Raw genomic sequence first — 54,610 nt, forward strand, 5'->3', positions numbered from 1 at the left:
GGCGCGACTTCGCCTGGCTGCTGCCGGGCGCGGTGGCCGGACTGGCCCTCGGCGTCCTCACGCTGTTCCTGCCGGCGTACGGACTGGAGGGCATCATCCTGCTGCCGCTCTGGCTGCACCTCGGCGGTGTCTGGTACGGCTACGGCGTCAACTGGCCGATCGAGAGCGTCGCCCAGGGCTTCCTGTCGCTGCCCCAGGGCGTGCTCATCCTCATGCTGGGCCTGGTCGTCGCGCCCTACCTGCGCCGCTTCGACGCGCTGTTCAACCAGCTCTTCCTCGGGCCGACCAAGGCCGCCGAGCTGCGCTCGCGGGTCAGCCGGCTGACCGTCACCCGGGCCGACGCGGTCGACGCCCAGGCCGCCGAGCTGCGCCGCATCGAGCGCGACCTGCACGACGGCGCCCAGGCCCGGCTGGCCTCGCTCGGCATGACCATCGGCCTGGCCGAGGAGCTGGTCGAGCGCGACCCGGCCACCGCCCGCAAGCTACTGGCCGAGGCCCGCGAGACGAGCTCCGACGCGCTGACCGAGCTGCGTCACCTGGTCCGCGGCATCCACCCGCCGGTGCTGGCCGAGCGTGGCCTCGACGGGGCCGTGCGCGCGCTCGCGCTGACCCTGCGCATTCCGACGTCGGTCGATTCCTCGCTCACCGGCCGTCTCGAGACGCCGGTCGAGTCCGCTGCCTACTTCGCGGTCGCCGAGTGCCTGGCCAACGTGGTGCGCCACAGCGGCGCGACCTTCGCCTACGTCAGCATGCGCCGCGAGGGCGACCTGCTGCTCCTCGAGGTCGGCGACGACGGGCACGGCGGCGCCGACCCGGCGCGGGGGACGGGTCTGGCCGGAATGGAACGACGCCTCGCCGCCTTCGATGGCACGATGTCCGTGTCCAGCCCGCCGGGCGGACCGACCATCGTGACCATGGAGCTGCCGTGCGCGTCGTCATCGCCGAGGACCATGCTCTCCTCCGGGACGGACTGACCCGGATCCTTCAGGCGTTCGACTACGAGGTGATCGCCGTCGTCGACAACGGCCCGTCGGTGCTGCCCACACTGCTGGAGCAGAAACCCGACGTGGCCGTCCTCGACGTCCGGCTCCCGCCGACCTTCACCGACGAGGGGCTCCAGGCGGCCATCGCCGCGCGGGCCGAGGTGCCGGGTCTGCCGATCCTGGTGCTGTCCCAGCACGTCGAGCCGTTGTACGCGCGGGAGCTGCTCTCCGACCGCAAGGGCGGCGTCGGCTACCTGCTGAAGGACCGGGTGTCCGACGTGGCCCAGTTCATCGACGCGGTGCAGCAGGTCGCGGGCGGTGGCACGGTGATGGACCCCGAGGTCGTGGCCCAGCTGCTCGAGCGCAACCGGCCGATCGACGTGCTCACGGCCCGCGAGCGCGAGGTGCTCGGCGAGATGGCGGCCGGCCGGTCCAACGCGGCGATCGCGGGCCGGCTCTTCGTCACCGAGAAGGCCGTGAGCAAGCACATCAACAACATCTTCACCAAGCTCGGCCTGCCGCCCTCGGAGGACGACAACCGCCGGGTGCTGGCCGTGCTGGCCTATCTGGACAGCTGAGGCAGCACCTCGGAGGCGATCAGGTCGACGTGGTCGAGGTCGTCCATCTCGGTGATCCGCAGGTGGACGCGGGTCGCGCCGATCTCCCGCAACTCGCCGATCCGCTGGACGAGGCGGCCGGGGGAGCCGACCACCGGGTCCTCCGGCGGCAGCACGCTCTTGGCGTGCAGCGGGGCCTCGCGGCGCTTGGCCTCGGCGTCGGTCCGCCCCAGGGCCACGACGACACCGGCCGAGAAGGTGATCGGGCGCGTGCGGTCCTTGGCGGCCACCCGCACCCGCTCGAAGGCGGCGGCGGTGTCGGCCACGCTCTTGAACGGCATGTTGTATTCGTCGGCGTAGCGGGCGGCCAGCTCGGGCGTGCGCTTCGGCCCCTTGCCACCCACGATGATCGGCGGATGCGGCCGCTGGACCGGCCGGGGCAGGGCGGGCGCGTCGCGGAGCTGATAGTGCTTTCCGTCGTACGAGTAAGCCTCGCCCTCGGGCGTCCCCCAGATCCCGGTCAGGATCTTCAACTGCTCCTCGAGGCGGTCGAAACGCTCACCCAGCGGCGGGAACGGGATGCCGTACGCGCTGTGCTCGATCTCGACCCAGCCCGCGCCCATGCCGAGCTCGACCCGGCCGCCGCTCATCTGGTCGACCTGCGCCACCATGATCGACAGTGGACCGGGCAGCCGGAACGTGGCCGAGTTGACCAGCGTGCCCAGGCGCAGCGTGGTCGTCTCGCGGGCCAGGCCGGCCAGAGTGATCCACGCGTCCGTCGGGCCGGGCAGCCCCGGCTCGGGCGTCAGCGACCGGTAGTGGTCGGCCCGCAGCAATCCCTCGAAACCGGCGTCCTCGGCGTGCCGGGCCAACCTCAATTGGGTGTCGTACGTCGCACCCCGGTGCGGCTCGATGAACAGACAGACGCGCATCATCGTCCCTAATTTCCCTGATCGGACGCATACCCGGCTCATCATGATCGATCGTGAAGGATCCGTCCACTTCGGGGTTGAGACGAACTTGTCATCGATGTATGGAGCAGTTTGCCCTACGATCCCCGGTCGGGGCATCCCCGTCCCCGCTCGGCGTTTTGCCGGGAACATACCCCCACCGGAGGATCACGGTGCAGAGAAGGACCTTCGTGCGATCGGTCGTCGCCGGCGCCCTCGCCCTCACGATGAGCGCCGCGGCCGGCTGCTCCGACGACTCCGGCGACTCCGACGGCAAGTCCGGCGGCGCCAACGGCTCGACCGAGAAGATCACCTACCTGACCTCCTTCAACACCTTCGGCCGGGACGCGTACGCCTATGTCGCCCTCGAAAAGGGCTACTTCAAGGACGCGGGCTTCGACGTCGAGATCAAGCCGGGCTCCGGCACCGGTAACAACATCAAGGCCATCGTGGCCGGTCAGGCCCAGTTCACCCCGGTCGACCTCACCGGCGCCCTGCTGAACGCGGGCGGCAAGGACAAGGTCACCGGCTTCACCGCGGTCGCCGCGATCCAGCAGCGCACGATGGCCGCGATCATCGCGCTCGAGGACAGCAAGATCGCCTCGCCGAAGGACCTGGAAGGCAAGCTCATCGCCGACCAGCCCGGCTCCGTGGTCCAGGGTCTGTTCCCGACGTACGCGAAGCTCGCGAACATCGACGAGACCAAGGTCAAGTGGCAGCCGACCAGCGCGCAGACGCTGATGGGCACGCTCGCCTCGGGCAAGGTGCAGGGCATCGGCCAGTTCGTCGTCGGCAAGCCCACGGTGGAGGGCATCGCCAAGAAGAAGGCGGTCGTCCTGCCGTACAGCGATTACCTCCAGGACCTCTACGGCAACGTCCTGATCACCTCCAGCGACTACGCCAAGAACAACCCGGAGAAGGTCAAGAAGTTCAACGAGGCGTTGCTCAAGGGCCTCCAGGACTCCATCGACAACCCGGCCGACGCCGGCAAGATCCTCACGAAGTACGTCCCGACGGCGAAGCCCGAGGGCGCGGCCGCCGAGCTCACCCTGATGGGCCCGTACGTCCGTTCGGCCGCCGCCGGCATCCCGGTCGGCGCGCTCGACGCCGAGCGCGTGGCCCGCAGCATCGCGATCCTGCAGGGCTCCGGCCAGATCGACCCGGGCCTCAAGCCCGAGTCCGTCATCGACTTCGATCTGACGCCGAAGGCCTGATCCTCTCTTTCGGTGGGGCGCGCCGTCTCTCGACGGCGCGCCCGCCCTCGGTAAGGAGCCCTCGTGGTGCAGGAGACGTTGACGCGGCCTGACTCGCCGGCCGCCGCCCCGCCCCGCCGTCGCTGGTCGCCGTCGGTGGTCCTGTGGCCGCTGCTCGGCCTCGTGGTCACCGTCGCGGTGTGGTGGCTGTCCGTCGAGATGTTCGACGTGCAGACGATCATCCTGCCGTCCCCGCCCCAGGTGGTGGACGCGTTCACCCAGTACCCGTCGCTGCTCCTGAAGGCCACCTGGGGCACCACGAAGATCACGCTGATCGGCTTCGGGCTGTCGGTCGTCGTCGGCGTGGCCATCGGCGCCGCGCTGGCCGCGTGGAAGCCGTTCGAGCGCGCCTTCGCCCCGCTGCTGGTGGCGCTGAACGCGGTGCCCAAGGTGGCCCTGGCCCCGCTGATGATCGCCTGGTTCGGTTTCGGCAACACCCCGGTGCTGGCGATGGCGTTCCTGGTCTGCTTCTTCCCGATCGTCCTGTCCACGGCGACCGGCCTGACCAGCACACCGGCCGACCTGGCCGAGCTGGCCCGGTCGCTGGACGCGACCCGCCTGCAGACCTTCCACCGCATCCGGGTTCCCGGCGCCCTGCCGCAGATCTTCACCGGCCTCAAGCTGGCCATGCCGCTGGCCGTGATCGGCGTGGCGGTCGGCGAGATGCAGTCCGGCTCGGTCGACGCCGGCCTCGGCACCATCATCGTGCAGACCAGCGGCCAGGGCGACACGGCCACGGCCTTCGCCGCACTGACCCTGATGGCGATCGTGAGCATCGTGCTCTACTACGCCCTGGTCTGGCTGGAGAAGGTGTCGCTGCCGTGGGTGCGCGGCACAACTGGTTAGAAGTTTTTCCGCCGGCCATGTCGAGAACGCGTGTGCGGCTCCGTCCCCGGTGGTGAGAGCGACCAGAATGGGGTCGCCGAGGCACCGAGGAGAACCATCATGGCCAAGTACCTGCTGCTCAAGCACTACCGTGGCGCCCCGTCGGCGGTCAACGACGTGCCGATGGACAAGTGGGCCCCCGAAGAGATCACGGCCCACATCAAGTACATGAACGACTTCGCGGCCCGTCTCGAGAAGACCGGCGAGTTCGTCGACGGCCAGGCGCTCGCCCCCGAGGGCGAGTGGGTCCGCTACGACGGCGAGGGACGCCCGCCGGTCACCGACGGCCCGTTCGCCGAGACCAAAGACCTCATCGCCGGCTGGATGATCATCGACGTCGACAGCCGCGACCGCGCCGTCGAGTTGGCCGGGGAGTTGTCGGCGGCCCCCGGCGCCGGCGGCAAGCCCATCCACGAGTGGCTCGAGGTCCGCCCGTTCCTGACCGAGATGCCGACCATCACCGAATGAACTCGTCCCTGCTGAGGAGCCTCACTCCCAGCGTGATCGGGGTCCTCGTCCGCCGCGGAGCCGACTTCGCGGCGGCCGAGGACGCCGTACAGGACGCTTTGATGGAGGCCGTACGGGCGTGGCCCACCGCCGAGCCTCGCGACCCCAAAGCCTGGCTGATCACGGTCGCCTGGAACAGGTTCCTCGACGCCACCAGGGCCGACACGGCCCGCCGCCGCCGCGAGGACCTGGTCGACGCCGAACCGGCCCCCGGCCCGGCCGCGGCCGCCGACGACACCCTGCGCCTGTACTTCCTGTGCGCCCACCCGTCACTGACCCCGTCCTCGGCGGTGGCGCTGACCCTGCGCGCCGTCGGCGGCCTGACGACCCGCCAGATCGCCGAGGCGTACCTGGTCCCCGAGGCCACGATGGCCCAGCGCATAAGCCGCGCCAAGAAGACGGTCTCGACGGTCCGCTTCGACCAGCCGGGCGACGTGGCCACGGTCCTGCGCGTGCTGTACCTGGTCTTCAACGAGGGCTACTCCGGCGACGTCGACCTGGCCGCGGAAGCCATCCGCCTGACCCGCCAGCTGTCCGCGGCGTTCGACCACCCCGAGGTGGCCGGCCTGCTCGCCCTGATGCTGCTGCACCACGCCCGCCGCCCGGCCCGCACGGCCCCCGACGGCAGCCTGATCCCGCTGGCCGACCAGGACCGCACCCGCTGGGACACCAGCTTGATCGCCGAGGGCGTCCAGATCCTCCAGCTGGCCCTGTCCCGGGACCGCCTGGGCGAGTTCCAGGCCCAGGCCGCGATAGCCGCCCTGCACGCCGACGCCCCCACCGCCGAGGAGACGGACTGGCTGCAGATAGTTGAGTGGTACGACGAGCTGGCCGCACTCACCGACAGCGCGGTGGTCCGGCTGAACCGAGCCGTGGCGGTAGGCGAGGCCGACGGCCCCCAGGCCGGCTTGGCGGCCTTGACCCCCCTCGACCCGTCCTTGCCGCGCTACACGGCAGTCGCCGCCCACCTCCACGAACGAGCCGGCGACCTGCCCACCGCCGCCCGCTTGTACGCCCAGGCCGCCCGAGAGGCCACCAACGCCGCCGAACGAGATCACCTGACCCGCCAGGCCGCCCGCCTCAACACCCAAGGCCATGCCTGACCCTCCTGGGTGACATGCGGTCGAGCGCGTCGGAAGTCGTGTACGTTGGGTTCACCAGCGAGAGCCCCCGCCATTCGGCCGGGGCATTCTTGCTTTCTGGCCGCACCCCTCAGGTATGCGGTCTGAGAAGATCAGCCACGGTCAGACCGGTCTCGCCTCCGACGAGATTGAGCCCGACTTCGGCCCGGGCGGCGAGGTCGAGCGGGGCAAGGCCTTCGACCAACGACGCATGAGTAATCCGGTCGAGCCCGGCGCCCACCAGCGGCACGGCGATCCGCAGGGCTGCCTTCACCGCCACTCCTTGCGTGGAGCCGCCGTGAAGAACGATGTTGCGGGTCCGGTACAGACGCCGCAACGCGATCCGGAATACGGCGGCTACGGTCGCGAGCTGCCTCGGCCACAGCGGACGCCCGCTCCCGGTTGGTGCCGCAGGTCTCCAGCCTCTTTGCCAGGGCGTCGGGAGTCTCGGGTTGACGCCTGTAGGCCAGAGCTGTCAGCTCGGCGCGAGGCCACGAGCATGCCAGGATGGCCGCCAACCGGTCGGCGGCGACGGCCTTCCCCGACCTCTCCTCCTCAGCAGGGTCGTCAGGATGCGACAACAGCGATTCGATCGCGGCCCACGCGCCTGCGACCGCAGGGGCGAGAACACCGTGGTTCATGGGGGCGGCCAACTCGAGCGCGTCGTTGATCAGCATGCGCTGCCCGTCGACCCGGTAGAGATGGCCCTCGTTCACCATGGACAGCACGTAGGCGCCTCTGGTCGGCGTGGCGAGAGGGATCGGGTCGGGGTGCTGATCGACCCAGAGTTGCGAGGCGGGCTTAATTCCGATCTTGTTGCCGCGTACGAAGGACGACCGCGCCACCGGGCGATCGACGAGTTCGCGAACCTGGTCGGCCGCGCCGAACGGATCACGCGAGGTCACCCTGTAGAGAAAACCTCCGGCGGCGCGCATGCCGCTGGTGGAATGACCACGTTGTTCGAGCCGTGCTTCTGTGCTTGTCCGAGTTCGGGCGCGCTCTCCAAGGCCGCGAGGACAGCGAATTCTCGTGGCGCCGCGGAGCCGAGCGCGATCGCTTGCTCGAGAATCTCCTCGGTGCTCGCCCGGCGGCGGGAAAGAGACCCGATCCACGTCGCCAGGTGGGTCGCGTCGTAGCCGAGATCGAGCAGGTGTGCTGTGACGAGGCGGGCGAGCCGCTCCGGCTGCGGTCGATGCTCCCCTGGCTTGGCGACCGCGGTCGCCCACCGGCTCAGGTATCCGCTGCGAGCATGGGCGATGACCTCCCGCAGCCGGCGGTGAGCCGGGCTGGGGTCAGGCAGCGGTTTGTTCAGCAGAGCGGTCAGCTCGGCGCGCAGATCCCTGTCCCCGAGGCCGAAATCAGGGCCGATGACCTTCACCAACTGATGGCGCTGCCAATCGACCGCGGCGGCGGACAGCACGCGGTGTCGCGCCCAGAAGCCTGCTTCCAGTAACTCCTCCAGGGCGAGCAACGATCCGACATCCCACTACGACCACCTCAGGGCGCGGCCGTTCCACCAGGTGACCAGCTGTTGTGCCAGGGCTTCGTCCGGTACCAGGGCGCGCATGTCCTCGACGTCGCCTTCGCCGGCGAGGCCGACCAGGACCGGGCCGATCAAGTGGTCGTCGCCCAGCAGGCGGCGCGCCTCGCGGATCGCGTCGTGGTGGTCGAGGGCCATAGCCCGTACCTGGTCGTCGGGGTCGTCCTTCAGCTTGACCGTCACGGCGTCCACCGCGTTCACGTCCAAGGCCGCCAGCTCGCGCGTGATCGCGTAGAGGGCGTAGAACCTGATGTCCTCGTCGTCGTCCTCGCAGAGCTGGAACAGGGCCTCGGCGGCGGCCGGGTCCACGGCGGAGAGGTCGACCAGGCTGGGCAGCGCCCAGGTGACGGCGTACCGCACGCCGACATCCGGATGGTCGGCCAGTGGGAGGACGTCGGGCAACGCCTCGACGGCTTGATGGAATCCGAGGGCCGACACGATCCAGCTCAGGACGTCGAGGTCGTTCTCCGTCGCGAGCCGGGCGCGCAGCAGGGGGATCGTGCGAGCGGGCGAGGCCTCATCCAGTTCCCGCAGGATGGCCACGCCGAGGGCGCGCCAAGTCGGGTCCTCGTGGTCGACCAGTTCGGCCGCTCGGTCGAACACGGGGCGGCGGTGGAGTTCGACGAGGTGTGGCCGTGGTGTGTCGCCGCCGTGTTCGACCTCTCGCCGGGCCAGGCTGAGCAGCAGGCCGAGCGGCATCTCGGCCAACGGGAAAGGATCATCCACGGTGCCAGTCTGCTCCTGGATGATCTATGACATGAGCATGTTGTGGCAGGAGGTCTTCGTTCCGGACAGCGTGGTGGCCAGCGACGGGTTCACCGCCGAGCTGGGTGGAACGGTCGAGATGTCTCTGGCCCTCGCCGTCGAGCGCGGGCCCGGGTGGACGCACGAGGTGGCCGGCCGGGCTCTCGACGTGGAGAGCACCATCTGGTCGGACGACGGCTGGCTGATCGATGTCGACGGGCTCGGCATCTACGTCATCGGGAAGCCCGTGCCGCCGCCGGGCACCTGGACGACGGTGCATGGCCGGCTCAGGTTCGCTGAGGGCTACGAGACCGACGGCTTCGTGCCCGCCGAGGAGGTGTTGCGCCGCGCCCGGCGGACGTTCACCGTTCGCCGGATCGTGCGGCTGGACTTGGTGCGCGGCCGGCCCGGGACCGTGCGTCTCGGAAGCGGCGAGGAGGTGACCGAGGTTCGGTGGGCCGGAGCCGACACCCGCAGTTACCTGCTCGATCTGGCGCTCGTGCCCTAGCATGTGTCCGTCCACTTCAGACTGGTTCGGGACGGCGGGCGACATGAGTGACGCGCAGTTCGACACGAGTGAGCCGCAGACGGCTCGGATCTGGAACTACTGGCTCGGCGGCAAGGACAACTTCGCCGTCGACCGGGCGGTGGGCGATCAGATCCGGCAGGCCTTCCCGGACATCGTCGACAACGCGCGGGCTTCGCGGGCTTTTCTCGTACGGGCGGTCACCTTCGCCGCCGAGGCCGGGATCCGGCAGTTCCTCGATGTGGGCACCGGCCTGCCGACCGCCGACAACACGCACGAGGTGGCGCAGCGGGTCGCCCCGGAGTCGCGGATCGTCTACGTCGACTTCGACCCGATGATCCTGTCGCACGCCCGGGCCCTGCTGACCAGCAGCCCGGAGGGCGCCACGCAATATGTCGACGCCGACGGCCGGGACTCGGCCAAGGTGCTGGCCGAGGCGGCCGGCACGCTCGACTTCAGCCGGCCGGTCGCCCTGATCATGTCGGGGCTGCTGGGGCACGTCACCGACGACGACGAGGCCGAGACGATGGTCCGGGCCTATCTCGAGGCGCTCGCCCCGGGCAGCTATTTCATCGCGCTCGACGGTTCGCACAGTGTCGAGCACGGCGAGGCCGAGAAGATCTGGAACGAGCAGGCCAATCCGCCGTACGTCCTGAGGGGCCCCGCCCAGTTCGCCCGCTTCTTCGACGGCTTGGAGCTGATCGAGCCGGGCGTGGTCTCGGCGCCCCTGTGGCGGCCGGCCGCAGACGACGCCAAACACCTCGACGTCGTCTGCGGGGTGGCGCGCAAGCCGTGACCCCCGTCAGGCCCGCCGCGCGGTGAAGAAGCCGGCGGGCTGTCCGCGGACCGCGCGCTTCTTGCTCGCTTTGCGCGCGGCCCGGGTCAGGCGGGCCGAGGTGAACAGCCGCCGGCGGTCGGTTTCGGCGATCAGGTCGCGGTGGTGCTCGTGGGCCAGGACCAGCATCAGTTCCGAGTTCATCAACATGCTTCGAGTCTCGTCCGCCCGAGCAGCCATCACATCGGTCACCGTTGCGTATCTTCGCTGCTCAGCGCTGCCTAGGTATACCTACGACTCGTACGTGGCGCACAGCGCGACGGGGATGCGGCTGGTGATCCTCATTGTCGCCGGGTCGAAGCCGACCGTGACCGGCCCCTCCTCGGTGGCCAGCCGGACCGTGCCGTCGCCGACCGCCTCGATGCCCGTGTAGGTGCCGTCGTTCTCCGAGTAGAGGCAGCCCGCGTACGCCTCCCGGCCGTTGCTGTTCCGGACGACGACATCCCAGCCGTCCTCGCCGAGGACGGCCCGCCAATGCAGCACCCGCACCTCGAACCGGCCGTCGGCGGACGAGGCCTCGCCGACCAGCTCACCCTTGCGGGGCGCGGAGAAGTCGGCCGTGTCCTCGACCGCCAGCCGCAGGCCGACGAGGGCCACCACCGCGGCGACACCACCCACGGCCACCCGGGCGGCGAGCGGCCAGGGCCGGCGGAAACGCATCGCGCCAGGCTACAAGAGCGCGAACCACCGCGACGCGAACGCCCACGCCCCGCCCACGCCCCGCCCCGCCCGCTCAGCGAAAGCGGCCGGGGCGCGACATAGGGGCCGGGCGCGGAATCGGCCGGGCTGGGCGGGACTACGAGCCCGTGCGGACCACGGTGAAGCCGCCGGGCAGGACCACCGCCCGCGGCCCTGTCGTCCGGGAGCGCAGCACCCCCGTGGAGTCGTAGACCTCCGCGACCCCGGCCACCGTCACGGTTTTCGGAGCGACCGCCGCGCTGCGCAACAACGTGGTCGTCTGCCCGCCGCCGCCGATCACGTAGCGGGACACCAGCGGTTCCAGCATGACCGCGTCCACCAAGGCCGCGTCGCCGCCGGACGCGGTGGCCGTCAACTCCGTACGGCCTGGGGGAAGCTCTCCCACCGCGACCGGAAGCAAAGCGCCCGGCGCCGGTGACGCCCCCTGCGCTCCGATCCGCCCGTGCCGCAGGACGCCACCCGTCGACCAGCGGGTGACCGCCTCGCTGCCGGGGCGCAGGTCGGCGATCGGCAGCACCAGCTGGGGCTGGGACATGGCCGGCAACCGCCAGCGCAGTGACGCGCCCGCGGGCAGCCGGACGTAGCTGCCGTTGCTGTACTGCGACTCGCCCGTCCACGGTGACGACGGCGTGACCACGGTGGCGCCGCCGCTCAGCGTCGCGAGCTCGGCCTCCACAGTGGTCGACCCCACCCGCTCCACGATGTGGCCCTGGGCGGCCAGCCCGGCCACGTCGGGGTGGGCGTCCAGCGCCAGCATGCTCAACAGCCCGTGGATGGTCGATTCGGCGCCGGCGTTGCGGTTGACCGTGCCGTCGCCCGCTATGCCGTCCACGGTCCGGCCGGTCGCCGGGTCGTAGGCGGGCACCCCGGCCGCGTTGGCGCCGAAGTACCAGGCGGCCACGATGCCGGCCAGGCGGCGGAAGCCCGGCCGCCCGGTCGTCTCGGCCACCGCCAGCAGGGATTGCAGGCGCGAGTCGACACCGTACGCGATCTGGTTGCGGTCGATCCGGGTCGGCAGCCGGCCGTTGTCGGGGCCGCCCGACGTGAGCAGCCACGGCGTGAACACCGCGGAGTCGGTCACCGCCGGCTTCACCAGATCGGCGTCGCCGAGGACCTTCGCCGCGCGGGCCAGCGCGGCCGGCATCTGCGACGCCCACGCATGCCAGTCGGACAGGGACAGGGCCCACGGGAGCACAGCGCCGAACGGCCACGACCGCGCCCCGCCGGCACCCATGGCCGCCACCCCCTCGGCGAACTGCCGCAGCATCCGCCGAGCCCGTTCACCTGGTGCGTGGCACAGGCCGAGCATCGCCTCGGCGGTCGCGTCGGCGCCGTCCACGATCAGCCAGGCCGGCACGCGCTTGCCGTCGATGAGCTGCCATCGCCCGTACAGCCGGAGAACTTGACGTTGAAGTGCCCCGATCGCCAGATCGAGCCGTTCCCGCAGGAAGGGGTCCTTGAAGGCGGCGTAGCCCTCGCCGAGCGCCCACACCGCCCGGGCCAGCCAATACGAGGGCCCGCTGTCGGACGGGTCGGGCAGTTCGCGCGGTTCGGCGCTGGGGTTCAGCGTCCCGTCCGGCTGCATCCACAGCACGAAGTTCCCGGACGAGAGCGTCTGCATGTACGTCAACCCGCGCAGCAGCTCGTGCGCCGCCGCCTTGCTGGCCGCGCTGCCGGTCTGCTTCCAGTGCCGCACGTAGACGACCGCCGCCCGCGCGATGTCGTCGGAGTTGAACGCGCCCTGGCTGTAGGTGTCGGTGGCCGCGTCGTAGGTGCCGCCGCCGATCCGGCGGTAGCTTCCGTCGGCGTTCGGCTCGGCGTACGTCCAGAGCACCCCGATCTCCGAGGTCTGGCCGGGCGGGGTGACGCGGTCGCGCAGGAAATCGAGATGGGCGAGGTTAGTGAGACGGCTCGGCGCCGCCTGGGCCGGGGACGGCGTCAGCAGCGGGGCCGTCAGAGCCAGCCCGCTGGCCGACAACACGGATCTGCGTTTCATCGTGTGCTCCTCTGGTCAGCCGAGCGACGCCGATCTTGCTGTCCGCCATGCCGTAGAAGACGTAGTGGACGCCGTCGACCTGCTCGATGGCGGTGGGGAAGACGACGTTGGGAACGGTTCCGGACTGCTCGTCCGCCGTTTCCGGGACAAAGATCGGTTCGGAGGTACGGGTGAGCACCCGGCCCGGGTCGGCCGGGTCGAGGATCATCGCCCCGGCCGCGTACGTCACCCTCTGGTTGGTGGGGTCGAAGCCGGGCGGGATGTAACCGGTGACGCCGTGGTGGATCAGCAGCCAGCCCTCCGGCACCCGCAGCGGCGGCGGGCCGGCGCCGATCTTGAGGGCCTCGTACGGGTATTCGGACAGCGCCACGCAGCGGTGGTTCCGCGGCCGGACCAGCGCGGTGATGTCGTCGTGCACGAGGTCGGCCGGGACGTAGGAGATCCAGATGCCGGCCCGCTCGTCCGCGATGCCGGCCGGCAGGTGCACCCCCTCGCCCGGGCGGAACCAGCCGAGATCCCACATCGGACGATGCAGCATCGCGTAGCTGAGCCGCCCGTCCGGGCCGGGCACGGGCTCGGGGAAGAACACCGCGTCCTTGTTGGGGAAGAGGTTGAGGTCGGTGTCGAGGTCTTTCTGGTACGTGAACTGGACCGGCCCGAGACGCTCCCACTTGCGCAGGTCGGCCGAGACGGCGAGCGCGAGCTTGGGACCCAGGGGCCCGTACGCCACGTACGTCATCACATGTTTGCCGAGGCTCGGCACCCAGGTGGTGCGCGGGTCCTCGACGCCGGCGTTGTTCTTGCCGCGCTCCCAGCCCTCGTCCGGGGCCAGGACCACGCCCTGCCGGCGCACGCCGACCGGCACGCCGTCGCTGATCTGCACCTCGGCCAGGCCGACCCGGGACACGTTGCCCGGCGCGACCATGCGCGGCAGCAGGTAGAGCTTTCCGTCCGGGCCCCACCCGCTCGCCGGGTTGAGGACCCCTTCCGCCTCGAGGGTGTCGCCGGTGTCGGGCGCCATGATCACGCCGAGGCGGGTCATCGAGTACGTCATGTCAGCCTTTCACTCCGGAGCCGAGATCGGTGGAGACGAAGTGCCGCTGGAAGGCGATGAACAGGCCCACCGCGGGCGCGGCCAGCACGCAGGCTCCGGCCAGGATCGCGCCGAACGGATTGGCCGCCCGCGCCGAGACATTGCTGATGTAATTGGCCAGCGAGACCGCCAGCGGCTGCATGTCCGCCTGTTTGGTCACCAGGAACGGCCACAGGAATTCGTTCCACGGGCCGATGAAGGTGAGCAGGACGGCGGTCAGCAACGCCGGGCGCACCAACGGCAGCGCGACCGACCAGAGAATGCGCAACTCGCCCGCGCCGTCGAGCCGGGCCGCGGCGAACAGATCGTCCGGGAGCTGGAGGAAGAACTGCCGGAAGATGAAGACCGCCGTCGTGTTGATGGCGAACGGCAGAATCATTCCGAGGTACGAGTCGGCCAGCCCGTAGCCCCGCACGATGAGCACGTAGAGCGGGATCAGCAGCAGCTGGAACGGGATGACCTGCACCAGCAGGACCAGCACAAAGAGCGTGCCCCGCCCGCGGAAGTGCAGCCGGGCCAGCGCATAGCCGGCCAGGACGCCGAAGACGACGGTGCCGAGCAGAACGCCGCCGGTGAAGATGCCGGAATTGATGAGCGAGCCGACCAGATCGACCCGGGAATTGATGTCCTTGTAGTTGTCGAGGGTCAGGCCCGAGGTCGGGAAGGCGCCTTTCACGGACGTGTCCGGCGACGACTGTAGCGACCCGATCAGCATGTAATAGAAGGGAAACAGGAAGGCCAGCGCGCCCAGGAACAGCACGACGTGCCGCAATCGCGCCATGTCAGTCCCTCTCGATCAAACGCCGATTGATGTACGCGACGATCAGCACCCCGATGACCAGCAGCACCCCGATCGCCGCGGCGAAATCGGGCTCGCCCTGTTGCAATCCGCGCTGATACATCACCAGGACCGGCGAGGCGGACGCGCCGTTCGGCCCGCCCCCGCCGGTGAGCAGATAGGGCTCGGTGAACAGGTTGGCCCCGGTGATCAGCGACAGGATCACCACGAGCGCGGTGGCCGGCCGGACCGCGGGCACGGTCACCGACCAGAAGCGGTTCCAGGCCGTCGCGCCGTCGACCGAGGCCGACTCGTAGAGCTCCTTCGGCACGTTCTGCAACGCGGCCAGGTAGAGCAGGATGAAGAAGCCGAGCTGCTTCCAGGTCACGAAAACGGCGATCACCGGCATCGCGAGGTATTCGTTGATCAGCCAGGACGGGTCCGGCGCCAGCGGGCCGAGCACCGTGTTGACCAGGCCGTCCGAGTTGAACAGGAAGAGCCACACGCCGACCACGGCCACGCTGGCCGTCACGTACGGGACGTAGAAGGCGACCCGCAGGAACGTCCGCGCGTGCACCACCTTGTTCAGCGCGACCGCCAGCAGCAGCGCCAGCCCGGTCGTGAGCGGCACGTTGATGATCAGGAAGACGCCGATGTTGCGGAAGCTGCGCAGCACCGCCGGGTCGGTCAGCACCGCCTTGTAGTTGTCCAGGCCGACGAACGGGTGGTCGACGATCGCGCCGGGCGCGGCGAAGAAGTAGTCGTGAAAGCTCATCCAGACCGCGAACCCGAACGGGTAGGCGAAGATGACCGCGATGTAGACCGCGTACGGTGCGGCCAGGATCATCCCGACCGGGTGCCGTCCCAGTGCTCTTTCCTTGAGCATCAGGACCCGCTGGCGAGCTGATCGACCTTCTCGGCGGCGCCGCTGAAGGCCTGGTCCACCGGCTCCTTACCGAAGATCACCGAGGCCGAGTACGCGTCGCGGAAGGTCTGCCAGATGGCGACGCTGTTGGGCACGTTGGGCACCTCGACCGTGCGGGCCGCCTGGTCGGCGAACTGCTTGTAGGCCGGGTTCTTGGTGAAGTAGTCGGGATAGGTGGTCGCCACGTCCTTGCGCAGCGGCATCTGCCCGGTCTTGTCGAGCAGCGCGCCGTCCTGCTCCTTGCTGGTCGCGAACTTCATCAGCTCCCAGGCGGTGGCCCGGTTCTGGCAGGCGCTGTACATGGCGACGTTCTTGGCGTCGCTGAACGTCTTGATCTGCTCGGCCGGCTTGCCGGTCGAGGTGGGCACCGGCACCGAGCCCCACTTCACCTTGTCGCCGTAGACCGCCACCGCCCACGGGCCGACGATCGCCATGGCCGCCTTCTGGTCGGCGAACGAGTCGCCGTTGTACTGCTCCTTGCCGGCCAGGCCCTCGTCGTACATGGTCTTCCAGAAGCCGGCGACCTTCTGGCCCTCGGGCGAGTTGAACTGCGCCTTGCTGTCCTGCACGAGCTGCTTGCCGTCGGTCTCGGCCAGGAACATCGGGTAGAAGTCGAACCAGGACTGGAAGAACTCGCTGGTCGGCGCGGGCCAGATGGCGAACTGGGCCGCCTTGGAAGACTTGATCTTGCGGGCGGCGGCCAGGACGTCGTCGTACGTGCTGAGCGCGGGCTTCTCGGCGTCGAGGCCGGCCTTGGCGAAGACGTCCTTGTTGTAGAAGATCATCACCGGGTTGGACTTCCAGGGCAGCTGGTAGAACTTGCCGTCCGGCGACTTGTACTGCTCGGCGGTGTCACCGGTCCGGTCGGCGATGTACTGCGCGGCCCCGTCGAACGAGTCGAGCGCGACCAGCCCGCCCTGCTTCTGGAACTGCGGCACGGCGGCCGGCGCGGTGTTGAAGATCAGGCAGGGCGCGTTGCCGGCCGTGATGGCGGCGCCGATGACCTCCTCCGAGCTCTTGCCGGCGGGGATCTCCTGCGCGGTGACCTTCTGGTCGGCGTGCTGGCCGTTCCAGGCCTCGACCATGGCCTTGCCCCAGGCCAGTTCTTCCTGGTTGTTGGAGAGCCAGATCGTGATCGGGCCGGTGGCGGCGTTGGCCTTTTCGGCGTCGGCGCCGCCGCCGCCATCACAGCCGGCAATGAGCAGACTCGCAGTGACGATGAGGGCCGGGAGGGTACGTTTCATCGTTCGGTTCCTCCTGTCGGAGCGGTGGATCCCCTGACGACGAGTTGGGCGGGGGGCACGGGGATGTCTGTTTTGTGCTCGCCCTCGATGAGGCCGAGCAGGGCTTCCGCGGCTTTCCGGCCCCAGAGGTACGGGTCGGTGCGGACCGTGGTGAGCGGTGGGCTCACATACGCTGCGAGCTCGGTGTTGTCGAAGCCGGTGACCGAGACCGGCACACCGAGCTCCTGGGCCACCGCCATGCCGGCGATGGCCATGAGGTCGTTGGCGTAGACGATCGCGGTGGGTGGTTCTTTGCCTTCGAGCAATTCGCGGGTGGCCTGCGCGCCGCCGGCCGCCGAGAAATCGGCCTCTACATAGGGCCCTTCGCCCGTTTCCTCCCACGCCTTCTTGCGGATCGCCGCGTGCAGGAAGTGGGCCGGTCCGCCGACGTGGGCGATCCGGCGGTGGCCGAGCTCCTGCAGATGGCGGACCGCGGCGACGATGCCGGGCCGGTCGTCGACCAGCACGGCCGGGAACCCGCTGGGCACGTCGGGCCGGGCGATGGTGACGGCCGGCAGCCCCAGCTCCTCGAGCAGGGCGATCCGGGTGTCGCCGACCCGCAGGTCGAGCAGGAAGACCCCGTCGACCCGCTTGCTGCCGGCCAGCCGCCGGTAGCCGGCCTCCTCCTCGTCCTCGGGCACGACCTGGAGCACGAGGGCCTGGCCGCGATCGGAGAGGGTGCGCTCGACGCCGGCGATGAAGGCGGGGAAGAACGGGTCGGCGCCGAGCAGCTCGGGCTCGCGGGCCAGAACCAGGCCGACGGCGAAGGCGCGCGAGGTGGAGAGCGCGCGGGCCTGATGGCTCGGCGTCCAGCCGAGCTCGCGCGCGGCGTCGAGGATGCGGCGCTTGGTGTCCTCGGCGACGCCCGGCCGTCCGTTCAGGACGAACGACACGGTGCCTTTGGACACTCCCGCCGCCGCCGCGACGTCACGGATCGTGGGCCTGGTCATGCCACCTCCGGCGGTTGTTCAAACCGGTTTGAACGCGAACCTAAACCGGTTTGATAGACCGCGCAAACGGAGGCGAACTCGTTTTGTCCGTGTTACGGACGTGTTAACACGGAAAATTTAGTTCCATCGGGGTCGATCAACATCCCGTCGCCGGCGCGCGAGGCTCCTAGTCGGAGGAGCTGCCCCACATCGTTGGTCTCCAGCGCCAGGAACAGGTCTTTCCCGGCCCGCGGCGAGAGCGGCGGCCCACTCCACGTGATCTTCGTGCCGCCGTCCGGCGACTGGATCGCCGTCTCCTGATCCTGATCCCAGACCAGAGGCCACCCCAGGGCCGCACTCCAGAAATATCCGGCCGCCTGCGACCCGTCGCAGTTGAGCGCCCCGACCGTTCCGCACCCGGCGAGGAAGTTGTTCCCCGGCTCGATCACGCAGAACTCGTTGCCCTCGGGGTCGGCCAGCACGACATGCCCTTCGTCCCCGTGCTGCCCCACATCGGCGTGCCGCCCGCCGAGCGCGAGGGCCCGCTCGACCGTCCGGGCCTGCTCCTCCTCCGACCCGTTGGTCAGATCGAAGTGCATGTTGTTCGGCCCGGCCTTGTCCTCCTCGCTCGGCACGAACCACACCGGAATCCCGCCCTCGTCCGCGGGCCGGAGCACCAGCGGATCCTCCGCCGACGCCTTCCACCCCAGCAGCTCACCCCAGAACTGCGCCAGCTCCCGGGGCCGCCGGGCCTCGATACAGATGGCCAAGATTCGAGAAGTCATGCCTCTTCATAGACGCCCATCACCCCCCTCCGCACCCGGGTTTCACGTAGCGTCGCCGAATGCGCCTGCTGCACCTGTCCGACACCCACCTGACCCGCGCCCTCGGCCCCAACCGCGACGGCGTCGACACCCGCGACTCGCTGCGCCGCATCCCCGCCATCTTCACCACCGGCAACCATGACGACCGCCCCGCCTTCGCCGCCGAACTGGGCTCCGGCCACCTGGGCACCGAGCCGGTCGTCCAGCTGGAGACGGCCGAGCGCGCCGCCGCGAGCACGGTCGCCGGATACCGCGTCATCACCCTCGACTCGCTGGTGCCGGGCAAGGGCTACGGGCGGATCAGCGCCACCCAACTGACATGGCTGCGCTCGGTCCTGGCCCAGCCCGCCCCGAACGGCAGCATCGTCGCCTTCCACCACCCGCCCGTGGCCGTACCCGGCGTGGCGGTGCAGTCCGCAGTAGGCCTGCACAACGGCCCGGAGCTGGCCGCCGCGATCGGGGGCTCCGACGTCCGCCTCATCCTGTGCGGCCACTTCCACCTGCAACTGTTCGGCCTGCTGACCGGCATACCGGTCTGGGTGACCCCGGGCGTGGTGACCCGCATAGACCTGACCGCCACCCCCGGCACGGAACGAGCCGTCCGGGGCGCCTCGGCCTCCGTGATCGACTTGGGCGGCCCCCACTCCCCGGTCTTCCACACTCTGCACGCCCGCGACCCCCACACCGGCCGGACCGCCTACGAGCTGGACGCCAGCGAACTCACCACCATCATCGCCAAACTAGGCCCCGCCGCGTAGCGGCCTGTCACGCCGGCGCGGTGACGATCTCCAGGTGATGGTGCAGCCGAAATCTTCGAAGTCCTTGACGTTGAGGATCGCCAACGGCAGGCGGTGGGTGAGACAGCAGGCGGCGACCCACGCGTCGTTCATGGGCCGCGGCCGCCCACGTCGCATCGAAGCGGCGGCGAGATAGCCGAACGTGTCGGCCACGTCCTCGTCGCCGGGCGGCATGGGCATTGCCGCCAGCCATGCTCCGGGCTTCCGGCGACTGCCCGCGCCCCAGTCGCGGACCTCAGCCCATTTGACCAACTAGGCGCGGGTGACAAAGGTCAGGACCGGCTGCGTGTCGATCAGCTTGGTCGCCAGTGGGGGTGGCAGGCGTTTCTTGATGATCAGTGATGCCACGTCGATGTCGGCCAGGGAGCGGACCGGCCGAGACTGCTTGGCGCGGATCAGCTCGTCGACCGAGAGGCGCACGTGTCGTGAGGGAATTCTGCTGTTGCCGGCGCTGGTGTTCACGCTCCACCTCCGTTAGGTGAAAAGGCGGCGCGCGGAGACGCCGTCCGTTCTGTCGAGGGCCGCGCAATCGGGCAATCGCGCGGCCTGACGCGGTGGGTGGGTTCAGTCGTCGGCGGGGCCCTCCAAGCCGGCCTTCTCGTCGCGGGTCGCCCACTCCAGCAGGGTCTCCAGCGAGAAGTGCTCGTCGTCGATGGTGGCGTGCAGGTCGCCGAGCTGGGCGAAACGGGCCGGGACGGTCTGGATGGTGAAGTCGTCCGGCTCGACGTCGGCTATCTCGTCCCAGGTGATGGGGGCGGACACCGTGCCCCGCTGGTTGCCCCGGACCGAATAGGCGCTGGCTATCGTGTGGTCCCGGGCGTTCTGGTTGTAGTCGACGAACAGGGCGGCCGGGTCCCGGTCCTTGCGCCACCACGTGGTCGTCACGTCGTCGGGGGCGCGCCGTTCGACCTCGCGGGCGAAGGCCAGGGCGGCCCGGCGGACGTCGCCGAAACCCCAGTCGGGGCGGATGCGGACGTAGACGTGCAGGCCCCGGCCGCCCGAGGTCTTGGGGTAGCCGGTGATGCCCAGGTCGTCCAAGACCGAGCGGGCCACGCCGGCCACGCGGCGGACCCGGTCGAACGGGCAGTCGGGCATCGGGTCGAGGTCGATGCGCCACTCGTCGGGCTGTTCGGTGTCGGCCCGGCGGGAGTTCCACGGGTGGAACTCGACGGTGGACATCTGCACGGCCCAGATCACGTCGGCCAGCTTGGTCACGCACAGCTCGTCGGCGTGCCGGTTGTAGCGCGGGAACTTCACCCGCACCGTCTCCAGCCACGGCGGCGCGCCGTTCGGCACCCGCTTCTGGTGGACCTTCTCGCCGGCCAGGCCGTCCGGGAAGCGGTGCAGCATGCACGGCCGTTCGCGCAGCGCCCGCACGATGCCGTCGCCGACCGACAGGTAGTAGTCGACGAGGTCGCGCTTCGTCAGGCCGAGGTCGGGGAAGTAGACGCGGTCCGGGTTGGAGACGCGCACCTCGAGGTCGCCGACCTCGACCTGGATCGCCGGGGACGCCATGTCAGCCCAGCCAGGCGGGGTCGAGGTCGGCCAGCAGCGTGTCGCGGGAGTCGAGCAGGTCGAGCATCGGCCCGATCTTCGGCAGCTCGTGCGTGATGAAGTAGCGGGCCGCCAGCCGCTTCCCGTCGTAGAACGCGCCCGTTTTGTCCCCCACGGCGTCGATCTGCGACAACCAGATCCAGGCGATCACCAGATGCCCGACCGCGTCGAGATAGGCGGTGGCGTTGGCCAGTGCGACCGTGGGATCGCCGTCTTTCCACAAAGTCTCGGTGGAAGAAGCGACCCGGTCACAAACCGCGAGCACGGGCGCCCCGAGATCACCCGTACAAGACGCCCGAATTGTCGAAAGCAACAACGCCAATCCGGCCCCACCCTTCATCACGGCCTTACGGCCCAGAAGGTCAAGAGCCTGAATCCCGTCGGTGCCCTCGTGGATCGAATTCAGCCGGTTGTCCCGGTAGAACTGCTCCACCGGATATTCGCGCGTGTACCCGTACCCGCCATGCACCTGGATCGCATGGTCGTTGGCCACCCGGCACCACTGCGACGGCCACGCCTTCACGATCGGCGTCAGCACGTCGAGCAGCAGGTCGTTCTCGGCCGACGGCTCGTCCAGCAGCTTCGACGCATAGAGGATCAGGCCCAGACCCCCTTCGACGTACGCCTTCGAGGCGAGCAGCATGCGGCGCACGTCCGGGTGGTCGACGATCGGCACGGGCGGCGCGGCCGGGTCCTTGGCGGCCACCGGCCGCCCCTGGAGACGCTCGCGCGCGTAGTCCAGCGCGTGCAGATATCCCGTGTAGCCGAGCGCCACCGCGCCCGCACCGACACCGATCCGGGCCTCGTTCATCATGTGGAACATGTAGGCCAGGCCCTTGCCCTCCTCGCCGACCAGATATCCGGTCGCGTCGTCGAAGGACAGCACCGCGTTCGTCGTGCCCCGCCAGCCCATCTTGTGGTTGAGCCCGGACAGCGAGACCCCGTTGCGCTCGCCGACCGTGCCGTCCTCGGCCACGTGGTGCTTGGGCACGATGAACAGCGACAGGCTCTTGACGCCGGGCGGCGCCCCGGCCACCCGGGCCAGCACGAGGTGCACGATCGTCTCGCTCAGCTCGTGATCGCCGCCCGAGATCCACATCTTGCTGCCGGTGATCCGGTAGGAGCCGTCCTCGTGAGAGACCGCCCGCGTCAGCACGTCGCTGAGCGACGAGCCGGCCTGCGGCTCGGACAGGCACATCGTCCCGGTGAAACGGCCCTCGACCATCGGCTGCACGAATCTCGCAATCTGTGCAGGCGAGCCGTAGGTGGTCAGCAGGTGTGCGTTGGCCATGGTCAGCAGCGGGTAGGACGAGGTGGCGATGTTCGCCGCCTGGAACCACAGGAAGCAGGCGCGGGCCACCACGGCCGGCAGTTGGAGCCCGCCGAGCTCGGCGTCCATCGTGCCGGAGATCAGGCCCGTCTCGTTGAAGACCTTGAGCGCCGCCCCGACCTCCGGGTGGACCTCGACCCGTACACCGTCGAAGGTCGGCTCCTCGAGGTCGTTGCGCCGGTTGTGCGGGGCGAAATCGCGCTCGGCGATCTGGGCCGACACGTCGAGGAAGGCGTCGAACGTCTCGCGGGAGTGCTCGGCGAAGCGCTCCCGCTCGGTGAGCGCCTCGACGTCGAGCCACTCGTACAGGAGGAAGTCGAGATCACGACGCGAGAGGATCTTGGACACCACCGGCACCACCTTCGATAGGGAAGATGCACACAGTGTGCCGGTTTTCAGTCCTCGGCGCGGTGCCTGCCCCCGGGGGCGCGTCGATCCCGGCCGGATTTCTTCACCGCGTACATGGCGTGATCGGCCGCGCGCAGGGCCTCGTCCGGATCGCCCGCGCTGGGTGCGAGGTGCACGCCGACGCTCGCTCCGATCCGTACGTCAATCCCCTCGATCGTGAAGGGCTCCTCGATCGCGGACCGGATCCGGTCGCACGCCGCCGTGGTGTCGGCGTCGCCGGCGACGCCCGGCATGAGCACCACGAACTCGTCGCCGCCGACCCGGGCCAGCACGTCACCCTCGCGCACGCAGCCGGTCAGCCGCCGGGCGACCTGCCGCAGCAGCTCGTCGCCGGCCTCGTGCCCGTGCGCGTCGTTGACCGGCTTGAACCCGTCGAGGTCGACGAAGAGGACACCGACCGGCTGGTCGCGCAGCGAGGCGCCGAGCGCGTCCTGCATGCGCCGCCGGTTGGGCAGGCCGGTCAGCGCGTCGTGCTGCGCCTCGTGCGCCAGCCGCTCCTGGAAGGCGCGGTTCTCCGAGATGTCCCGCGCGTTGATCACGATGCCGTGCAGGGCCGGGTTGTGCATCTGGTTGGAGGCGGTGAACTCGAACCAGCGGTACTCGCCGCGGGCCGAGCTCGAGCGGCACTGCAACCGCAGCACCGCGTCGCGGCGGCTCAGCAGCAGGGCGAACTGCTCGCGCATGTACGGCCGGTCGTCGGGGTGGACGATGTCGAAGACGCTGCTGCCGACCAGCTGCCCCTGCTCGAAGCCGAGGATCCCCTTGGCGCTCGGGCTCGAATATTCGATGTTGCCGTGCGCGTCGAGCACCGAGACCAGGTCGGGCGCGTGCTGGAACAGGGCCTGGAAGCGCTGGTCGGCCTGCCGGCGCTGCTTCATCGTGCGATAGCCGAGGGCGGCGATGGCCAGCACACCGATCAGCAGCATGGCGAGCAGGGTCAGGTTCAGCGTCTGGCTCTTGGAGTGCACCGCGCCGTCGAACGAGGCCTGGCTCTGCGTGCGCACGTAGGCCCAGCCGCCGGGCAGGCCGCCGACCACGATGGCGATCATCTTGTGGCCGTCGACGTCGGTGTACTCGACGAACTCGGTGTCCGGGTCGGCGGCGAGGGCGTTGCGGATGGCTGGGTCGACCTTGTGGCCGAGGTCGGTGGGGTCGCTGGTGGCGGCGATCGTGCCGGCGCTGTCGATGATCGTGGTGAGGTGGGCCTTGCTGCCGAGCGTGACCGTGTACTGCTGCAACGGGGTCTTGGCGACGTCGTTCAGGCCGACCAGCAGGGCCACGGCGCTGCCGCCGACCATGACCGGGACGGCGACCGCCTCCAGATAGGTGGCGTCGACCGACATGATCGACGAGACGCCGTACCTCTGGCCCGCGGTCAGCATGGCCAGCATCGGCTTCCAGCCGGCGTCGGTCGTGGCCGGCACCCCGGAGTCGCGCGAGCTGGTCAGGACGTTGCCCTTGAGATCGAGGACCAGGGTGCCGTACGCGAAGTAGGTGCTCTTGGAGGCCAGCAGCCGCAGCGCCGCCCGGTCGGTGGCGCTGTTCTTCCCGAGATGCAGCGAGTTCTCGGTCAGGAACTTGCCGAGCTCGGCCGCCGACAGCCCCTGAAGAGCGCCGGTGAGGGTCTTGTTGTTCACGCCGAGAGCGCGTGAGTCAGCCCGGTGCACCTCGTCGGCCGCACGCAGCGCCGAGCGGTTGACCAGGATGCCGATCGTGCCCGCGCCGGCCAGCAGGACGACGCTGATCACGACCGCGATCCAGGTGCGCAATCGCATAGATGTTGACCCTCCTCGCGCTGTTCATCGGCAGCGCCCGGCGGGACTCAAAACATTCGCCCGGCCCGGTTTGTCGAAGTTCCCGCTCCGAGCACGAAGGGACGGGTGGGGGCGAGACCGCAGGTACCGCCGCCGAAGTCGATCTACCAGGGGTGAAGGTGCTTGCGGTACGGCACCGATGGGGAAGATCCTGCGTCTGAGGCGGATTGGGGGCGATCCATGCGCAGGCTCGTGCTCGCCCCGCCTCGCCCCTGGATCCCCACCCAGCGCGGCCGCGTGATCGCCGCCGCACCGCCCCGCCGCCGGGTCGTCAGCTGCGGGCTCAGCGTCACCGGCTTCGGGCTGTGCGCCGTCTTCTACTGCCTCTCGTACACGCCGTCGCTGCTCCCGCGCACCTGGTCGCTGCAAGGAGTGGTGGCCGGCCTGACCGCCGCCATCGGATATGCGCTGGGCACGGCGATCGGTGCGCTCGTGCGGTGGCGCTGGTGGCCGTCGCGGCGGGCGGAACGGATCGCCTGGCGGGTGCTGTTCCTGCTCGTACCACCGCTGATCCTGCTGTTCCTCTGGCTCGGCACCCGCTGGCAGCGTGACCTGCGCCTGCGCCTGGGCATGCCACCCCAGCAGGAGTACGACCTGATGCGCACGGTCGGGATCAGCCTGCTCACCTTCGGGCTGCTCCTGCTGGTCGCCCGCTGCCTGCGGCTGGCCGCGCACGGGCTGGCCCGGCTGTTCGGGCGGCTCGTGCCCGAGTCGGCCGCCTACTGCGCCGGCTTCGTGGTCGTGACCCTGCTCAGCTACACCGCGTTCGACGGGCTGCTGGTCAGCAACCTCTACACCACCGCCGACCGCTCGGCCGCGGTCACCGACAGCGGCACCGGCCGCGGCGTCGAACGGCAGATGTCGCCGCTGCGCTCGGGCAGCCCGGCCTCCCTGGTGTCGTGGGAGTCGCTGGGCCGGCAGGGCCGCAACTTCGTGGCCAAGGCGCCCAGTCACGATCAGCTGGCGGCGTTCGCCCGGCGCCCGGTGGCGGAGCCGATCCGGTTGTACGCCGGGTTGTCGTCGGCCGGCTCGGTGACCGAGCGCGCCGGCCTGCTCGTCCGCGAGATGGACCGCACCGGCGCCTTCGGCCGCAAGGTGATCGCGGTCTTCACGCCGACCGGGACGGGCTGGGTCGACAACGACGTGCCGAGCTCGCTGGAATACATGTACGCGGGCGACACCGCGCTCGTCTCGATGCAGTACTCGTACCTGCCGAGCGTGATCTCCTTCGCGGCCGACCGCTCGAAGGTCGTCGAGGCGTCGTCGGCCCTGATCACCGCGGTCCGGGCCCGGTGGGCGGCGATGCCCGCGGGCCACCGCCCCAAGCTGCTGATCTTCGGGGAGAGCCTGGGGACGTACGGGACGGAGAAGACCTTCGGCAGCGCCTCGGCCATGGTCTCCGGCGCGGACGGGATCCTGCTGGAGGGGCCGACCTTCGCCAATCCGATCCACCGTTCGCTGACGGCCGGGCGCGTCGCCGGGACGCCGGTGTGGGATCCGTCATACCCGAGCCTGCCGGTGGAGTTCTCGTCGCGGGCCGAGGAGCTGCGCGACCTGCCCGGCCCGCAGCCCAAGGTCGTCTACATGCAGAACTCGTCGGACCCGGTCGTCTGGTGGAGCCCGAGCCTGTTCTGGAAGAAGCCGCAGTGGCTGAGCGGCACGCGCGGGCCGGACGTCACGCCGGCCATGCAGTGGTATCCGGTGGTGACCTTCTGGCAGACGACGGTCGACGCCATCTTCGCCAACAAAGTGCCGACCGGCCACGGACACGTGTACAAATCCGGGGCGGTCGACGGGTGGGCGGCGCTGGCTCCGCCGCCGGGGTGGACCGTGGCGGACACCGTGCGGCTGCGGGCCCTCTTCGACTCCGATTAGCGCTTGAGCCAGGGTTGCAGCAGACGCGTGACCTGCGGCAACACCAGATAAGTCATGATCGGGGTCAGGATCAGGGTGCTGATCAGCGTCCGGAGCGCGACGTGCAGATCCACGATCAAATGATTGAGGGTGTACGCCGCCAGCAGGCTCACGGGGAAGAAGCCGAGCCAGATCGTCACAGCCTGCTTCCACCGGGCCGGCGCTTTCTGGACAATCTGAGCATCTTGCTGTTTCGGCGGGTCGAACCAGCCCTCGATGCCGGTGCGGCGCTCGACGCGGGTGTGCTCGACGAAGCCCTCGGCCGACGAGAGCCACCAGCGCCGCTGCGGCGACTCCTCCCAGTTGCGCAGCGCGTCCGCGTCGGCGAAGCGGTAGAGCATGTGCCATTCGCTCGACGCCTGGTCGGGGCGCACCCAGCCGGTGCCGAGGAAGCCCGGGAAGTCCTCGGCCAGGGTGGTGCCCGCGTTCACCCAGGCGATCATCTCCGCCGTACGCGACGGGTCGGCGCGGCGCGTGATCGCGACGGTGACAGTCTCCATGTCCCACATTGTGGTATGCCAGGGTTTCGAGCGGGGTGCGCTCCCGGTTTCCGTGCCGTGGCACACACGGTAAGTTCCGCGCCATGACCTTGAAGCGAAAGTTGTCGATGGTCCTGGCGGCCTCGGCGGTGCTGGTGGCCGCTTCCACCGCGCCCGCCGCCGCATCCGGGGGCCACTCGCCCACCTGGCGCCTCACCGACACCGGCTCGACCGCCCAGTTCCGCGGCCTCGCCCCGGTCAGCTCCCGGGTGGCCTGGGTCGCCGGCTCGGGCGGCACGATCCTGCGCACGGTCGACGGCGGCCGCCACTGGGCCGACGTCAGCCCCGCCGGCGCCTCGGACCTGCTGTTCCGCGACATCGAGGCGTTCGACTCGCGCACCGCGGTCGCCGTGTCGATCGGCGAGGGCGAGGCCTCCCGGGTCTACGCCACCACGGACGGCGGCCGCTCCTGGCGCGAGACGTTCCGCAACGACGACCCGGCCGCCTTCTACGACTGCATGACGTTCCTGGACCGCAAGCACGGCCTGGCCCTGTCCGACCCGGTCGGCGGCAAGTTCCGCATCCTGGCCACCGCCGACGGCGGCCGCTCCTGGACGGTCCGGCCCACCGCGGGCATGCCCCCGGCCCTGACCGGCGAGTTCGCTTTCGCGGCCAGCGGCACCTGCCTGGTCTCGGCCGGCGGCAAGGCCCTGTTCGCCACGGGCGGCGGCGCCACGGCCCGGGTCTTCACGTCCCGCGACGCCGGCCGCTCGTGGACCGTGGCCGGCACCCCGGTTCCGAGCGGCCCGACCGCCGGCATCTACAGCCTGGCCGTGCGCCCCTCGGGCGAGGCCATCGCCGTGGGCGGCGACTACAACGCGCCGACGGCCGCCCCCGACGGCGCGGCCTACTTGCACGGTCGCACCTGGAAGATCGCCCGAACCGTCCCCGGGGAATACCGCTCCGGCTCGGCCTGGGCGTCCCGCCGCGTGGCCCTGGCCGTGGGCCCCACCGGCAGTGACATCTCCCGGGACGCCGGCCGCACCTGGACCCGCTTCGACACCGGCAACTTCGACGCCGTCGAATGCACCTCCGACGGCTCCTGCTGGGCCTCGGGCCCCACCGGCCGGGTCGCCAGACTGACCCACTGATCCTCTGACCGCGCCGGGCCGGGCCGCGTGGTGCGGCCCGGCCCGGACCGTCAGTCCAGCGCTATGTACAGGCGCCGGCCGGTCGGGCGGTAGCCCACCCGTTCGTAGACGCGCCAGGAATCCTCGCCGGAAGCCTCCAGCCAGGCGATCTCGGCGCCGGCGACGAAGAGGCGCCGGGTGATCTCGGCGGTCATCGCGCCGGCGATGCCCCGGCGGCGGTGATGCTTGGTCACGGCGATGCCCGCCACCTCGCTGACACCGTCGTTGGGCGGTACGGCCTGGCCGCCGCCGGCGCAGGTGCCATCCGGGGCGAGCGCCATGACGGCGATGCCGCCCCGGGCCTGGAGGGCGGCGATGCGGGCGATGTCCGCGTCGGTGGAGATGGGATCGCCACCGAATGCCGCGTTCTGGGCGGCGATCATCGCGGCCCGGTCGGCGTCGGTGATCGGCTCGCGCAGCGTGTAGCCGCCGGGCGCCGGGAGCTGCTCGATCGTGCCGGGGGTGCAGACCAGATATTCGTGGCGCTCCTCGACGGTGAAGCCGGCGTCGAGCAGGAGCCGCTCGAGGCCGGGCGCCGTGGACACCACATATTCGAGCCGGGGCTTACGCGCGTACGACCGGAAAGCCGCGACAAGCGCGGTGACATCAGCCCTCGAGATCTCGAGGCCGGGAAGCGGTGTCGCGTAGTTGATGCCGGGGCTGTCGACCGACGGGTCGACGCCGATCACGAACGGCCCGGTGCGGACCGGGGCCGGCCGGCTGGACAGGTTGGCGACGACGGACTGCTGGATGCGCACATCCAAGGTCATTTTAAAAGCCTCTGCGGAGAGAGAAAGGAAAAGGAAGACAGGGTGAGATGGCCGCCGAGCAGGCAGCTCGCCTCAGGCGGCCGTCGGGCCATCCGAGATCACAGGCTTCATTCCCTCGTGCAGAGTGCCCGCGCCGATCGCGCGGGAAGCCCCAGCAGGATGCCAGCCGCGACGGCGAGCGGTCAACGGTATTTGTCGCCGTGGCGATGCGTGACCCGCCAGGCGTCCCGCCCAGGGCATAAACCACCGGGGCACCGTGGGCCGTCGCGGTGATCCGCTCGCTCACGGACATCATTCTCGGCTCCTCTGTGGAAGTCTGCGATCATGACGCGGCCTCCCGGCAACTACGGCATCGACGCACCCCGGCTGATCGCCGTCCCGGTGATCCTGATCGTGGCCGGCCTGCTCCAGGCCGTGCTGCAGCGCTCGGTCTGGCCGCTGATCGGTGTCGTGCTGATCGCCGCGTGCTGCGCGCTCGGCTTCTACGCGTCGCGCGCCGGCAAGTTCGTGGTCTGGTCCCGCCTGCTCGACGGTCTGGGCCTGCGCGGCGACGAGCAGATCCTCGACCTGGGCTGCGGCCGCGGCGCCCTGCTGATCTCGGCCGCGCTGCGTGTGCCCCAGGGCCGTGCGGTAGGTGTCGATCTCTGGCGGGCCGACCAGTCGGGCAACGGCCCCGAGGCCACGATGAGCAACGCGTCCGCCGCCGGGGTCACCGGCCGTGTCGACCTGCGGACGGCTGACATCACCGCGCTGCCGTTCCCCGACGCTGCGTTCGACGTGGTCATCTCCAACGTCGTCATCCACAACCTGAAGGCCGCGGCCGACAGAGACAAGGCAATTGACGAGGCCGTACGGGTCCTCCGCCCAGGCGGTCGCCTCCTGGTGGCCGACCTGCGGCACACCCGCCAGTACGAGCGCCGCTTGGAGCACTCGGCACTGACCGAGATCGCCCGCCGAGACCTGGGCTGGCGCCAGTGGTGGAGCGGCCCATGGCTACCCACCCACCTGGTATCGGCCCGCAAGCCCCTCTGATCCGCCGGCCCCACTGCTCCGCCGCCCGCGCTTCTTGGCGCGCCGCCTCTTCGCGCTGGTTAAAGCGTAACCAGTAGGTTACGCTTTTCGGCGTGGACGAGGTGGCTGCGGCGATCGCCGATCCGGTGCGGCGGGAGATCCTGCTGATGCTGCGCGGCGAGCGGTTGTCGGCCGGTCAGATCGCCGGCCGGTTCGAGATCAGCCGACCCGCCGTCAGCCGCCACCTGCGGGTGCTGCGGGAGGCCGGCCTGGTCGCCGACCGTGCCGACGGCCGCCGCCGCGTCTACGAGCTGGTCACCGCGCCCTTGGACGAGCTCTCTGGCTGGATCGAGCGGCTGACCCGCCCCTCCGGCTGGGAGCACCATCTGGACGCGCTGGAGACCGAGGTCCACCGCACCCGCCGCGAGCGCCGCAGCACCACCACCGCTCCCGATCAATCACAGGAGAAGAGCGCATGAGCCCCACGCCCACCGGCCGGCTGTTCGGCCGGGATCTGGTTTTGACCCGTTCCTTCCGCGCGCCCCTCGACGACGTCTGGGCCAGTCTCACCGACCCCGTCCGCACGGCCCGGTGGTTCGGTCCGTGGAAGGGTGACGCCGCGCCCGGCGCGGCCATCCAGGTCCAGATGGTCCAGGAGGAGGGGCAGCCCTGGATGGACATGACGATCGACGCCTGCGAGCCACCCCGCCGCCTCGCGCTGTCGTCAGTGGACGACCACGGCAGCTGGCTCCTCGACCTGACGCTCTCCGAGACCGGCGGCGCCACTGAGCTCCGCTTCACCCAGCACCTGACCGACACCGACAGCGTCGGCGAGGTCGGCCCCGGCTGGGAGTTCTACCTGGACGCGCTGGTCGCCTCCCGTGACGGGCAGCCGATGCCCGACTTCAACGACTACTACCCGTCGATGAAGGAGCACTTCGAGGCGCAGCGCTAGGAAAGACGTCGACCATCATGCGCGGCCGGCCGTACCGCTTGATGTCGGCCGCCCACTGCCGCACCAGAACGTCCGCCGTCTTCCGGTCGGTGACGACGCGGTACCGTCCGGAGCCGCTCGGCCCGTTCGTCACGTAGGCCACCACCGGCCATCGGTCCACATGGCTCCGGTACGGCAGAACCACCGCCGTCCCCATCAGGGCCAGCAGGAACATGACCAGCACCACGACGAGCAGGACGGCCCCGATGGCGATGCCCAGAAGCGCCCCGTAGTCACCGGCCTCGAACAGCCGCCCCACGAAGTCGAGGCTGATCGGCTCGCCGCCGTCGCCGGCGTGCCAGCCCGCCAGCCACTGCCGCCCGACCCGCCACTTGACCCACTCGCCCGACCCCGCCCGGCTCAACACGATCACCCCGTTATGGTGATTCGCTGCCGCAAGCGGGGGCGGGAACAGGGTCGCTCACCGGGTGGGTGGCCGGTAAGGATGGCTGGCATGAAGGTCTTTCGTGACTCGTACGGGATTCCGCATCTGCGGGCCGCTTCGGTGGATGAGCTGGCGTTTCTGCAAGGGCGGGTTGCGGTTGCCGATCGTGGGCGGCAGCTCGAGGTGGAGCGGCGCCGGGCCGAGGGGCTCCTGGCCGAACTGATCGGGATCGACGGGCTGGGCTGGGATCGGTTCGCCCGCAAGGCCCGGATCGCGGATACGGCGCGGAAGGCGTACGACAAGCTGGATGAGCGCACGAAGGTCTGGCTGGGCGCTTATGGCGACGGGGTCCGGAGTGAAGGGCTGGCCTGGTCGGACTGGACGCCGCTGGGTGTGTTCCTGGCGCGGCACATTCTGTTCGCCAGCTTCACCGCGAAGATGTTCAACGCCCACGTCGCCCGGACGCTCGGTGCGGACAAGATCTCGTGGTTCGACGCCGAAGGGCCGGGGGAGACCGGCAGCAACGCGTGGGCCGTGGACGGGGAGATCGCGGGGGATCCGCATCGGGCGATCGAGCTGCCCGGCGGCTACCAGCAGGTGCGGTTGAGCTGCCCCGAGTTCGACGTCTTCGGGCTGACCTTTCCCGGTGTGCCGGGGGTTCAGCATTTCGGGCAGGCCGAGTCCGTGGCCTGGGCGGTCACCAATGCGCAGGCCGACTACCAGGATCTCTACATCGAGGACATTCGGGGCGACCGGGCGCGCGGGCCCGAGGGCTGGGAGCCGATCGCGCGTCATGTCGAGACGATTCCGGTCAAGGGTGGCGGTGACGTCGAGGTCGAGGTTGTCGAGACGGCGCGGGGGACGATCATCGATCAAAACCTTTCCCTGCGTACGCCGACACGAGTCGACCTGGAACTCGGGTTCGGCTGCCTTCTGCCGTTGCTGCACGCGCGCACCGTCGACGACGTGGCCGGCGCTCTGCGCGGGTGGGTGGAACCGGTCAACAGCATCCTCACCGCCGACACGAGTGGGCGGATCCTTCAGCTGACCGTCGGGCGCGTGCCCCTGCGCGACGAACGGAACAAGCGCCTGCCCGTGCCGGCCTGGGAGAGCGCGTACACCTGGAAACCCGGTTATCTGCCCATGACCCGCGTCGAGAAGACGAGCGCGGTCAACGCGAACGACCGGCGGCCGGACACGGAGGCGTACGGCGTCTCCTTCGCCTCCAAGAAGCGGGCCGAGCGGATCCGCGAACTGCTCGACGCGGGGACGCCGCACGAGCTGATCCACATGGACACGACCATGCCGGCCGGCAGCGTCGAGGCCGGGCGGCGGGCCGCGTTCCGGGATCGGGTGGCGCGGCGGCTCTTCGATCATCCGGCGCTCTCCGCGCTCCAGGAGCCGACCGGGTTCGACGCGATCTTCGATGTCGATCCGCGGGCCAGGGTCGGGCTCCTGCAGGACAGCGTGCTCGCGGGGCTGGATCTGAAGCCGGAGGACCTGGTCGACCCGGCCACGATCACCTCGGGGCCGTGGGGCGAACGGCACCTGCTCGACCCCGCACGGCTGCCGGGTCTTGACGTTGAACTGCCCCGGATCGAAGTGTCGGGGGAGCGCGACACCGTCCTGTGCACGTCGAGCGCGCCCGGGGTCAGCGATCTCTGCCGGAAAGGGCCCGTCGCCCGGTATGTCTGGAACGTCAAGGACCGTGGGCGGAGTCGCTGGGTCGTGCCGTTCGGCGCCTCCGGCGACCCGGAAAGCCCGCACTTCCGCGATCAACTTCCGCTCTGGACCCGCGGTGAGTTGATTAAGCTCGTGCTGGACTGGGCCGAGCTGATCGAGGAGTGACCTGATGAGGTTCCGCGCCGAACTGCAGCGCACCGGCGGCACGACCACCGGCTTCGAGGTGCCCGACGAGATCGTGACGGGGCTCGGCGGGGGTGGCCGGCCCAAGGTCGTGGCCACCTTCCACGGCTTCACCATGCGCTCGACCATCGCCAAGATGGGCGGCAGCTATTGGCTCGGGGTGAGCGCCGAGCGCCGTGCCGCCGCCGGAGTCGAGGGCGGCGAGGTCTTCGACGTCGACGTGGAGCTCGACACCGCGCCCCGCGAGATCGAGGTGCCCGGCGACCTGAAGGCCGCGCTCGACGCGGAGCCCGCGGCCCGCGACTTCTGGGCGACGCTGTCGTTCAGCAACCAGCGCTGGCACGTCGACCAGCTCACCTCGGCCAAGACGGCCGAGACCCGGGAACGCCGGCTGGCCAAGTCCGTCGGGCTGCTGCGGGAGGGCAAGGCCCGCTAAAGGGGGCGGTACGCCACCTCGGGGTCGAGCAGGCGCACCCACGCCGGCCGCCACGAGATGCCGCGGGCGGCCATCTCCTCCTGCAGGTTCGTGCGCCACGGGCCGGAGACGCCGTCGTCGGCCCACCACGTGGGCCACGAGTCGTAGCGGCGCTCCACCAGCACGTCGGTGGCCGTGGTCTGCACCCGCAGGAACAGCCAGCGGCCGTAACGCGGGTCGGCCTCGGCGCGGCGCAGACGGCGTACGAGATCACCAAGCTCCTGAAAGGACGCGAAGCGCGCCTCGCCGGGGCGCTCCAGCGGCGGGTGCTTGCCGGGCTGCGCGCTGAGACTGGTCGCGTCCGCGTAGAGCAGGGCGGTGCACCGGCCGTCGCCGTGCGGGGAACGGTCGCGCATCCAGGCCGCCAGCGCCTCGAGCTCGTCGGTGGCCGGCGGCTCGGGCCGGGCCAGCTCGGTCGCGTCCTGCATCGCCGACCAGACCAGGCGGTCGTGCTCGCCCTGGCTGAGCTGGCGGACTCGGCGCATCGGCGGGCGCACGCCGGGCTCGATGCGCGGCGGCCGGTTGCCGGCGGTGATCCCGCCGCGGTCGGCGCAGGCCAGCGCGGCCCGCAGGTCGAGCGCGGGCTCGGTGAGGCGGCCGAGCAGCCGCTCGAAGGCCGGGCCGGTGACCTGACCCCGGACGGCCGCCGACAGCAGATCCTCACCGGCGGCGCGGACGTCGTCGCGCTCGGCCGGGCTGCGCAGCTCGTACTGGCCCCACTCGGCGACGATCTCGGCCAGCTCGGTCAGCGTGTTCTCGTTGCTCAGCACGGCGCCGACGGTCTGCACGAGCCCGTCGCTCACGCCGTCGCGATAACGCGTGCGCGACCAGCGGCCCTCGGCGTGCCACACCACGAAGCCCAGCGAGTCGGTCTCGGCCAGGGCGGTGAGATCGTCCCAGGGCAGCCAGTCGGGGGCGCCGGTGAGCAGGTCGATCGGCGGGTCGGCGTCGGCCGTCCCGCTGTGATCGCGGTCGTAGCCGAACAGCACGGCCCGGGCACCGCCGAGCAGCGCGAGCCGGGCCCAGCTGCCACCGTGATCGTCGTGGTGGGCGCCCCGGTCGTCGACGAACCAGACGTCGTCGTACCCGATGCCGGTCATTCCGGCGGCCAGGGTCGCCCATCGGGTCCAGAGCAATCCGGGCGCGGGCAGGTCCACGTCGGTCAGCATCCGTCCACTGTGCCAAACGCGGACGGAGCGATGTCACCCCCCTTGCCCCATGCGAAAGGTTCCGGACCGGACGATCCGTCAAAGCAAGATCACTCAGCGTGCATGGACCACCTACTATGCCGGGGGTCATTCCCGTCAGAAGGGTCGATCTGTATGCCTCTGAAGACGCACCGACTACTCACCGCCACCCTCGCGGGCGCGCTCGCCGCGGGCACCATCGCGGCCCCCGCGCTGGCCGGCGGCAAGACCGGCGTGGACGCCGTGCCCACGCCCAAGCTCGGCTGGTACAAGTGCTACGACTACGCGGAGTGCGCGACGGTCAAGCTGCCGCTGGACTACGACAATCCGCGCGGCGCCACCACCGAGATCGCCGTGCTGCGGGTCAAGGCCAAGAACCAGGCCGCGAAGATCGGCAGCCTGTTCGTCAACCCGGGCGGGCCGGGTGGCTCGGCCACCCAGTTCGCGTACGACGCGCCGTACTGGCTCAGCGACCCGATGCTCCAGCGCTTCGACGTCGTCGGCGTCGACCCGCGCGGCATCGGCGCCAGCCAGAACATCCGCTGCTTCAAGTCCGTGAAGGACCAGACCGCTGTCCTCGACCTCATGAACGTTCCCTTCCCGGTCACCACGGCCGAGGAGAAGGCGTACGTGCAAGGGTCGAAGCTCCTCGGCAAGGCCTGCTCCACCACGGGCCGGCCGCTGACCGGCGCCGCCTCCACGGCCGAGGTCGCCCGCGACATGGACGTCATCCGCCGCGCGGTCGGCGACAAGAAGCTGAACTACCTGGGCTTCAGCTACGGCAGCGCGCTCGGGCAGTACTACGCCAACATGTTCCCCGACCGGTTCCGGGCGCTGGTCGTCGACGGTGTGCTCGACCCGGTCGCCTGGGTCGGCAACACCCGGCAGGTCATCGACGGCCGGCTGCACTCCAGCGACGGCGCCTACAAGGCGCTGATCGAGATCCTGAAGCGCTGCGACAAGGCGGGAGAGGCCAAGTGCGTCTTCGCCGAGGGGGACCCGGTCCGGCACTTCCGGCAGATCGCCGAACACTTGAAGAAGGAGCCGCTCGCCCTGCCGGACGGCGAGGGCGGCACGATCCAGGTCACGTACGCGGTCTTCATCGGCGCCATCCTCGGCTCGCTCTACCAGTTCGACGCGGGCGAGCAGGTCACCGCGATCGCCGACCAGGTCGCGGACGCGATCGAGGGCGGTTCCACGGCGGCCCTGGTCAAGCGGGCTCGGGACGCTCGCGCGTCCCGGCAGTACGACTTCCCGTACGACAACAGCGCCGAGGCCGGCACCACGGTGATCTGCACCGACGGCCGGTTCCCGCCGAACGCGTCCGACTGGCCGCGCTACGCGGACCGGCGTGAGGCCGCGGCCCCGTACTTCGGCCGGTCGTGGGGCTGGATCGACAGCCCGTGCGCGAGCCGGACGTGGACCGTGCGGGACGAGGACGCGTACACCGGTCCCTTCACCCGCCGGACCGCGGCGCCGGTGCTGGTCGTCGGCAGTTTCTGGGACCCGGCCACCAACTACAGGGGCGCGGTCTCGTCGAGCCGCCTGCTGCCGAACTCGGTGCTGCTGTCGAGCAACAACTGGGGCCACACCGCGTACGGATCGGGCGTCTGCGCCACCACGGCGATCGACGCCTATCTGCTGACCGGTAAGCCGCCGGCCCGCGGCACGGTGTGCACCGACGCGCCGCAGCCGTTCACTTCCGCGGTCAGCACCATGGCCGAAACCAAGCGGCCGCCGATCGCGGCGCCGCTGCCGGACTCGATCCTGATTCCGGCCAAGCTCTGATTTTCGTGGTTGGGGCGGCTCGATCGAGTCGCCCCATCCCTAATGCCAGCCGCTTCCGTGGCGGGAGTCCGCGACCTTGCCGGTGATCGACGCGATGAGGATGACCAGGAAGAAAAGCGCCAAGAAGAGTTCCATGCATTGAGCATCTTCTTGTTCCCAGGCTGCCGACAGTGGCAGATATGCCATGCATCTTCAAAATCCTGCCAAGCGGCCGTATGCTGCGTCACATGCTGCGCAACGTGGCCGTGATCGCCCTTCCCGACGTCGCCCCGTTCGAGCTCGGCGTCCTCTGTGAACTCTTCGGCTACGACCGCTCGGCCGAGGGTCTGCCGACGTACGACTTCGCCGTCTGCTCCATCGACGGCAGCCCGGTGCCCAGTCGCTCCGGCTTCGACGTCGCGGTCAAACACGATCTTTCCCGTACGGAGGCCGCTGATCTGGTCGTGGTCGCTCCGTTCGACAATCCCTGGTACGGGCCGCCCGAGTCGGTGAGCGCGGCCCTGCGCGCCGCCCACGAGCGCGGCGCCTGGGTGATGAGCGTGTGCACCAGCGCGTTCGCGCTCGGGGCGGCCGGCCTGCTCGACGGCCGCCGCTGCACCACCCACTGGCTGCACACGGCCCGGCTGGCCCGGCAATATCCGTCCGCGATCGTCGACCCCGACGTGCTCTACGTGCAGGACGGGCGCATCCTCACCAGCGCCGGCACGGCCGCCAGCATCGACGCCGGCCTCCACCTGATCCGCCAGGAACACGGCAGCGCGGTCGCCACCATGCTGGCCCGGCGCATGGTCGTGCCCCCGCACCGCGAGGGCGGCCAGGCGCAGTACATCGAGACCCCGCTCAAGCCGGTCGAGTGCGCGACCATGCAGCCGGTGCTGACCGCGGTGATGGAGACCCTCGACCGGCCGCACACCGTCGACACCATGGCCGGAATGGCACACATGGCCCCGCGGACCTTCGCCCGCAAGTTCCGGGAGGAGACCGGCGCGACCCCGCACGACTGGCTCATCAGCCAGCGGCTGCTGCTCGCCCGCCGCCTGCTCGAAGACTCCGACCTCGGCGTCGACGTGATCGCCGACCGGGCCGGCTTCGGCAGCGCGGCCACCCTGCGCCACCACTTCGCGCAGCGGCTGAGCACGACCCCGCAGGCGTACCGCGGAACGTTCCGGTCGTCACAACCCGTGTGAGCCGTTGCCCGCGCGGGCAAACGCCGGGTCATGGCGAAGACTCCCGGCCCCACGCTGTTCGTGCTCTTCGGAGCCACCGGTGACCTGGCACGGCGGATGGTCCTGCCGGCCTTCTACACGCTCGCGATCGAAGGTCTGCTGCCCGACGACTGGATCCTGGTCGGCAACGGGCGCGGCGACGTCTCCCACGAGAACTTCCGCCAGCACGTCCACGACGCGCTGACCGAGTTCGGGCCGGCGCCGGCCAAGGGGCCGTGGAAGGAGTTCGCGTCCCGGCTGCGCTTCGCCGGCGGCGGCTTCGACTCCGACGATCCGGGCAGTCTGCTCGACGTCATCGAGTCCTCCGAATTCGGCGGCAAGGCGCAGATCGTCCACTACCTGGCGATTCCGCCGGTGGCGTTCCCGGCGATCACGGAGGCGCTCGGCAAGCACGGGCTCGCCGAGAACGCGCGTGTGGTCTACGAGAAGCCGTACGGGACCTCGCCCTCGTCCTTCCGCTCTTTGAACCGGCTCGTGCACCGGGTGCTGAAGGAGGAGCAGGTCTACCGGATCGACCACTTCCTCGGCAAAGAGGCGACACAGAACCTGCACGTGGCCCGCTTCGCGAACGAGGCGTTCGCCGCGATGTGGAGCCGCGAGCACATCGAAAGCGTGCAGATCGACGTGCCGGAGACGCTGGGGGTGGAGGACCGGGCGGCGTTCTACGACGCCACCGGCGCGGTGCTGGACATGCTGGTCACCCACCTGTTCCAGGTGGCGGCCGAGGTGGCGATGGAGCCGCCGGCCAGCCTGGACGCGGCCGACCTGCAGGCGGCGCGGGAGAAGGTGATCCGCGCGTTCCGGCCGATCGACCCGGCCGAAGTGGTGCTGGGCCAGTACACGGGCTACAAGTCGATCAAGGGCATCAAGCGGGGCTCGAAGACGGACACGTACGTGGCGGCCAAGCTGTGGATCGACAACCCGCGCTGGCGTGGGGTGCCGTTCCTGCTGCGTACGGGAAAGAAGCTGGCCGAAAGCAGGCAGGTGGTGAGCCTGGTGCTGAAAGACCCGTCGGGGCCGTTCGCGTCGTTGCCGTCACAGTCGAACGTGCTGACCTTCGACCTGGCGGGCGACGGGGCGATCGACCTGTCGCTGCTGGCGAAGAGGCCGGGGGTGGCGCTCGAACTGGAGCCGGGGTCGGTGCGGTTGCCGCTGGCGGAGCTGCCGGATGCGGAGCCGCTGCCGCCGTACGTGCGGCTGATCCACGACGTGCTGATGGGGGACCGGTCGCTGTTCACCCGGCCGGACGGGCTGAGCGCGACGTGGAAGGCGGTCGGCCCCCTGCTCGAGTCGCCACCGGTGCCGGCCGCCTATGCGCAGGGCTCATGGGGGCCCGCGAAGGCCCGCAAGTTGGCCCCCTGGTTGCTTGGCTCCTGACCAGCACGCCCAGCTAGAACTCGCCTCGCCCGCGCTGGCCCGCGCCGCGCCGGCCCGCGTTGGGCTGGCCCGCGTTGGGCTGGCCCGCGTTGGGCTGACCCCGCGCCCGCGGGGCCGAGTCCGCTCTCCTGAGTGCGTCCCGACTATGCGGCGCCGGCCATTCTGCGGCTCGGAATTGAGCCGTCGGCGCTGCTCGGTTGAGCATCAGTCAGATCAGCGCTGCTCCCGGATGAGCTCGCCGCCGTGACATCGCGGCCCAGCCACCGCGATGCCGGCGATGCTTCGCCCCGCACCTGAGCCCGCCGGCAGTGGTCCGCGCCGCCTACGCCGCAACGGTGCGATCGCTGGTCACTCACAACGAGCAGGTCAGGGATCGCAACAGGATGTGCAGGCGTCTTTGGGTCGGCACCCGGCCGCTGAGACCGACGATTCCCAGCCCGGACCCGGTGTCATGCCCGACACCGGGGCCGGCCGAGTTCGACGGCGCCCGCCAGGTACAGACCGTCCCTCCGGAATCACGGTTCGCAGGGAGCGGCCTGTGACAACCCGTACCCCGCCCGGATGTCTTCAGTCTGAACTTGTCAGTCTGGACTGAAGACATTACCGTCGGAGTCATGACAGATGTCCCGGAGTCGGCCGCCCACGCGGCGACCGAAGTGCGGGTGGTCTTCAGCCGGCTGCGGCGGCGGCTCCGCGAAGTGGCGAAGCTCGACGAGCTCACGCCCTCGCAGACCTCGGTGCTGAGCCGCCTCGACAAGGGGGGCCCGGCCTCGTCGTCGGCGCTGGCCGCGGCCGAGCAGGTGCGCCCCCAGTCGATGGCGGCCACGATCGCGGCGATCGAGCAGGCCGGGCTCATCACGCGTACGCCCGATCCGGCCGACGGGCGCAAGCAGCTGATCTCCCTGAGCGACCTCGGCCGCGAGCGCATCGGCGTCTCGCGCCAGGCCCGCGAAGAGTGGATGGCGCGCGCGCTCGCCGACGACTTCACCGAGGACGAGCGCCAGACGATCATCGCGGCGCTCGCGCTGCTCGATCGTCTGGCCGATCGATGACGGTCGCTACCGCCAACGACGAAGGGACCGCTTTTGATCGGCGCTTGATCGTGCCGATGGTGCTCGGCTCGGTGCTCAACCCGATCAACTCGTCGATGATCGCGGTCGCCCTGGTGCCGATCGGATCAGCCCTTGGCGCGCTTCCCTCCGAGACCGCGTGGCTCGTCTCGGCCCTTTATCTGGCCACCGCGACCGGGCAGCCGGTGGTCGGAAAGCTCGTCGACCGATACGGTCCGCGCAACCTTTATCTGGCCGGCAGTGCGCTGGTCGGAATAGCCGGTGTGCTCGGCCTTCTCGCCCCCAATCTGGGCGTGCTCATCGTTTCGCGGGTCCTGCTCGGGCTCGGCACCTGCGCCGGATATCCGGCCGCGATGTATCTGATCAGGAGCGAGTCTCGCCGTACGGGAAAAGACAGCCCCGGCGGCGTCCTCACCGCGCTCGCCGTATCGGCTCAGACGATCATCGTTATCGGCCCGACCTTCGGCGGTCTCCTCATCGGCCTGGGCGGATGGCGGTCGATCTTCGCGGTCAACATTCCGCTCGCCGTCGCCTGCGTTGTATTCGGCCTGCTGCGCCTGCCCCGTTTCACCGGCGAGGCGCCGACCACCCGGCTCGACTTCCTGGGCATCGGACTGTTCGCCGGCACGCTGACCGCGCTGATGCTCTACCTGATGGACCCGGCGCTGAACGATTTGTGGCTGCTGGCCGTCATGGCCCTGTGCGCGGCCGGGTTCGCCTGGCGCGAGCTACGCGTCACCGACCCTTTTCTCGACCTGCGCGTCTTCGGCGGCAACGGGCCATTAATCGCGACTTATGTACGGGCACTGCTCGCTCAAACAGCCTCCTACGCCATCCTGTACGGATTCACGCAGTGGCTCGAAGCGGGCCGCGGACTGAGCGCCTCGCATGCCGGTCTGGTCCTGCTGCCGATGTCCCTGTTCGCCATCGTGATCTCCACCGTGACGGGGCGGCAGAAGGCGTACCGACCGAAATTGATCGTTGGTGGTGTGGGCCAGCTCGTGGTGAGCGTCCTCATGCTCACCCTGAACGCGGGCAGCCCGCTCTGGCTGCCGGTGCTGGTGACCCTGATCTGCGGCCTGCCGCAGGGTCTGAACAACCTCGCCAATCAGAACGCCCTCTACTACCAGGCCGATCCGTCACGCATCGGAGCCGCGTCGGGCCTGCTGCGCACCTTCAGTTACCTCGGCGCGATGGTCTCGTCGGCCGCCACCGGCATCTACTTCAAGCACGGCGCCGACACCGCCGGCCTGCACGGCCTGGCGATCTTCCTGATCGTCGTCGCCGTCCTGATGCTGATCCTCGTCCTGGCCGACCGCTCCCTGTCGCGCGTCGGCTCCAACTCCCCCTCCTGAAAGGCACCACCATGCCCGTCACCACCCTCGACCCGAAGACCGCGCTCATCGTCGTCGACCTGCAGCGCGGCATCGTCGCGGCCCCGGTCACCCCGCACGCGGCGGCCGATGTGGTCGCCCGTACCGCCTCCCTGGCGTCGGCGTTCCGCGAGCAAAACCTTCCAGTCATTCTCGTACGCGTCACCGGCCGCCCCGACGGCACCGACTCCCTCCGCGCTCGCACCGACGCTTCCCGCCCGGCGCGCCCCCGCCCCGAAGGCTGGGACCAGATCGTCGACGACCTCACCACCGGCGACGACATCATCGTCACCAAGCGCAACTGGGGCGCCTTCTACGGCACCGACTTGGATCTCCAGCTCCGCCGCCGCGGCATCACCCAGGTCGTCATCACCGGCATCGCCACAAGCATCGGCGTCGAGTCGACGGCCCGAGCCGCCCACGAGCACAACTACCAGGTCACGATCGCCACCGACGCCGTGAGCGACCTCGACCCCGGCACCCACCGCAACAGCATCGAAAAGATCTTCCCCCGCCTGGCCGAGACCGGCACCACCGCCGAGATCCTCGACCTCCTGGCCAAGCACGCCCCCGCGGAGCACTAGCACCAAGCTCACCCAGCTTGAGACCTTGCCGGTGCGGTGCGGTGCGGTGCGGTGCGGTGCGGTGCGGTGCGGTGCGGTGCGGTGCGGTGCGGTTCGGGGTGGGCGGTGCGGGGTGGGCGCGCGGGTTCGGGTGGGGGCTTTTGCGGCTCGGGTAGGTCGTTGGTTCGGGTGGGCTCGTGCGATTCGGCCCTAGGGTCGCGCCGTTCTGCGGTTGGCCTTGTGGTTCCGGATGGTCCCGTCCAGTTGGTCGTGGGGTCCCGCGGTTCGGGGTTGGTCTGTGCGGTTGCGGACGGGGGTGCGCGGTTCGGGGTTGGTTCGTGCGGTTCCGGACGGGGGTGCGCGGTTCGGGGTTGGGCCGTGGGGTTCGAAGTTGAGCGCGCGGCGCGGGGTCGGAGCCGGCGTTGTGGGAGCTGGGTGGCTGGTCAGATCTGGTGCAGCCAGGCGATGAAGAAAGCGATCGCAGGCAGCGGTGCCAGCAGCGCCACGGGGACCACCCACGGTGCGCGGGGGCGGCCGGCCAAGGCGGCGGTCAGCCGCTGGTGGACGGCGGCGATGCCGGTCAGGGCGAGCGCGGCCGCCACGATGATGGGGATTCCGATGGCGAAGTGGGCGAGCCAGGCGCCGGCCAGGGTCGGGCCACCCCAGGAGTGGTCGTACGGGCCGTGATCGACCAGGCCGTACAGCAGACCGCGCAGCACCGTCAGCACTTCGAGGCCGAGCGGGACCAACGCCGCCGCCCCGAGCAAAGCGCTCAGCGCGGCGTGCCCGGCGACCGCGGACCGGCGAGGGGCGGGCGTTGGACCTTGGATCCGGCCGCCTTCCGCGCCGAGCAACCGTTCGCGCAGGACCTGCCACCAGCCGGCGGCTTTGCCGGGACGGCCGGCCAGGGCCGCGGCGATGGCGGCGGCCGACAGGGGGAGGAGGACCAGGCAATAGGCGGAGCTGCGGCCGGCGGACGACAACGCCCGCCTCACCGGGGATCGCGGGACTGATACCTGCGTCGTTGTCATGCTTCGATCGTCGGCCGGTGCGGCTGTGGGCTCCAGCCTGCTACCCCGGCCGCGGGGGTTCGGTTACCCCTACCCGAAGGACCGCCCGATGAGATCGGCGACCTCTTCGGCCGAGGAGGCGGTGACCACGTTCGCCGGAAGCGGCGGGCGGTCGACCATCACGACCGGGATGCCGCGTTCGCGGGCGGCGATGAGCTTGGCGCCGGAGCCGCCGCTGTCTTTGGTGATCAGTACGTCGATGTGGTGGGTGGCCAGGACTTGGCGTTCACTGTCCAGCGTGAACGGACCCCGGTCGAGCATGACCGCCATGCGTGCGGGCATGGGTGGGGCCGGCGGTTCCACCGAGCGGGCCAGGAACCAGGCGTCGACGGTGGCGAAGGCAGCTATGCCTTGACGGCCGGTCGTGAGGAAGACACGGCGGCCCAGGTCGGGCAGGAGGGCAGCGGCGCCACCGAGATCGGGAACCCGGTGCCAGTCGTCGCCGGGACCTTCTTTCCAGCCCGGGCGGCGCAGGGCGATCAGCGGCACCCCGGTGGCTGCGGCCGCCGCGGCGGCGTTCGTGCTGATGCCGGCGGCGAAGGGATGGGTGGCATCGACCAGCACGTCGATCGCGGCTGTCCGTAAATAAGCGATTAATCCGGCGACACCGCCGAAGCCGCCGATCCTGACCTCGCCCGGCGGCAGCAGAGGGGATGACGTCCGCCCCGCCAGTGAGGTGATCACGGTGAGCGGGGTGGCCAGAGAGTTGATCACGGGAAGTCGGGAGGGCAGCGGAGAGGAGGGCCCGAGATGTGGGGGTGGCGGAGAGGAGGGCGCGAGGTGTGAGGGTGGCGGATAGGAGGGCGTGAGATGCAGGGGCGGCGGGGAGGAGGGCGCGAGGTGGGGGCGTGGCGGTGCGGTCGGGGTGGCAGGTGGGGAGGCCAGCGCGGTGGCCAGGGCGCGGGCCTCGGTGGTGCCGCCGAGGATCAGGACTCTCGGCATCTTGTGGTGGAGTAGAGGTGGCTGTCGGGGAACTGGGCGGCGGTCAAGGCCGGGCCGACCACGATCACCGCGGTGCGCTTGATGCCGGCCTCCTTCACCTGGGCGGCGATGTCCGACAGCGTGCCGCGCAGGATCTGCTCGTCGGGGCGGCTGGCCCGGGCCACCACCGCCACGGGGCAGTCGGGGCCGTAGTTCACGACTAGATCGGCCACGACGGCGTCGATGCGCTGGACGGCCAGGTGCAGGACCATCGTGGAGCGGCTCGCGCTCAGCGTGTGCAGATCCTCGCCGGGGGGCATGGCGGTGGCTCGTTCGGCCGTGCGGGTCAGGATGACCGTTTGCGCCACCGACGGGACCGTCAGCTCCCGGGCCAGGGACGCGGCGGCCGCGGCGAAAGCGGGAACGCCGGGGGTCACGTCGTACGGGACGCCGGCCGTGTCCAGGCGGCGCATCTGCTCGGCCACCGCGCTGAAGACCGACGGGTCGCCCGAGTGCAGGCGTGCCACGTCCTGGCCGGCCTCGTGGGCCGCGACCATCTCGGCGATGATCTGGTCGAGGTTCAGGTTGGCCGTATCGATCTTGCGGGCCGCGGGTGGGCACGCGTCGAGCAGCTCGGGCGGGACCAGGCTGCCCGCGTACAGGCACACCGGCGACGACTCGATCAACTTCTGTCCCCGTACGGTGATGAGATCGGCCGCGCCCGGACCGGCCCCGATGAAGTGGATCATCGGGTCACCGACCAGATCGTCACCGGCATCATTGCTCTCCATCCCGTGAAACCGCCCACCGGAGACGCCCGGTTGATCGCCACCCGGGTCATCTCACCACCGTGCTTCGCGTACGCCGCCGCCAGGAACGCCTCCGACTCGACGGTCACCGCGTTCGCCACCAGCCGGCCACCCGGCCGCAGCGCCGCCAGGCAGGCCTCGAGCACCCCGTCGCGTGTCAGCCCACCCCCGATGAAAATCGTGTCCGGTGTCGGCAGCCCTTCCAGCGCGCCGGGCGCGCTCCCGCACACCACCTGCAGCCCGGGAACTCCGAGCGCTGCGGCATTTGTCTCGATTGTCGCGGCCCGGGAATCGTGCGACTCGACGGCGATGGCCCGGCACGACGGATGACTCCGCATCCACTCGATCCCGATGGACCCCGACCCGGCGCCGACATCCCACAGAAGAGCGCCGGGAACCGGAGCCAGGACCGACATGGTCACCGCCCGCACCTCGCGCTTGGTGAGCTGCCCATCCGAGACGTACGAGGAATCCGGCAATCCAGGCGCAAGCGACGACGAAGGCCCGGCTCCGCAGTCGATGGCGACAACGTTCAACGGATCGGCGTCCGAAATGTCCGACGTGATCCGCTCGAAACGGCCGCCGAGTTGAGAAAGCACAGTAAGCGAGGCGGAAGAAAAACCCGCCGAGGAAAGCAACGCGGCAACAGCCGCCGGCGTGGAGGCATCCCGCGACAACACCAGGATCTTCCGCCCCGGATTCAAGGAACGCCGCAACGCGTCCACCGGCTGCGTGACCAGGCTCACCACCTCGACCGAGGCCAGCGGCCATCCGAGACGAGCGGCCGCCAGCGACACCGACGACGGATGGGGCAGCACGCGTACGCGGGAAGCCCCCAGCACCCGCACGAGCGTCGCCCCGATCCCGTGGAACATCGGATCGCCGCTCGCCAGCACGCACACCCCCGGCCCCGCGTGCTCCTCGAACAGCCCCGGCAACGCCGGTACCAGCGGAGACGGCCACTCGACACGTGTCGCCGCCACCGACGAGGGGAGCAGGTCCAGCTGCCGCCGGCTGCCCAGGATCACCCGCGCTTCCGTGAGCGCGCGAACCTGCGTACGGGAAAGGTCGTCGAACCCGCCGGCGCCGATGCCGACCACAGTGACCAGGTCGGGGTTGCCGTCGCGCATGCGCCGAACCTATCGCGGCCCCACCTGGCGAGATTTTCCGGATCCGGTTGAGCGATGGCCGCGCCGGGTGCGTACAACCCCCCGACGGCTTGTCGGACCGGGTGAACGGGTGAGGACTATGGCGCAGGGACCCCCCACGTTCCAACAGCGCTACGAGACGGACGAGGACGAGCAGTACTTCGCCGGTCTGCGTGGAGCGCCCGGCGACGACCCGTGGGGTGCTCAGGACGACGATCCGCGCCTGTCCGGCGGTTACGGCGTGCGCGAGGTCGACAACTGGCTGCCCGACGACGAGTTCCGCCGCAGCGACATCCTCATCGAGTCGCAGACCGATCCCACCGGCTGGAAGACCAGCGGCTCGGTGCAGCCGCCGATGGACGACGAGCGCCCGCCGGCCGAGGCCGTCTCCGGCAACCGCCTGCTCACCGTGCTTCTGTTCTTCTCCGGGCTCGCCACCAGCATCGCGCTCTGGGTCTTCGACACGCAGCCGGGCGCCGTCAACGACACGCCGACCCTCATGCTCGCGGCCGGCCGGGTGACCGGGCTGATCGGCGGATATCTGCTCTTCATCCAGCTGCTCATGATGAGCCGCGTCTCCTGGCTGGAGGAGTGGGTCGGCGCGCGTGACCTGCTGCGCTGGCACCGCTGGCTCGGCACCTCGCTCGTGGTCTTCGTGCTCGCCCACGTCGTCTTCATCGTCTACGGCTACGCGCTCACCGGCGACACCGGCGTCATCGACCAGGGCTGGACGATCATCACCACGTTCCCGGAGATGATCAGCGCCACGGTCGCGACCGGTCTGCTCGTGCTGATCAGCCTGATCTCGATCCGGGCGGCCCGCGCCAAACTCCCGTACGAGCTGTGGCATTTGATCCATCTTTCCGGCTATTTGGTGCTGCTTCTGGGGTACGGGCATCAGGTCGCCACGGGCGCCGACCTGAGCGGCCGCTTCGCCTCGGTGTTCTGGCCCGCCCTGGGCGCCCTGGTCATCTCGGCGCTGGTCTGGGGCCGCCTGCTCGAACCGCTCTGGCTGAACGTGCGGCACCGCTTCGAGGTGGCCGAGGTGGTCGGCGAGGCGTCCGGCACGTTCTCGGTCTACATCGGCGGCAAGAACCTGGAGAAGCTGCCCGCGCAGGCCGGCCAGTTCATGCGGTGGCGCTTCCTGACCCGCAACGGCTGGTGGCAGTCGCACCCGTTCTCGCTGTCGGCCGCCCCGAACTCGCAGTGGCTGCGGCTCACCGTGACGGCCGTCGGCGGGCACACGTCGCGCCTGGCCACGATGAAGCCGGGCACGCCGATCTGGGCCGAGGGCCCGTTCGGGGTGTTCACGGCCCAGCGCCGTACGCGCCGTCGCGCCCTGCTGATCGCCGGCGGCAGCGGCATCGCGCCGATCCGGGCCCTGCTCGAGGACATGCCGCCGGACACCATCGTGATCTACCGGGCGTCGCGCCCGGACGAGCTCGTCTTCCGCGGCGAGCTGGAGGACCTGGCCGAGCAGCGCGACGCCTGGGTCCGCTACATCGTCGGCTCGCGCAACGATCCCGGCCCGAAGCGGCTGTTCACCCCGGACGGCCTGCTCGGCCTGGTGCCGGACGTGAGCCGCCGCGACGTCTACCTGTGCGGCCCGCCCGGCCTGGTCGGTGCGGCCGTGGCGACCCTGCGCGAGCTGGACGTCCCCGACAGTCAGCTGCACCTGGACCCGTTCGAGTTCTGAGGAGTTTCTTCCGATGCGACGTAGTACCGCAGCAGCCGTCGGCACCCTGACCGGTGCGGCACTGATCGTCGGCGTCCGGTTGAGCGTGCAGCCGCCGGCGGCCCCGGTGGCCGCGCCGCCCGCCGTCGACCTGGCCGGTGGGACCCCGGCTCCCAAGCCTTCCGCTTCCGGGAACAAATCGGGCAAATCTCCGGCAAAGACGCAAGCGCCGAAAACCGGCCTCAAGGACGGCGTCTTCAAAGGCAAGGGCGCCACCAACCCGTACGGCACGGTCCAGGTCTCCATCCGCATCGAGAACGGCGAGATCACCGGCGCCGACGCCACCTATCCGACGACCGCCGACAGCGCCACCATCAACCCGCCCGCGGTGGCCGCCCTCAAGCAGGAGACCCTCGGCGCCAAGACAGCGAAGGACGTGGCCGCCGTCTCCGGCGCGACCTACACGAGCAAGTCCTACGCCGAGTCCCTCCAGGCAGCGCTGGACGCCGCAAAGGCGTAGGGTCACGCTCTGTGCGCCACGTCGAGCATGTGATGGGTACGACGGTCAGCATCGAACTGACCCCCGATCGTCCCGACGACGAGCTCCGCGCCCTGATCGCGGACGTCTGCGGCTGGCTGCACGAGGTCGATGCCCGTTTTAGCACGTATAAAGCGGACAGCGAGGTGTGCCGCTTCCGCCGGAAAGAGATCACCCACGCCGACCTGTCACCCGACATGCGCCACGTCCTGGACGCCTGCGCCGACCTGTGGCGCGATACGGACGGTTACTTCGACGCGTACGCGACGGGACCGCTCGACCCCTCGGGATACGTGAAGGGCTGGTCGGTCGAGGTGGCCTCGGCCCGCCTGCTGGCCAAGGGCTCGAACAGCCACTACATCAACGCGGGGGGCGACATCCGCATGCGCGGCCACCACCCCGACGGCGGCCCGTGGCGGGTCGGCATCCGCCACCCGTGGGAGGCCGACAAGGTCAGCTGGGTGCTGGCCCTGACCGACGGCGCCGTGGCCACGTCGGGCACGTACGAGCGCGGCGACCACGTCGTCAACCCCCGCACCGGCAAGCCGGCCCAGGGCCTGCGCTCGGTCACGGTCGTCGGCCCCGACCTGGCCTTGGCCGACGCCTACGCCACAGCGGCCTTGGCCATGGGCGAGCCCGGCATCGCCTGGCTGGCCAAGCGAGCCCTCGACGGCTACGACTCAGCCGTCGTCACCGACGACGGCCGAGCCTTCAGCTCAGCCAACCTCCCGGCCGCCGTCTGACCGCTCACCCGATGTCAGGCGCCGAGGCCAGGAGCCAGGTGAGCGGTTGAGGCCCTGACTGGTCGGGCTCGTACTCCCCGGCTTCGTTCAGGACGTTCCGGTGTACGGTCGCTCCACCGTCACGCTCGACGATCCAGTACCGCGGGATGCCGGCCTTCGCGTACTCGGCCTTCTTGATGATGCGGTCGACGATCTCGGACCCGCTGGAGACCACCTCGACGGCGAGGAGCAGCCCGGACGTGCCGGCGTAGCTCGACCGGGCCCGACGTGGCGGCATGCCCTTCGCCCATACCGTCAGGTCCGGCACGCGGCCACCGCCGACATCGATGCCGCAGTCCGCAGCGATCTGTTCGGCTTCGTAGCCATGGCTGGCGAGCCAGAAAATCATGCGCATCACCAGCAATGCATGCTCCGGGTCGGCGGGGGGCATGACCGACAGAACTCCCTCAGGACTCAACTCGTACCGATGGTTCTCGTCGGCAGCTGCCATACTCGCGACGTCGTTCAGGGTCACGTGTGTCGGCATGCTCGCGCCGAACGCTTGAGCGCTCACCTGTGCCCCCCTCTGCGGTTCCGAAAGCAATGCGCGGCCATTTGGCGTCTCTAAGGTACCTGTCCGCAGGCTTCGCAAGTAGCGCGTCAGCCTTGGCTGGGCCCATTCGCCGGCTGCTGTCTGAGGTCGCCGATGGCGGATCCCAGGTCGCGTTCGATGCCGTCGGGCTGTTGTAGGCCGTTCTTGAACAAGAGCTGGACGAAGGGGCGGTGTTCGGGGCGGCCGGCGGTGGCGAAGTACGACTTCAGGCCCTCGGCCAGCTCGGCGTCCGGTGGCAGGGTGGCCGCGTCGACCAGCTTCTTGATGCCTGTCACGGCGACCTTGTCGAAAGCGGCGATCCGGCGCGCGAAACGGTCGGTGAAGTCCTCGATGTCGGCGTCCGGGACGACCCGGTTGACGTAGCCGTACTCCGCGGCCAGCGCGGCCGGGATGTCGTCGCCGCCGAGGAGGATCTCCAGGGCGCGGCCGCGGCCGGCCAGGCGTGACAGGCGGGCCATCGCGCCGCCGCCGGGCACCGCGCCGACGCCGATCTCGAACTGGCCGAAGACCGCCTGGTCGGAGGCGAAGCGGATGTCGGTGGCCAGGACGAATTCGCTGCCGGCGCCGCGGGTACGACCCCGCACCTCCGAGATTGTGGCGACCGGGAGCCTGCTCAGGCGTACAAAATTGTCCAAATAGGGGTGAAAGCCTGTAGGGCCTGGCGGCATGGCGGCGACCCGGTGGGTGTCGGAGAGGAAGTCCCAATGGGCCATGAAGTAGCCGGGGGTCTCGCTGCGGAAGACGACCACGGTCAGCGCCGGGTCGTTCTCGATCTCCGTGATCAGCGCGGCCAGCTGTTCGACGGTGTCCGGGTCGATCAGGTTGACCGGGCCGTTGCCGAACGTGACCCACCAGTACGACGGCTGGACCTTGGTGACGCGGAACTGTTCCATGGGTTCAGCTTGATGAAGGAAAACCCAGGTAAGACCCGTCAGACTCCCTGGTCGTCCGTGTCCAGGGCGGTGCCCAGTTCGCTGCGCGAGGTGATGCCGAGCTTGGGGAAGATGCGGTACAGATGGGTGCTGATCGTCCGCGGGGACAGGAACAGCCGCCCGCCGATCTCCTTGTTGGTCAGGCCCTGCGCGGCGAGGGCCGCGATCTGGGCCTCCTGCGCGGTGAGGCGGTCGTCCGTACGCCGTACGGTCTCGCCGGTCGCCCGAAGCTCCTGCCGTGACCGGTCGGCCCAGGCCGTCGTGCCCAGTGCCTCGAAGAGGCTGGCCGCCGCCCGCAGGTAGGGGCGGGCGCGGACGTACTGGCGTTCGCGGCGCAGCGCCGCCCCGTACGCGTGATCCGCTCTGGCTTTGTCGAAGGGATGGGCCGGCAGCACGGCCGCGATGTCGCCCGGCTTGTAGTCGTCGGTCGAGCGCTGCAACCGCAGCAGCGCCTTCGCGTAGATCAGGCCCCTGGTCAGCGCCGGTGACCCGGTGGCCGCCTCCTCGTCCTCGAGCCCCGGCAGCAGGGACTCGAAGCGCGCCGTCCGCCCGCCCATGACCGCCGCCTCGGCCAGCGAGCCCACCGCCCAGAACCGCACCGTCGGATGGAACGCGATGTCGCCGGTGTCGAACAGGCGCAGCAGGTGGTCGAAGGCGGCCGCGCCGTTGCCGGTGGCCAGCGCCGCGTGACCCCGGACGAACTGGCAGAGGCAGATCATGCCGTGGGCGCCGCTGGGCAGCAGGGCCCGCACGGCGCCGTCGGCGATCTGTTCGGCCACGGCCTGCTCGCCGCGCAGCGCGGCCGTCATGCCCTGGGCCAGCCGGGCCACGATGGCCCAGCGCGGCTGGCCGGTCTCGGCCGCGAGCCGCAGGGCTTCGGCGGCCGCGCCCTCGATCAGGTGGGCGTCCTTGGCGAAGACGCCCACCCAGGCCTCGGTGACCAGGGCCTGGGTGAGCAGGCCGATCCGGCGCTGCGACCGGCTGGCGGTGACGGCGTCGGCGGCGAGCGTCTTGGCCGGGCCGAGCGCGCCCACGGCCAGCGCCGCCCAGGCCAGCTGATGGTCGGGCCGGGGAGCGGCCACGAACTCGGGCAGCGCGGCCACCACCTCCTTGCCGTACTCCAGCGGCACGGCCAGGGCCAGCAGCGTCGCGATACGCGGATGGTCGGCGCCCAGGCCCGTACGCTGCACGAACTCGACGACCGCGGCCCGCACCTGGGCCGACAGCGGCGTGAAGTAGAGCTGGAGCACGACCCCGTGCAGCACCTCGAAGGCGTCGTCGAGGTCGCCGTCGGCCAGCGACCGCTCGGCCGCCTCGAAGTGGGTGAGCAGGCGGGTGTTGGTGACCTCGATGTCGCCCCCGACGCCGGCGTTGGCCCAGTTCAGCCACAGCCGCTCGGGCCGGCTGAGCACCCGGTCGTCGATCAGGGGCGAGATCCGGCGTACGGTCGCGGTCTCGCCGGCGTCGAAGGCCGTGTTCACGGCGCGCAGGTACCGGTAGGCCCGCCGGCCGGGATCGGTGGTCAGCTCGGCCGCCCGCTCCCAGGCCACCGCGGTGCCACGCACCCGGGCCACGTGCTGCATGGCGGTCGCCAGCTCGTCGTCCGGCCCGGTCGCCGCGAAGGCGAGATGCCAGGTCCGCCGCTCGGGGTCGTCGACCACCGCGGCCAGGGCGGCGTGGGCGCTCCGCCGGTCGGCCACCTCCAGCGGCCGGGTCAGCCGCAGGGTGTGGCCGTCGAGCGAGGCCAGGCGCGCGTCGAGGGCCGGTTGCAGGTCGGGCATCGTCAGACCGGTGGCCCGCAGGATCTCGTCGACGTCGTTCCGGTCGTCGACCGCCGCCACCTCCAGCAGCCGCCGGGCCTCAGGCGGCAGGTCGGACAGGATGGCCCGGTAGGTCTCGGCCAGGCGTGCCGGGTCGCGCAGCCCGAGCGGGTTGCCGGCCGCCTCGGCGACGATGCGGGCGCGTTCCGCCTCGGTCCGGCCGGGCCCGGCGATGTGGGCCGCCGCCTCGGGGCTGACCGGGCCGATCGGCAACTCCCGCAGGCCGGAGCCGCGGAGCCGCCGCGCGGTCTCGGCGCCGTCCCGCATGCCCATGAGCAGGGTCAGATCCTGACCGGCGAGACGGCGTCCCACGTACGCCAGCGCCTGCCAGCTCTGCTCGTCGAGCCACTGCGCGTCGTCGGCCACCAGCAGCGTTCCGGGCTCGAGCCGGTCGAGCAGGGCCAGCGCGACCCGGTAGGCGTCCCGATCGGCCAGCACCTCGCCGATCGGCATCGCGGTGCGGAGCATGCGTTCCAGGCCGGCGAAAGAGATCTGGCTCTCAGCGGGCACACCGGTTACGGTGAGCACCCGCCGCCCTTTTGTCCGCGCGGCCTGCGCCAGCAACGCCGACTTGCCGATGCCGGGCGGACCGGTCAGCACCAGAGCCTGACCGGTCAGCGCCGTGAGCTGCTGCAACTCGCCGTCGCGGCCGATCAGATCTGACACCATCGAAAAATAGCCGATCACCGTGATCCGTCACGTGACTCAGGTATGACGCAACCGTGTCCGGAGATCCGGCCGATCCGCCCCGGCCGACCTACGCTCGGCCCATGACCAGGGCAGTTGTGATGGATGACTACGGGCCGCCGAGTGTTCTGCGGCTCGCCGAGACCGACGTGCCCACTCCGGGCGCCGAGCAGATCAGGGTGACGGTGCGCTACGCCGCCGTCGGCCCGACCGACCTGGCCATTCGCGCCGGGCACCTCAAGGGCGTCTTTCCGGGCGGTCCGGGCACGGTCCTCGGCTTCGAGGCGGCCGGGGTGGTCGAGAGCGTCGGCCACAGCGCGCAGGACGTCGCGGTGGGCGACGAGGTCGCGGTCTTCCTGCCGCGTCTCGGCGGCTACGCCGCCCTTGCCGTCGCCGACTTCTGGGTGCCCAAGCCGGCCTCGGTGAGCTGGGCCGATGCCGCGGCGCTGCCGGCTTCGGGCGAGGCGGCCGTACGGGTTCTCGACCAGCTCGCCGTGAGCGCGGGGGAGACCCTGCTGGTGCTGGGCGCGGCCGGTTCGGTCGGGCGCGTCGCGACCCAGGTCGCCGTGGCCCGAGGCGTACGAGTAATCGCCGCCGTTCGTCCTTCGGACTTCGATGTGGTACGGGGTTTCGGCGCGACCCCGATCGACTATCACGATTTGTCGGTCTTCTCCGGCGAAGTTGACGCCGTCCTCGATGCGTCGGGGCGCAGTGACCTGCCCGCGGCCATCGCCCTCGCCGGCGGCACCGACCGCGTCATCACGCTGTCGGACCCGCGCGGACCCGGGCTCGGCGTGAAGCTCTCCGACGTCGTCCCGGACGGGGTCGTTCCGGCCCTGCGCGAGGCGATGGGCCGCCTGGCGTCCGGTGAGCTGTCGCTGCAGTCGCAGGTGGTGGTTCCGCTCGCCGAAGCCGCCGATGTGCACGACAAGCTTGCATCGGGTTCGCTGCGGGCTAAGGCGCTTCTGGAGATCTAGGCACCGCTCGCATGGCCAGGTCGACCGTGGCGTGCAGGCTCGCCCGGTCGACCCCGGCGGCGGCGTGCACGGCGTTGCCCTCGCTGACCGTCATCACATAACGGGCCAGGGCCGCCGGATCGGTGCCGGCGGGCAGGTCGCCCTCCTCGACGGCGCGGGCCAGGCGGCCGGACAGGGCGCGTTCGCCGCCCAGCCGGCTCGCGGCCAGGAACTGCGCCACCTCGCCGTTGTCGCTGCCGCCGGCCAGGCCGCCCTGGATCGACAGACATCCGGCCGGGCGGTCGGCCCGGGTGAGCGCGTCGGCGTTGGCCCGGAGGAACCTCTCGATCACCTGGTACGCCGTCGGTTCGGCCAGGGCTTCCCTCGCGTACGCCATGTCGTGCTCCGCGTAGCGGGCGACGGCCCGGCGGAACAACTCCTCTTTGTTGCCGTACGCGGCGTACATGCTCGGCCGGTTGATGCCCATCGCGCTCGTGAGGTCGGTGAGCGAGGCGCCTTCGTACCCGTGCTCCCAAAAGACCTCGATGGCCCGATCGAGCGCCTCGTCGGCGTCGAAGCCGCGCGGCCGTCCCTTTGTCTTCACCGTCACACCGATCAGTCTACCGCTCGGTACAGAAGTGGGCTACTGTCATTCCATACCGAGCGATACAAAAATACGAAGGAGGTGGCACCGATGAAGCAGGCAGGTCTCTGGAGCAT

Annotated in this window: 57 protein-coding genes (2 of these 57 only partly in view); 27 read left to right on the top strand and 30 right to left on the bottom strand. The window is 70.4% G+C overall.

Translation table 11 applies throughout. The annotated features are described in order from the left end of the window. Together CRP55_RS23250 and CRP55_RS23255 are read left to right on the top strand one after the other, a co-directional pair. Nucleotides 1-974, top strand: the 3' portion of a protein-coding gene (locus CRP55_RS23250; RefSeq protein ID WP_097322237.1) for a sensor histidine kinase. It extends 313 nt beyond the left edge of the window; 974 of the gene's 1,287 nt are visible here — the last part of the coding sequence; its start codon lies beyond the left edge, outside the window; its stop codon occupies nucleotides 972-974. Further along, nucleotides 926-1,561 (top strand): response regulator transcription factor, encoded by a 636-nt coding sequence (locus CRP55_RS23255; protein WP_097322238.1) that lies wholly within the window; start codon nucleotides 926-928, stop codon nucleotides 1,559-1,561. The genes CRP55_RS23250 and CRP55_RS23255 overlap by 49 nt, the downstream gene beginning before the upstream one ends. On the opposite strand, the gene CRP55_RS23260 is transcribed toward CRP55_RS23255, so the two are convergent. After that, on the bottom strand, nucleotides 1,546-2,472 hold the full coding sequence (locus CRP55_RS23260) for an LLM class F420-dependent oxidoreductase (RefSeq protein WP_097322239.1): 927 nt from the start codon (nucleotides 2,470-2,472) through the stop codon (nucleotides 1,546-1,548). The genes CRP55_RS23255 and CRP55_RS23260 overlap by 16 nt on opposite strands. Before the next feature lie 245 nt (nucleotides 2,473-2,717). On the opposite strand from CRP55_RS23260, the gene CRP55_RS23265 reads away from it, so the two are divergent. From CRP55_RS23265 to CRP55_RS23280, 4 genes are all read left to right on the top strand, one after another. Beyond that, a complete protein-coding gene (locus CRP55_RS23265) occupies nucleotides 2,718-3,704 on the top strand; it encodes an ABC transporter substrate-binding protein (protein ID WP_097322368.1) in 987 nt (328 codons plus the stop codon). Between the two features lie 66 nt (nucleotides 3,705-3,770). Continuing rightward, a complete protein-coding gene (locus CRP55_RS23270; RefSeq protein WP_438865810.1) occupies nucleotides 3,771-4,589 on the top strand; it encodes an ABC transporter permease in 819 nt (272 codons plus the stop codon). Nucleotides 4,590-4,688: 99 nt separating this feature from the next. Beyond that, entirely contained in the window at nucleotides 4,689-5,096 is a 408-nt protein-coding gene (locus CRP55_RS23275) for a YciI family protein (protein WP_097322240.1), read from the top strand. Then, nucleotides 5,093-6,238 (top strand): RNA polymerase sigma factor, encoded by a 1,146-nt coding sequence (locus tag CRP55_RS23280; protein WP_097322241.1) that lies wholly within the window; start codon nucleotides 5,093-5,095, stop codon nucleotides 6,236-6,238. Before CRP55_RS23275 ends, CRP55_RS23280 begins: the two co-directional genes overlap by 4 nt. A 109-nt stretch (nucleotides 6,239-6,347) precedes the next feature. Here CRP55_RS23280 and CRP55_RS23285 read toward each other — a convergent pair whose 3' ends face one another. The 3 genes from CRP55_RS23285 to CRP55_RS23295 all read right to left on the bottom strand — a co-directional run bounded on the left by CRP55_RS23285 (nucleotide 6,348) and on the right by CRP55_RS23295 (nucleotide 8,522). Next, entirely contained in the window at nucleotides 6,348-6,530 is a 183-nt protein-coding gene (locus CRP55_RS23285) for a hypothetical protein (RefSeq protein WP_097322242.1), read from the bottom strand. A gap of 627 nt (nucleotides 6,531-7,157) precedes the next feature. After that, complete coding sequence (locus CRP55_RS52235) at nucleotides 7,158-7,727, bottom strand: hypothetical protein (RefSeq protein ID WP_143234820.1); 570 nt, start codon at nucleotides 7,725-7,727, stop codon at nucleotides 7,158-7,160. Nucleotides 7,728-7,742: 15 nt separating this feature from the next. Beyond that, nucleotides 7,743-8,522, bottom strand: a complete 780-nt coding sequence (locus CRP55_RS23295) for a HEAT repeat domain-containing protein (protein ID WP_143234822.1) — start codon at nucleotides 8,520-8,522, stop codon at nucleotides 7,743-7,745. Nucleotides 8,523-8,553: 31 nt separating this feature from the next. Between CRP55_RS23295 and CRP55_RS23300 the strand changes: the two genes are divergently transcribed. Next, nucleotides 8,554-9,048, top strand: coding sequence for a hypothetical protein (locus CRP55_RS23300; RefSeq protein ID WP_143234824.1), 495 nt, complete (start codon nucleotides 8,554-8,556; stop codon nucleotides 9,046-9,048). A gap of 43 nt (nucleotides 9,049-9,091) precedes the next feature. Beyond that, nucleotides 9,092-9,862, top strand: coding sequence for an SAM-dependent methyltransferase (locus CRP55_RS23305; RefSeq protein WP_097322246.1), 771 nt, complete (start codon nucleotides 9,092-9,094; stop codon nucleotides 9,860-9,862). 6 nt (nucleotides 9,863-9,868) lie between these two features. On the opposite strand, the gene CRP55_RS23310 is transcribed toward CRP55_RS23305, so the two are convergent. The 9 genes from CRP55_RS23310 to CRP55_RS23350 all read right to left on the bottom strand — a co-directional run bounded on the left by CRP55_RS23310 (nucleotide 9,869) and on the right by CRP55_RS23350 (nucleotide 18,389). Then, entirely contained in the window at nucleotides 9,869-10,051 is a 183-nt protein-coding gene (locus tag CRP55_RS23310) for a hypothetical protein (RefSeq protein ID WP_097322247.1), read from the bottom strand. Nucleotides 10,052-10,132: 81 nt separating this feature from the next. Then, entirely contained in the window at nucleotides 10,133-10,561 is a 429-nt protein-coding gene (locus CRP55_RS23315; RefSeq protein ID WP_097322248.1) for a hypothetical protein, read from the bottom strand. A gap of 136 nt (nucleotides 10,562-10,697) precedes the next feature. Further along, entirely contained in the window at nucleotides 10,698-12,596 is a 1,899-nt protein-coding gene (locus tag CRP55_RS23320) for a hypothetical protein (protein WP_097322249.1), read from the bottom strand. Next, nucleotides 12,499-13,650 carry a glycoside hydrolase family 130 protein gene (locus tag CRP55_RS23325; protein WP_218854678.1) on the bottom strand — a complete coding sequence of 384 codons (1,152 nt, stop codon included), beginning with the start codon at nucleotides 13,648-13,650 and terminating at the stop codon, nucleotides 12,499-12,501. Before CRP55_RS23325 ends, CRP55_RS23320 begins: the two co-directional genes overlap by 98 nt. Before the next feature lies 1 nt (nucleotide 13,651). After that, nucleotides 13,652-14,470: a carbohydrate ABC transporter permease gene (locus CRP55_RS23330; RefSeq protein ID WP_218854679.1), complete on the bottom strand. Its 819-nt coding sequence runs from the start codon at nucleotides 14,468-14,470 to the stop codon at nucleotides 13,652-13,654. Nucleotide 14,471: 1 nt separating this feature from the next. Beyond that, nucleotides 14,472-15,353, bottom strand: coding sequence for a carbohydrate ABC transporter permease (locus tag CRP55_RS23335; protein ID WP_097322250.1), 882 nt, complete (start codon nucleotides 15,351-15,353; stop codon nucleotides 14,472-14,474). Next, nucleotides 15,353-16,636, bottom strand: a complete 1,284-nt coding sequence (locus CRP55_RS23340; protein ID WP_097322251.1) for an extracellular solute-binding protein — start codon at nucleotides 16,634-16,636, stop codon at nucleotides 15,353-15,355. The genes CRP55_RS23335 and CRP55_RS23340 overlap by 1 nt, the downstream gene beginning before the upstream one ends. Further along, nucleotides 16,633-17,625, bottom strand: coding sequence for a LacI family DNA-binding transcriptional regulator (locus tag CRP55_RS23345; RefSeq protein WP_097322252.1), 993 nt, complete (start codon nucleotides 17,623-17,625; stop codon nucleotides 16,633-16,635). Before CRP55_RS23345 ends, CRP55_RS23340 begins: the two co-directional genes overlap by 4 nt. Before the next feature lie 92 nt (nucleotides 17,626-17,717). Next, nucleotides 17,718-18,389: a VOC family protein gene (locus CRP55_RS23350; RefSeq protein WP_097322253.1), complete on the bottom strand. Its 672-nt coding sequence runs from the start codon at nucleotides 18,387-18,389 to the stop codon at nucleotides 17,718-17,720. A gap of 59 nt (nucleotides 18,390-18,448) precedes the next feature. Here CRP55_RS23350 and CRP55_RS23355 point away from each other — a divergent pair, with 59 nt between their 5' ends. After that, the gene (locus CRP55_RS23355; protein ID WP_097322254.1) at nucleotides 18,449-19,186 is read left to right on the top strand and encodes a metallophosphoesterase family protein; all 738 of its coding nucleotides are present in this window, start codon (nucleotides 18,449-18,451) and stop codon (nucleotides 19,184-19,186) included. Here the strand turns inward: CRP55_RS23355 and CRP55_RS53995 are convergent. From CRP55_RS53995 to CRP55_RS23375, 5 genes are all read right to left on the bottom strand, one after another. Further along, on the bottom strand, nucleotides 19,169-19,405 hold the full coding sequence (locus CRP55_RS53995; protein ID WP_218854680.1) for a PIN domain-containing protein: 237 nt from the start codon (nucleotides 19,403-19,405) through the stop codon (nucleotides 19,169-19,171). The genes CRP55_RS23355 and CRP55_RS53995 overlap by 18 nt on opposite strands. 72 nt (nucleotides 19,406-19,477) lie before the next feature. Beyond that, complete coding sequence (locus CRP55_RS54000) at nucleotides 19,478-19,687, bottom strand: hypothetical protein (RefSeq protein ID WP_218854681.1); 210 nt, start codon at nucleotides 19,685-19,687, stop codon at nucleotides 19,478-19,480. A gap of 102 nt (nucleotides 19,688-19,789) precedes the next feature. Next, nucleotides 19,790-20,740: a non-homologous end-joining DNA ligase gene (ligD, locus tag CRP55_RS23365; RefSeq protein WP_097322255.1), complete on the bottom strand. Its 951-nt coding sequence runs from the start codon at nucleotides 20,738-20,740 to the stop codon at nucleotides 19,790-19,792. 1 nt (nucleotide 20,741) lies between these two features. Beyond that, on the bottom strand, nucleotides 20,742-22,457 hold the full coding sequence (locus CRP55_RS23370) for an acyl-CoA dehydrogenase (protein WP_218854684.1): 1,716 nt from the start codon (nucleotides 22,455-22,457) through the stop codon (nucleotides 20,742-20,744). Between the two features lie 47 nt (nucleotides 22,458-22,504). Beyond that, nucleotides 22,505-24,292, bottom strand: a complete 1,788-nt coding sequence (locus CRP55_RS23375; RefSeq protein WP_097322256.1) for a sensor domain-containing diguanylate cyclase — start codon at nucleotides 24,290-24,292, stop codon at nucleotides 22,505-22,507. 219 nt (nucleotides 24,293-24,511) lie between these two features. Between CRP55_RS23375 and CRP55_RS23380 the strand changes: the two genes are divergently transcribed. Beyond that, nucleotides 24,512-26,206 (top strand): alpha/beta hydrolase, encoded by a 1,695-nt coding sequence (locus CRP55_RS23380; RefSeq protein WP_097322257.1) that lies wholly within the window; start codon nucleotides 24,512-24,514, stop codon nucleotides 26,204-26,206. Here the strand turns inward: CRP55_RS23380 and CRP55_RS23385 are convergent. After that, entirely contained in the window at nucleotides 26,203-26,745 is a 543-nt protein-coding gene (locus tag CRP55_RS23385) for an antibiotic biosynthesis monooxygenase (RefSeq protein ID WP_097322258.1), read from the bottom strand. The two genes, CRP55_RS23380 and CRP55_RS23385, sit on opposite strands and share 4 nt — an antisense overlap. A gap of 83 nt (nucleotides 26,746-26,828) precedes the next feature. Between CRP55_RS23385 and CRP55_RS23390 the strand changes: the two genes are divergently transcribed. Further along, nucleotides 26,829-27,875, top strand: a complete 1,047-nt coding sequence (locus CRP55_RS23390) for a beta propeller repeat protein (RefSeq protein ID WP_179855303.1) — start codon at nucleotides 26,829-26,831, stop codon at nucleotides 27,873-27,875. A gap of 50 nt (nucleotides 27,876-27,925) precedes the next feature. Here the strand turns inward: CRP55_RS23390 and CRP55_RS23395 are convergent, their stop codons facing one another. After that, nucleotides 27,926-28,684, bottom strand: a complete 759-nt coding sequence (locus CRP55_RS23395; RefSeq protein ID WP_245923320.1) for a GNAT family N-acetyltransferase — start codon at nucleotides 28,682-28,684, stop codon at nucleotides 27,926-27,928. Between the two features lie 324 nt (nucleotides 28,685-29,008). Between CRP55_RS23395 and CRP55_RS23400 the strand changes: the two genes are divergently transcribed. The 3 genes from CRP55_RS23400 (at nucleotide 29,009) to CRP55_RS23410 (ending at nucleotide 30,650) form a co-directional block, all read left to right on the top strand. Further along, nucleotides 29,009-29,716: a class I SAM-dependent methyltransferase gene (locus CRP55_RS23400; RefSeq protein WP_097322259.1), complete on the top strand. Its 708-nt coding sequence runs from the start codon at nucleotides 29,009-29,011 to the stop codon at nucleotides 29,714-29,716. A 92-nt stretch (nucleotides 29,717-29,808) separates the two neighbouring features. Beyond that, nucleotides 29,809-30,174 carry a metalloregulator ArsR/SmtB family transcription factor gene (locus CRP55_RS23405; protein ID WP_097322260.1) on the top strand — a complete coding sequence of 122 codons (366 nt, stop codon included), beginning with the start codon at nucleotides 29,809-29,811 and terminating at the stop codon, nucleotides 30,172-30,174. Then, entirely contained in the window at nucleotides 30,171-30,650 is a 480-nt protein-coding gene (locus tag CRP55_RS23410; protein WP_097322261.1) for an SRPBCC family protein, read from the top strand. Before CRP55_RS23405 ends, CRP55_RS23410 begins: the two co-directional genes overlap by 4 nt. On the opposite strand, the gene CRP55_RS23415 is transcribed toward CRP55_RS23410, so the two are convergent. Continuing rightward, nucleotides 30,601-31,062, bottom strand: coding sequence for a hypothetical protein (locus tag CRP55_RS23415; protein WP_097322262.1), 462 nt, complete (start codon nucleotides 31,060-31,062; stop codon nucleotides 30,601-30,603). The two genes, CRP55_RS23410 and CRP55_RS23415, sit on opposite strands and share 50 nt — an antisense overlap. An 81-nt stretch (nucleotides 31,063-31,143) precedes the next feature. On the opposite strand from CRP55_RS23415, the gene CRP55_RS23420 reads away from it, so the two are divergent. Further along, the gene (locus CRP55_RS23420; RefSeq protein ID WP_097322263.1) at nucleotides 31,144-32,922 is read left to right on the top strand and encodes a penicillin acylase family protein; all 1,779 of its coding nucleotides are present in this window, start codon (nucleotides 31,144-31,146) and stop codon (nucleotides 32,920-32,922) included. A gap of 4 nt (nucleotides 32,923-32,926) precedes the next feature. Then, the gene (locus CRP55_RS23425; protein WP_097322264.1) at nucleotides 32,927-33,376 is read left to right on the top strand and encodes a YdeI/OmpD-associated family protein; all 450 of its coding nucleotides are present in this window, start codon (nucleotides 32,927-32,929) and stop codon (nucleotides 33,374-33,376) included. Here CRP55_RS23425 and CRP55_RS23430 read toward each other — a convergent pair. Then, a complete protein-coding gene (locus CRP55_RS23430; RefSeq protein WP_097322265.1) occupies nucleotides 33,373-34,584 on the bottom strand; it encodes a hypothetical protein in 1,212 nt (403 codons plus the stop codon). The genes CRP55_RS23425 and CRP55_RS23430 overlap by 4 nt on opposite strands. A gap of 153 nt (nucleotides 34,585-34,737) precedes the next feature. Between CRP55_RS23430 and CRP55_RS23435 the strand changes: the two genes are divergently transcribed. The 6 genes from CRP55_RS23435 to CRP55_RS23460 all read left to right on the top strand — a co-directional run bounded on the left by CRP55_RS23435 (nucleotide 34,738) and on the right by CRP55_RS23460 (nucleotide 42,020). Next, complete coding sequence (locus CRP55_RS23435; protein ID WP_097322266.1) at nucleotides 34,738-36,390, top strand: alpha/beta hydrolase; 1,653 nt, start codon at nucleotides 34,738-34,740, stop codon at nucleotides 36,388-36,390. Nucleotides 36,391-36,617: 227 nt separating this feature from the next. Continuing rightward, nucleotides 36,618-37,577 (top strand): GlxA family transcriptional regulator, encoded by a 960-nt coding sequence (locus tag CRP55_RS23440; RefSeq protein WP_097322375.1) that lies wholly within the window; start codon nucleotides 36,618-36,620, stop codon nucleotides 37,575-37,577. Nucleotides 37,578-37,607: 30 nt separating this feature from the next. Further along, complete coding sequence (zwf, locus tag CRP55_RS23445) at nucleotides 37,608-38,993, top strand: glucose-6-phosphate dehydrogenase (protein WP_097322267.1); 1,386 nt, start codon at nucleotides 37,608-37,610, stop codon at nucleotides 38,991-38,993. 614 nt (nucleotides 38,994-39,607) lie between these two features. Then, a complete protein-coding gene (locus CRP55_RS23450) occupies nucleotides 39,608-40,045 on the top strand; it encodes a MarR family winged helix-turn-helix transcriptional regulator (protein WP_097322268.1) in 438 nt (145 codons plus the stop codon). Beyond that, nucleotides 40,042-41,418 (top strand): MFS transporter, encoded by a 1,377-nt coding sequence (locus CRP55_RS23455; RefSeq protein ID WP_097322269.1) that lies wholly within the window; start codon nucleotides 40,042-40,044, stop codon nucleotides 41,416-41,418. Before CRP55_RS23450 ends, CRP55_RS23455 begins: the two co-directional genes overlap by 4 nt. 11 nt (nucleotides 41,419-41,429) lie before the next feature. Next, nucleotides 41,430-42,020, top strand: a complete 591-nt coding sequence (locus CRP55_RS23460; RefSeq protein WP_097322270.1) for a hydrolase — start codon at nucleotides 41,430-41,432, stop codon at nucleotides 42,018-42,020. Between the two features lie 422 nt (nucleotides 42,021-42,442). Here the strand turns inward: CRP55_RS23460 and CRP55_RS23465 are convergent, their stop codons facing one another. The 4 genes from CRP55_RS23465 to cbiE form a co-directional block, all read right to left on the bottom strand. Continuing rightward, on the bottom strand, nucleotides 42,443-43,030 hold the full coding sequence (locus CRP55_RS23465) for a hypothetical protein (protein WP_143234826.1): 588 nt from the start codon (nucleotides 43,028-43,030) through the stop codon (nucleotides 42,443-42,445). A 69-nt stretch (nucleotides 43,031-43,099) separates the two neighbouring features. Then, complete coding sequence (locus tag CRP55_RS23470) at nucleotides 43,100-44,011, bottom strand: cobalt-precorrin-6A reductase (RefSeq protein WP_097322272.1); 912 nt, start codon at nucleotides 44,009-44,011, stop codon at nucleotides 43,100-43,102. Further along, the gene (gene cobM, locus CRP55_RS23475) at nucleotides 43,996-44,781 is read right to left on the bottom strand and encodes a precorrin-4 C(11)-methyltransferase (protein ID WP_097322273.1); all 786 of its coding nucleotides are present in this window, start codon (nucleotides 44,779-44,781) and stop codon (nucleotides 43,996-43,998) included. Before cobM ends, CRP55_RS23470 begins: the two co-directional genes overlap by 16 nt. Further along, nucleotides 44,736-45,929 (bottom strand): precorrin-6y C5,15-methyltransferase (decarboxylating) subunit CbiE, encoded by a 1,194-nt coding sequence (gene cbiE, locus CRP55_RS23480; RefSeq protein WP_097322274.1) that lies wholly within the window; start codon nucleotides 45,927-45,929, stop codon nucleotides 44,736-44,738. The genes cobM and cbiE overlap by 46 nt, the downstream gene beginning before the upstream one ends. A gap of 118 nt (nucleotides 45,930-46,047) precedes the next feature. On the opposite strand from cbiE, the gene CRP55_RS23485 reads away from it, so the two are divergent. From CRP55_RS23485 to CRP55_RS23495, 3 genes are read left to right on the top strand one after another with little or no spacing between them, the layout of a single operon-like run. Then, nucleotides 46,048-47,643, top strand: coding sequence for a ferredoxin reductase family protein (locus CRP55_RS23485; RefSeq protein ID WP_097322275.1), 1,596 nt, complete (start codon nucleotides 46,048-46,050; stop codon nucleotides 47,641-47,643). Between the two features lie 13 nt (nucleotides 47,644-47,656). After that, nucleotides 47,657-48,142 carry an FMN-binding protein gene (locus CRP55_RS23490; protein WP_097322276.1) on the top strand — a complete coding sequence of 162 codons (486 nt, stop codon included), beginning with the start codon at nucleotides 47,657-47,659 and terminating at the stop codon, nucleotides 48,140-48,142. A 32-nt stretch (nucleotides 48,143-48,174) separates the two neighbouring features. Beyond that, complete coding sequence (locus CRP55_RS23495; protein ID WP_097322277.1) at nucleotides 48,175-48,903, top strand: FAD:protein FMN transferase; 729 nt, start codon at nucleotides 48,175-48,177, stop codon at nucleotides 48,901-48,903. Between the two features lie 4 nt (nucleotides 48,904-48,907). On the opposite strand, the gene CRP55_RS23500 is transcribed toward CRP55_RS23495, so the two are convergent. From CRP55_RS23500 to CRP55_RS23510, 3 genes are all read right to left on the bottom strand, one after another. After that, a complete protein-coding gene (locus CRP55_RS23500; RefSeq protein WP_179855304.1) occupies nucleotides 48,908-49,417 on the bottom strand; it encodes a Uma2 family endonuclease in 510 nt (169 codons plus the stop codon). A gap of 125 nt (nucleotides 49,418-49,542) precedes the next feature. Continuing rightward, complete coding sequence (locus CRP55_RS23505) at nucleotides 49,543-50,388, bottom strand: enoyl-CoA hydratase/isomerase family protein (RefSeq protein ID WP_097322279.1); 846 nt, start codon at nucleotides 50,386-50,388, stop codon at nucleotides 49,543-49,545. 38 nt (nucleotides 50,389-50,426) lie between these two features. Beyond that, nucleotides 50,427-52,913: a LuxR family transcriptional regulator gene (locus CRP55_RS23510; RefSeq protein ID WP_179855305.1), complete on the bottom strand. Its 2,487-nt coding sequence runs from the start codon at nucleotides 52,911-52,913 to the stop codon at nucleotides 50,427-50,429. A gap of 104 nt (nucleotides 52,914-53,017) precedes the next feature. On the opposite strand from CRP55_RS23510, the gene CRP55_RS23515 reads away from it, so the two are divergent. Further along, on the top strand, nucleotides 53,018-53,911 hold the full coding sequence (locus tag CRP55_RS23515; RefSeq protein WP_097322281.1) for an NADP-dependent oxidoreductase: 894 nt from the start codon (nucleotides 53,018-53,020) through the stop codon (nucleotides 53,909-53,911). Here the strand turns inward: CRP55_RS23515 and CRP55_RS23520 are convergent. Further along, a complete protein-coding gene (locus tag CRP55_RS23520; RefSeq protein ID WP_245923321.1) occupies nucleotides 53,889-54,500 on the bottom strand; it encodes a TetR/AcrR family transcriptional regulator in 612 nt (203 codons plus the stop codon). The two genes, CRP55_RS23515 and CRP55_RS23520, sit on opposite strands and share 23 nt — an antisense overlap. An 84-nt stretch (nucleotides 54,501-54,584) precedes the next feature. Between CRP55_RS23520 and CRP55_RS23525 the strand changes: the two genes are divergently transcribed. After that, a protein-coding gene (locus CRP55_RS23525; RefSeq protein ID WP_097322282.1) for a TIGR03620 family F420-dependent LLM class oxidoreductase crosses the window boundary here: on the top strand, nucleotides 54,585-54,610 show its beginning. Its footprint extends 760 nt past the window's final position; the window shows 26 of its 786 coding nt (coding positions 1-26); its start codon is at nucleotides 54,585-54,587; its stop codon lies off the right edge, out of view.

It is taken from the genome of Paractinoplanes atraurantiacus, assembly GCF_900215205.1.
Taxonomy (GTDB): Bacteria; Actinomycetota; Actinomycetes; order Mycobacteriales; family Micromonosporaceae; genus Actinoplanes; species Actinoplanes atraurantiacus.

Excerpts from the sequence above, each read along its gene's own strand:
- CRP55_RS23260 (WP_097322239.1), bottom strand. The coding sequence starts at position 2,472 with ATGCGCGTCTGTCTGTTCATCGAGCCGCACCGGGGTGCGACGTACGAC.
- CRP55_RS23265 (WP_097322368.1), top strand. The coding sequence starts at position 2,718 with ATGAGCGCCGCGGCCGGCTGCTCCGACGACTCCGGCGACTCCGACGGC.
- CRP55_RS23275 (WP_097322240.1), top strand. The coding sequence starts at position 4,689 with ATGGCCAAGTACCTGCTGCTCAAGCACTACCGTGGCGCCCCGTCGGCG.
- CRP55_RS23280 (WP_097322241.1), top strand. The coding sequence starts at position 5,093 with ATGAACTCGTCCCTGCTGAGGAGCCTCACTCCCAGCGTGATCGGGGTC.
- CRP55_RS23300 (WP_143234824.1), top strand. The coding sequence starts at position 8,554 with ATGAGCATGTTGTGGCAGGAGGTCTTCGTTCCGGACAGCGTGGTGGCC.
- CRP55_RS23305 (WP_097322246.1), top strand. The coding sequence starts at position 9,092 with ATGAGTGACGCGCAGTTCGACACGAGTGAGCCGCAGACGGCTCGGATC.
- CRP55_RS23310 (WP_097322247.1), bottom strand. The coding sequence starts at position 10,051 with ATGTTGATGAACTCGGAACTGATGCTGGTCCTGGCCCACGAGCACCAC.
- CRP55_RS23315 (WP_097322248.1), bottom strand. The coding sequence starts at position 10,561 with ATGCGTTTCCGCCGGCCCTGGCCGCTCGCCGCCCGGGTGGCCGTGGGT.
- CRP55_RS23320 (WP_097322249.1), bottom strand. The coding sequence starts at position 12,596 with ATGAAACGCAGATCCGTGTTGTCGGCCAGCGGGCTGGCTCTGACGGCC.
- CRP55_RS23325 (WP_218854678.1), bottom strand. The coding sequence starts at position 13,650 with ATGACGTACTCGATGACCCGCCTCGGCGTGATCATGGCGCCCGACACC.
- CRP55_RS23330 (WP_218854679.1), bottom strand. The coding sequence starts at position 14,470 with ATGGCGCGATTGCGGCACGTCGTGCTGTTCCTGGGCGCGCTGGCCTTC.
- CRP55_RS23335 (WP_097322250.1), bottom strand. The coding sequence starts at position 15,353 with ATGCTCAAGGAAAGAGCACTGGGACGGCACCCGGTCGGGATGATCCTG.
- CRP55_RS23340 (WP_097322251.1), bottom strand. The coding sequence starts at position 16,636 with ATGAAACGTACCCTCCCGGCCCTCATCGTCACTGCGAGTCTGCTCATT.
- CRP55_RS23345 (WP_097322252.1), bottom strand. The coding sequence starts at position 17,625 with ATGACCAGGCCCACGATCCGTGACGTCGCGGCGGCGGCGGGAGTGTCC.
- CRP55_RS23350 (WP_097322253.1), bottom strand. The coding sequence starts at position 18,389 with ATGACTTCTCGAATCTTGGCCATCTGTATCGAGGCCCGGCGGCCCCGG.
- CRP55_RS23355 (WP_097322254.1), top strand. The coding sequence starts at position 18,449 with ATGCGCCTGCTGCACCTGTCCGACACCCACCTGACCCGCGCCCTCGGC.
- CRP55_RS53995 (WP_218854680.1), bottom strand. The coding sequence starts at position 19,405 with ATGCCCATGCCGCCCGGCGACGAGGACGTGGCCGACACGTTCGGCTAT.
- ligD (WP_097322255.1), bottom strand. The coding sequence starts at position 20,740 with ATGGCGTCCCCGGCGATCCAGGTCGAGGTCGGCGACCTCGAGGTGCGC.
- CRP55_RS23375 (WP_097322256.1), bottom strand. The coding sequence starts at position 24,292 with ATGCGATTGCGCACCTGGATCGCGGTCGTGATCAGCGTCGTCCTGCTG.
- CRP55_RS23380 (WP_097322257.1), top strand. The coding sequence starts at position 24,512 with ATGCGCAGGCTCGTGCTCGCCCCGCCTCGCCCCTGGATCCCCACCCAG.
- CRP55_RS23385 (WP_097322258.1), bottom strand. The coding sequence starts at position 26,745 with ATGGAGACTGTCACCGTCGCGATCACGCGCCGCGCCGACCCGTCGCGT.
- CRP55_RS23390 (WP_179855303.1), top strand. The coding sequence starts at position 26,829 with ATGACCTTGAAGCGAAAGTTGTCGATGGTCCTGGCGGCCTCGGCGGTG.
- CRP55_RS23395 (WP_245923320.1), bottom strand. The coding sequence starts at position 28,684 with ATGACCTTGGATGTGCGCATCCAGCAGTCCGTCGTCGCCAACCTGTCC.
- CRP55_RS23400 (WP_097322259.1), top strand. The coding sequence starts at position 29,009 with ATGACGCGGCCTCCCGGCAACTACGGCATCGACGCACCCCGGCTGATC.
- CRP55_RS23410 (WP_097322261.1), top strand. The coding sequence starts at position 30,171 with ATGAGCCCCACGCCCACCGGCCGGCTGTTCGGCCGGGATCTGGTTTTG.
- CRP55_RS23420 (WP_097322263.1), top strand. The coding sequence starts at position 31,144 with ATGAAGGTCTTTCGTGACTCGTACGGGATTCCGCATCTGCGGGCCGCT.
- CRP55_RS23425 (WP_097322264.1), top strand. The coding sequence starts at position 32,927 with ATGAGGTTCCGCGCCGAACTGCAGCGCACCGGCGGCACGACCACCGGC.
- CRP55_RS23430 (WP_097322265.1), bottom strand. The coding sequence starts at position 34,584 with ATGCTGACCGACGTGGACCTGCCCGCGCCCGGATTGCTCTGGACCCGA.
- CRP55_RS23435 (WP_097322266.1), top strand. The coding sequence starts at position 34,738 with ATGCCTCTGAAGACGCACCGACTACTCACCGCCACCCTCGCGGGCGCG.
- CRP55_RS23440 (WP_097322375.1), top strand. The coding sequence starts at position 36,618 with ATGCTGCGCAACGTGGCCGTGATCGCCCTTCCCGACGTCGCCCCGTTC.
- zwf (WP_097322267.1), top strand. The coding sequence starts at position 37,608 with ATGGCGAAGACTCCCGGCCCCACGCTGTTCGTGCTCTTCGGAGCCACC.
- CRP55_RS23450 (WP_097322268.1), top strand. The coding sequence starts at position 39,608 with ATGACAGATGTCCCGGAGTCGGCCGCCCACGCGGCGACCGAAGTGCGG.
- CRP55_RS23455 (WP_097322269.1), top strand. The coding sequence starts at position 40,042 with ATGACGGTCGCTACCGCCAACGACGAAGGGACCGCTTTTGATCGGCGC.
- CRP55_RS23460 (WP_097322270.1), top strand. The coding sequence starts at position 41,430 with ATGCCCGTCACCACCCTCGACCCGAAGACCGCGCTCATCGTCGTCGAC.
- CRP55_RS23465 (WP_143234826.1), bottom strand. The coding sequence starts at position 43,030 with ATGACAACGACGCAGGTATCAGTCCCGCGATCCCCGGTGAGGCGGGCG.
- CRP55_RS23470 (WP_097322272.1), bottom strand. The coding sequence starts at position 44,011 with ATGCCGAGAGTCCTGATCCTCGGCGGCACCACCGAGGCCCGCGCCCTG.
- cobM (WP_097322273.1), bottom strand. The coding sequence starts at position 44,781 with ATGGAGAGCAATGATGCCGGTGACGATCTGGTCGGTGACCCGATGATC.
- cbiE (WP_097322274.1), bottom strand. The coding sequence starts at position 45,929 with ATGCGCGACGGCAACCCCGACCTGGTCACTGTGGTCGGCATCGGCGCC.
- CRP55_RS23485 (WP_097322275.1), top strand. The coding sequence starts at position 46,048 with ATGGCGCAGGGACCCCCCACGTTCCAACAGCGCTACGAGACGGACGAG.
- CRP55_RS23490 (WP_097322276.1), top strand. The coding sequence starts at position 47,657 with ATGCGACGTAGTACCGCAGCAGCCGTCGGCACCCTGACCGGTGCGGCA.
- CRP55_RS23495 (WP_097322277.1), top strand. The coding sequence starts at position 48,175 with ATGGGTACGACGGTCAGCATCGAACTGACCCCCGATCGTCCCGACGAC.
- CRP55_RS23505 (WP_097322279.1), bottom strand. The coding sequence starts at position 50,388 with ATGGAACAGTTCCGCGTCACCAAGGTCCAGCCGTCGTACTGGTGGGTC.
- CRP55_RS23515 (WP_097322281.1), top strand. The coding sequence starts at position 53,018 with ATGACCAGGGCAGTTGTGATGGATGACTACGGGCCGCCGAGTGTTCTG.